The sequence below is a fragment of the Pseudomonas sp. MS15a(2019) genome, assembly GCF_013277805.1.
GTDB classification, from domain to species: domain Bacteria; phylum Pseudomonadota; class Gammaproteobacteria; order Pseudomonadales; family Pseudomonadaceae; genus Chryseomonas; species Chryseomonas benzopyrenica.
The window spans coordinates 1-56833 of record NZ_VBTN01000011.1 but is presented as its reverse complement, the minus strand read 5'-3'; the positions used below and the strand labels follow the sequence as shown (position 1 = coordinate 56833).

The 56833-nt window shown below is 65.7% G+C and carries 49 protein-coding genes (1 of these 49 cut by a window edge); 27 read left to right on the top strand and 22 right to left on the bottom strand.

The window, feature by feature from the left end:
- The 3 genes in view from pdxA to FEZ61_RS17375 are tightly spaced (at most 50 nt apart) and all read right to left on the bottom strand, a layout consistent with a single transcriptional unit that may run on beyond the window.
- On the bottom strand, nucleotides 1–526 hold the 5' portion of the coding sequence (gene pdxA, locus FEZ61_RS17385; protein WP_173149708.1) for a 4-hydroxythreonine-4-phosphate dehydrogenase PdxA. 470 nt of this gene lie to the left of the window's left edge; only the first 526 of its 996 coding nucleotides appear in the window; it begins with the start codon at nucleotides 524–526; its stop codon lies off the left edge, out of view.
- Nucleotides 527–576: 50 nt separating this feature from the next.
- A complete protein-coding gene (locus tag FEZ61_RS17380; RefSeq protein ID WP_017640356.1) occupies nucleotides 577–1872 on the bottom strand; it encodes a peptidylprolyl isomerase in 1296 nt (431 codons plus the stop codon).
- The gene (locus tag FEZ61_RS17375) at nucleotides 1853–4657 is read right to left on the bottom strand and encodes an LPS-assembly protein LptD (RefSeq protein WP_093254944.1); all 2805 of its coding nucleotides are present in this window, start codon (nucleotides 4655–4657) and stop codon (nucleotides 1853–1855) included. The genes FEZ61_RS17380 and FEZ61_RS17375 overlap by 20 nt, the downstream gene beginning before the upstream one ends.
- Nucleotides 4658–4776: 119 nt before the next feature.
- Here FEZ61_RS17375 and FEZ61_RS17370 point away from each other — a divergent pair, with 119 nt between their 5' ends.
- The 3 genes from FEZ61_RS17370 to FEZ61_RS17360 are packed head-to-tail and all read left to right on the top strand — an operon-like array spanning nucleotide 4777 to nucleotide 7222.
- Entirely contained in the window at nucleotides 4777–5799 is a 1023-nt protein-coding gene (locus tag FEZ61_RS17370; RefSeq protein ID WP_173149706.1) for a phosphotransferase, read from the top strand.
- Nucleotides 5796–6461 carry an N-acetylmuramate alpha-1-phosphate uridylyltransferase MurU gene (gene murU, locus FEZ61_RS17365; RefSeq protein ID WP_173149704.1) on the top strand — a complete coding sequence of 222 codons (666 nt, stop codon included), beginning with the start codon at nucleotides 5796–5798 and terminating at the stop codon, nucleotides 6459–6461. Before FEZ61_RS17370 ends, murU begins: the two co-directional genes overlap by 4 nt.
- On the top strand, nucleotides 6458–7222 hold the full coding sequence (locus tag FEZ61_RS17360; RefSeq protein ID WP_017640360.1) for a DnaJ domain-containing protein: 765 nt from the start codon (nucleotides 6458–6460) through the stop codon (nucleotides 7220–7222). Before murU ends, FEZ61_RS17360 begins: the two co-directional genes overlap by 4 nt.
- On the opposite strand, the gene FEZ61_RS17355 is transcribed toward FEZ61_RS17360, so the two are convergent.
- Nucleotides 7197–8207, bottom strand: coding sequence for a DUF3530 family protein (locus tag FEZ61_RS17355; protein ID WP_173149702.1), 1011 nt, complete (start codon nucleotides 8205–8207; stop codon nucleotides 7197–7199). The two genes, FEZ61_RS17360 and FEZ61_RS17355, sit on opposite strands and share 26 nt — an antisense overlap.
- Before the next feature lie 137 nt (nucleotides 8208–8344).
- On the opposite strand from FEZ61_RS17355, the gene rpe reads away from it, so the two are divergent.
- The 7 genes from rpe to FEZ61_RS17320 all read left to right on the top strand — a co-directional run bounded on the left by rpe (nucleotide 8345) and on the right by FEZ61_RS17320 (nucleotide 15950).
- The gene (gene rpe / locus FEZ61_RS17350; RefSeq protein ID WP_173149700.1) at nucleotides 8345–9022 is read left to right on the top strand and encodes a ribulose-phosphate 3-epimerase; all 678 of its coding nucleotides are present in this window, start codon (nucleotides 8345–8347) and stop codon (nucleotides 9020–9022) included.
- Entirely contained in the window at nucleotides 9019–9699 is a 681-nt protein-coding gene (locus FEZ61_RS17345) for a phosphoglycolate phosphatase (protein ID WP_173149698.1), read from the top strand. Before rpe ends, FEZ61_RS17345 begins: the two co-directional genes overlap by 4 nt.
- A gap of 241 nt (nucleotides 9700–9940) precedes the next feature.
- Nucleotides 9941–11419, top strand: a complete 1479-nt coding sequence (gene trpE / locus FEZ61_RS17340; RefSeq protein ID WP_173149696.1) for an anthranilate synthase component I — start codon at nucleotides 9941–9943, stop codon at nucleotides 11417–11419.
- Nucleotides 11420–11429: 10 nt separating this feature from the next.
- Nucleotides 11430–12023 (top strand): aminodeoxychorismate/anthranilate synthase component II, encoded by a 594-nt coding sequence (locus tag FEZ61_RS17335; RefSeq protein WP_017640365.1) that lies wholly within the window; start codon nucleotides 11430–11432, stop codon nucleotides 12021–12023.
- Entirely contained in the window at nucleotides 12024–13073 is a 1050-nt protein-coding gene (trpD, locus tag FEZ61_RS17330; protein WP_173149694.1) for an anthranilate phosphoribosyltransferase, read from the top strand.
- Entirely contained in the window at nucleotides 13070–13897 is an 828-nt protein-coding gene (trpC, locus tag FEZ61_RS17325) for an indole-3-glycerol phosphate synthase TrpC (protein ID WP_173149692.1), read from the top strand. Before trpD ends, trpC begins: the two co-directional genes overlap by 4 nt.
- A 271-nt stretch (nucleotides 13898–14168) precedes the next feature.
- Complete coding sequence (locus FEZ61_RS17320) at nucleotides 14169–15950, top strand: BCCT family transporter (RefSeq protein ID WP_173149690.1); 1782 nt, start codon at nucleotides 14169–14171, stop codon at nucleotides 15948–15950.
- A gap of 60 nt (nucleotides 15951–16010) precedes the next feature.
- Here FEZ61_RS17320 and crp read toward each other — a convergent pair whose 3' ends face one another.
- A complete protein-coding gene (crp, locus tag FEZ61_RS17315) occupies nucleotides 16011–16655 on the bottom strand; it encodes a cAMP-activated global transcriptional regulator CRP (RefSeq protein ID WP_017640369.1) in 645 nt (214 codons plus the stop codon).
- A gap of 209 nt (nucleotides 16656–16864) precedes the next feature.
- Between crp and FEZ61_RS17310 the strand changes: the two genes are divergently transcribed.
- Nucleotides 16865–17287, top strand: coding sequence for an OsmC family protein (locus tag FEZ61_RS17310; RefSeq protein WP_017640370.1), 423 nt, complete (start codon nucleotides 16865–16867; stop codon nucleotides 17285–17287).
- Between the two features lie 265 nt (nucleotides 17288–17552).
- Nucleotides 17553–18347: an adenosylmethionine decarboxylase gene (speD, locus tag FEZ61_RS17305; RefSeq protein ID WP_026083764.1), complete on the top strand. Its 795-nt coding sequence runs from the start codon at nucleotides 17553–17555 to the stop codon at nucleotides 18345–18347.
- Between the two features lie 55 nt (nucleotides 18348–18402).
- On the opposite strand, the gene FEZ61_RS17300 is transcribed toward speD, so the two are convergent.
- The 3 genes from FEZ61_RS17300 to FEZ61_RS17290 all read right to left on the bottom strand — a co-directional run bounded on the left by FEZ61_RS17300 (nucleotide 18403) and on the right by FEZ61_RS17290 (nucleotide 23650).
- Nucleotides 18403–19662 (bottom strand): sodium:proton antiporter, encoded by a 1260-nt coding sequence (locus tag FEZ61_RS17300; protein ID WP_173149688.1) that lies wholly within the window; start codon nucleotides 19660–19662, stop codon nucleotides 18403–18405.
- 201 nt (nucleotides 19663–19863) lie between these two features.
- Complete coding sequence (locus FEZ61_RS17295) at nucleotides 19864–20055, bottom strand: hypothetical protein (RefSeq protein WP_017640373.1); 192 nt, start codon at nucleotides 20053–20055, stop codon at nucleotides 19864–19866.
- Between the two features lie 88 nt (nucleotides 20056–20143).
- Nucleotides 20144–23650: an EAL domain-containing protein gene (locus FEZ61_RS17290; protein ID WP_173149686.1), complete on the bottom strand. Its 3507-nt coding sequence runs from the start codon at nucleotides 23648–23650 to the stop codon at nucleotides 20144–20146.
- A 366-nt stretch (nucleotides 23651–24016) separates the two neighbouring features.
- On the opposite strand from FEZ61_RS17290, the gene FEZ61_RS17285 reads away from it, so the two are divergent.
- Together FEZ61_RS17285 and FEZ61_RS17280 are read left to right on the top strand one after the other, a co-directional pair.
- On the top strand, nucleotides 24017–24376 hold the full coding sequence (locus FEZ61_RS17285) for a BON domain-containing protein (protein WP_017640375.1): 360 nt from the start codon (nucleotides 24017–24019) through the stop codon (nucleotides 24374–24376).
- Nucleotides 24377–24449: 73 nt separating this feature from the next.
- Nucleotides 24450–24902 carry a PA2169 family four-helix-bundle protein gene (locus FEZ61_RS17280; protein ID WP_007159716.1) on the top strand — a complete coding sequence of 151 codons (453 nt, stop codon included), beginning with the start codon at nucleotides 24450–24452 and terminating at the stop codon, nucleotides 24900–24902.
- Between the two features lie 53 nt (nucleotides 24903–24955).
- On the opposite strand, the gene acs is transcribed toward FEZ61_RS17280, so the two are convergent.
- From acs to FEZ61_RS17235, 9 genes are all read right to left on the bottom strand, one after another.
- A complete protein-coding gene (acs, locus tag FEZ61_RS17275) occupies nucleotides 24956–26899 on the bottom strand; it encodes an acetate--CoA ligase (protein ID WP_064306797.1) in 1944 nt (647 codons plus the stop codon).
- Between the two features lie 125 nt (nucleotides 26900–27024).
- Complete coding sequence (gene pgi, locus FEZ61_RS17270) at nucleotides 27025–28689, bottom strand: glucose-6-phosphate isomerase (protein ID WP_064306796.1); 1665 nt, start codon at nucleotides 28687–28689, stop codon at nucleotides 27025–27027.
- A gap of 181 nt (nucleotides 28690–28870) precedes the next feature.
- On the bottom strand, nucleotides 28871–29728 hold the full coding sequence (panC, locus tag FEZ61_RS17265; RefSeq protein ID WP_064306795.1) for a pantoate--beta-alanine ligase: 858 nt from the start codon (nucleotides 29726–29728) through the stop codon (nucleotides 28871–28873).
- Entirely contained in the window at nucleotides 29725–30525 is an 801-nt protein-coding gene (gene panB / locus FEZ61_RS17260) for a 3-methyl-2-oxobutanoate hydroxymethyltransferase (protein ID WP_064306794.1), read from the bottom strand. Before panB ends, panC begins: the two co-directional genes overlap by 4 nt.
- Nucleotides 30526–30653: 128 nt before the next feature.
- Complete coding sequence (folK, locus tag FEZ61_RS17255; protein WP_064306793.1) at nucleotides 30654–31157, bottom strand: 2-amino-4-hydroxy-6-hydroxymethyldihydropteridine diphosphokinase; 504 nt, start codon at nucleotides 31155–31157, stop codon at nucleotides 30654–30656.
- Nucleotides 31154–32545 (bottom strand): polynucleotide adenylyltransferase PcnB, encoded by a 1392-nt coding sequence (locus tag FEZ61_RS17250; RefSeq protein ID WP_017640381.1) that lies wholly within the window; start codon nucleotides 32543–32545, stop codon nucleotides 31154–31156. Before FEZ61_RS17250 ends, folK begins: the two co-directional genes overlap by 4 nt.
- Before the next feature lie 698 nt (nucleotides 32546–33243).
- Nucleotides 33244–34659: a sigma-54 dependent transcriptional regulator gene (locus tag FEZ61_RS17245; protein ID WP_017640382.1), complete on the bottom strand. Its 1416-nt coding sequence runs from the start codon at nucleotides 34657–34659 to the stop codon at nucleotides 33244–33246.
- Between the two features lie 115 nt (nucleotides 34660–34774).
- Nucleotides 34775–37723 (bottom strand): sensor histidine kinase, encoded by a 2949-nt coding sequence (locus FEZ61_RS17240; protein WP_017640383.1) that lies wholly within the window; start codon nucleotides 37721–37723, stop codon nucleotides 34775–34777.
- Nucleotides 37707–37883 (bottom strand): hypothetical protein, encoded by a 177-nt coding sequence (locus tag FEZ61_RS17235; RefSeq protein ID WP_007159707.1) that lies wholly within the window; start codon nucleotides 37881–37883, stop codon nucleotides 37707–37709. Before FEZ61_RS17235 ends, FEZ61_RS17240 begins: the two co-directional genes overlap by 17 nt.
- A 104-nt stretch (nucleotides 37884–37987) precedes the next feature.
- Between FEZ61_RS17235 and FEZ61_RS17230 the strand changes: the two genes are divergently transcribed.
- Nucleotides 37988–38404 (top strand): VOC family protein, encoded by a 417-nt coding sequence (locus FEZ61_RS17230; RefSeq protein WP_173149684.1) that lies wholly within the window; start codon nucleotides 37988–37990, stop codon nucleotides 38402–38404.
- On the opposite strand, the gene gluQRS is transcribed toward FEZ61_RS17230, so the two are convergent.
- Together gluQRS and dksA are read right to left on the bottom strand one after the other, a co-directional pair.
- The gene (gene gluQRS / locus FEZ61_RS17225; protein WP_173149682.1) at nucleotides 38401–39291 is read right to left on the bottom strand and encodes a tRNA glutamyl-Q(34) synthetase GluQRS; all 891 of its coding nucleotides are present in this window, start codon (nucleotides 39289–39291) and stop codon (nucleotides 38401–38403) included. The genes FEZ61_RS17230 and gluQRS overlap by 4 nt on opposite strands.
- 68 nt (nucleotides 39292–39359) lie before the next feature.
- Nucleotides 39360–39803, bottom strand: coding sequence for an RNA polymerase-binding protein DksA (gene dksA / locus FEZ61_RS17220; RefSeq protein WP_017640386.1), 444 nt, complete (start codon nucleotides 39801–39803; stop codon nucleotides 39360–39362).
- A gap of 291 nt (nucleotides 39804–40094) precedes the next feature.
- Between dksA and FEZ61_RS17215 the strand changes: the two genes are divergently transcribed.
- From FEZ61_RS17215 to deoA, 5 genes are all read left to right on the top strand, one after another.
- Complete coding sequence (locus FEZ61_RS17215; protein WP_017640387.1) at nucleotides 40095–41270, top strand: pyridoxal phosphate-dependent aminotransferase; 1176 nt, start codon at nucleotides 40095–40097, stop codon at nucleotides 41268–41270.
- Nucleotides 41267–41977, top strand: a complete 711-nt coding sequence (sfsA, locus tag FEZ61_RS17210) for a DNA/RNA nuclease SfsA (RefSeq protein ID WP_173149680.1) — start codon at nucleotides 41267–41269, stop codon at nucleotides 41975–41977. Before FEZ61_RS17215 ends, sfsA begins: the two co-directional genes overlap by 4 nt.
- Before the next feature lie 103 nt (nucleotides 41978–42080).
- Nucleotides 42081–43343, top strand: coding sequence for a NupC/NupG family nucleoside CNT transporter (locus FEZ61_RS17205; RefSeq protein ID WP_017640389.1), 1263 nt, complete (start codon nucleotides 42081–42083; stop codon nucleotides 43341–43343).
- Between the two features lie 69 nt (nucleotides 43344–43412).
- Entirely contained in the window at nucleotides 43413–43826 is a 414-nt protein-coding gene (locus tag FEZ61_RS17200) for a cytidine deaminase (RefSeq protein ID WP_173149678.1), read from the top strand.
- A gap of 11 nt (nucleotides 43827–43837) precedes the next feature.
- The gene (gene deoA / locus FEZ61_RS17195; RefSeq protein WP_173149676.1) at nucleotides 43838–45148 is read left to right on the top strand and encodes a thymidine phosphorylase; all 1311 of its coding nucleotides are present in this window, start codon (nucleotides 43838–43840) and stop codon (nucleotides 45146–45148) included.
- Between the two features lie 178 nt (nucleotides 45149–45326).
- Here deoA and FEZ61_RS17190 read toward each other — a convergent pair whose 3' ends face one another.
- Entirely contained in the window at nucleotides 45327–46139 is an 813-nt protein-coding gene (locus tag FEZ61_RS17190; RefSeq protein ID WP_173149674.1) for a cyclic nucleotide-binding domain-containing protein, read from the bottom strand.
- A gap of 130 nt (nucleotides 46140–46269) precedes the next feature.
- Nucleotides 46270–47817 carry an AAA family ATPase gene (locus tag FEZ61_RS17185; protein ID WP_173149672.1) on the bottom strand — a complete coding sequence of 516 codons (1548 nt, stop codon included), beginning with the start codon at nucleotides 47815–47817 and terminating at the stop codon, nucleotides 46270–46272.
- A gap of 153 nt (nucleotides 47818–47970) precedes the next feature.
- Between FEZ61_RS17185 and mrcB the strand changes: the two genes are divergently transcribed.
- From mrcB to FEZ61_RS17170, 3 genes are read left to right on the top strand one after another with little or no spacing between them, the layout of a single operon-like run.
- Nucleotides 47971–50313 carry a penicillin-binding protein 1B gene (mrcB, locus tag FEZ61_RS17180; RefSeq protein ID WP_173149670.1) on the top strand — a complete coding sequence of 781 codons (2343 nt, stop codon included), beginning with the start codon at nucleotides 47971–47973 and terminating at the stop codon, nucleotides 50311–50313.
- Between the two features lie 11 nt (nucleotides 50314–50324).
- Complete coding sequence (locus tag FEZ61_RS17175) at nucleotides 50325–51101, top strand: hypothetical protein (RefSeq protein ID WP_051226120.1); 777 nt, start codon at nucleotides 50325–50327, stop codon at nucleotides 51099–51101.
- Nucleotides 51101–51427 carry a YqcC family protein gene (locus FEZ61_RS17170; RefSeq protein ID WP_007159693.1) on the top strand — a complete coding sequence of 109 codons (327 nt, stop codon included), beginning with the start codon at nucleotides 51101–51103 and terminating at the stop codon, nucleotides 51425–51427. Before FEZ61_RS17175 ends, FEZ61_RS17170 begins: the two co-directional genes overlap by 1 nt.
- 1 nt (nucleotide 51428) lies before the next feature.
- Here FEZ61_RS17170 and FEZ61_RS17165 read toward each other — a convergent pair whose 3' ends face one another.
- A complete protein-coding gene (locus tag FEZ61_RS17165; protein WP_017638578.1) occupies nucleotides 51429–51893 on the bottom strand; it encodes a DUF4124 domain-containing protein in 465 nt (154 codons plus the stop codon).
- Between the two features lie 398 nt (nucleotides 51894–52291).
- On the opposite strand from FEZ61_RS17165, the gene FEZ61_RS17160 reads away from it, so the two are divergent.
- The 4 genes from FEZ61_RS17160 to pssA all read left to right on the top strand — a co-directional run bounded on the left by FEZ61_RS17160 (nucleotide 52292) and on the right by pssA (nucleotide 56573).
- Complete coding sequence (locus tag FEZ61_RS17160; RefSeq protein ID WP_173149668.1) at nucleotides 52292–54016, top strand: acetolactate synthase 3 large subunit; 1725 nt, start codon at nucleotides 52292–52294, stop codon at nucleotides 54014–54016.
- A gap of 2 nt (nucleotides 54017–54018) precedes the next feature.
- The gene (gene ilvN, locus FEZ61_RS17155) at nucleotides 54019–54510 is read left to right on the top strand and encodes an acetolactate synthase small subunit (RefSeq protein WP_007159690.1); all 492 of its coding nucleotides are present in this window, start codon (nucleotides 54019–54021) and stop codon (nucleotides 54508–54510) included.
- A 26-nt stretch (nucleotides 54511–54536) separates the two neighbouring features.
- Nucleotides 54537–55553 carry a ketol-acid reductoisomerase gene (gene ilvC / locus FEZ61_RS17150; protein ID WP_017638576.1) on the top strand — a complete coding sequence of 339 codons (1017 nt, stop codon included), beginning with the start codon at nucleotides 54537–54539 and terminating at the stop codon, nucleotides 55551–55553.
- A 165-nt stretch (nucleotides 55554–55718) separates the two neighbouring features.
- Nucleotides 55719–56573 (top strand): CDP-diacylglycerol--serine O-phosphatidyltransferase, encoded by an 855-nt coding sequence (gene pssA, locus FEZ61_RS17145; protein ID WP_017638575.1) that lies wholly within the window; start codon nucleotides 55719–55721, stop codon nucleotides 56571–56573.
- Nucleotides 56574–56833: the final 260 nt, after the last annotated feature.

Here is a 56833-nt window from a genome sequence, read left to right as displayed (position 1 = left end):
CGATGGCATCGGCCACCTCGCGCAGCGGCAGGTGGGTGGTGACCAGGGCCACCCTCAGGCCGGCGGTCGCCAGCAGCATCACCACCTGGGGGGTGTCGGTCAGCTCGGCGAGGAATTCGGTATGGCCGGAAAAGGCCACGCCGCCGTCATTGATCACGCCCTTGTGCACCGGCGCGGTGATCATCCCGGCGAAGGTGCCGTCGAGGCAGCCCTGGCCGGCGCGGGTCAGGGTTTCCAGGACGTAGGCGGCATTGGCGGTATCCAGCTGCCCGGTCACCACCGGCGCGCCCAGCGGGGTATCCCAGACATAGAGGGCACCGGCCGGCGCCGGGCGGTCGGGCCAGGCCGTGGGGTCTATCGCGATGAGGTCGATGGCGAGCCCCAGCTCCACCGCGCGGGCGGCCAGCAGGTCGCAGCTGGCGATGGCGATCAGGGCGTGGGGCTGGGCGACGCGCGCCAGCAGCAGGCAGAGGTCGGGACCGATACCGGCGGGTTCACCGGGGGTCAGGGCGAAGCGCAGGGCCATGGCGGGCTCCGGAAACAAGAAGGCCGCAGGGGATGCCTGCGGCCTTGGGGTTACTGCTTGATCTCGACGTAGGCTTCGTCGCGGATCTGGCGCAACCAGGTCTGCAGCTCCTGGTCGTACTTGCGATTGCGCAGGAGATTTAAGGCCTGCTGCTCGCGCGCCTGCTGGGTGTTGTCGGTGGCCCGACGGCCCAGGACTTCCAGGATGTGCCAGCCGAACGGCGTGTGGAACGGCTGCGACAGCTGGTTGACCGGCGAGCTGTTCATCACTTCGCGGAATTCCGGCACCAGGGATTCCGGATTGATCCAGCCCAGGTCGCCGCCATTGAGCGCCGAGCCCGGATCTTCCGAGAAGCTCTTGGCCAGGGTGGCGAAGCTCTCGCCATTCTGGATGCGCTCGCGCAGGCGCGCGGCCAGCCGCTGGGTCTCGGCGTCGCTGCGTACGGCATTGGGCTTGAGCAGGATGTGCCGGACATGCACCTCGTCGACGATGCTGGCCTCGCCACCACGCTTCTCTTCCACCTTGAGGATCACGAAGCCGCCGGGCACGCGCACAGGCTGGGTGATGCCGCCGACGCCGACGCTGCCGATCAGGCGGTCGAAGGGCGGGGGCAGCTGGGCAGCCTTGCGCCAGCCGATCTCGCCACCGTCGAGGGCGTTGTCACCGGCCGAGCGGGCGATGGCCAGCTGGTTGAAGTCGGCGCCCTGACGCAACTGGTTGTAGGTGTCCTGGGCCTGGCGTGCGGCGGCGTCGAGACCGGCGGTGCCGGCATTGTCCGCCACCGGGATCAGGATGTTGGCCAGGCGATACTCTTCGGACAGCTGCAGCTTGCCCAGGTCCGAGGCGAGGAAGTTCTGCACCTCCTGCTGGGTAACCTGCACGCGCTGACCGACCTGACGCTGGCGCACCCGGCTGATCATCATCTCGCGCCGGACCTGCTCGCGAGCGGCATCGTAGGAGAGGCCGTCACGGGCCAGGGCCTGGCGGAATTCGGCCACGCTCAGGCCATTGCGCTGGGCGATGGTGGCGACGGCCTGGTTGAGCTCCTCGTCGGATATCTTCACGCCCATGCGGCCGGCCAGCTGCATCTGGATGTCTTCCAGGATCAGCCGTTCGAGCACCTGCTGACGCAGTTCGCTTTCCGGCGGCGCCGAGGCGCCCCGGCGGGTGATGTTCTGCTTGACCTCGTTGAGGCGTTGATCGAGCTGGCTCTGCATGACCACGTCGTTGTCGACGATGGCCACGACCTTGTCCAGCGGAACCACGGCAGCCTGAGCCAGAGGGGAGAGAGCGAGCGCCGCGCCCAGGGCGAGCGGGCGCAGGGCGTTACATAGCTTGGTCTTCACGTTCACGATAGCCTTGAATGCCTCTGTCCAGGAAGCCTTCGGTCTTGCCGCCGAAGACGTTGCCGAGTCCTTTGAGCACGATCTGCAGGAAGATCCCGCGATCGGCTTCGGAGCTCTGGGCGGTGTAGAAGACGTCGTCTTCGCTCTTGAGCCAGTAGCGGCTGATCAGGCGCAGCTTCCAGCAGCAGTTGTCGTACTCGAAGCCACCGAAGGCCTCCAGGGTACGGCTCTTGTTGTAGTCGAACTGCCAGCGAGCGATGGCGGACCACTGGGGCACGATCGGCCAGATGAAGGAGATGTCGTGCTGGTCGACCTTGTAGTCGTCGCTGTTGTAGGTGAAGCGGCCGAAGTTCGGATCGAACACCCGGACGTTGTCACGATAGCGGTAGCCGACGTTGAGGATCTTGCCCGGCTCGGCTTCCGGCTGATAGTGGAACATGACGCTACCGGAATCGGTCTGGTGCAGGGTCGGATCCCAGTTGAATTCGCCGTTCACGCGCCAGTCGCGGTTAAAGCGATACATGCCGGCCAGGGCATAGGGCGAGCGCGAGGTGGTGGCCTGGGGATTGTCGATGTTCTGCCCCAGGCTGCGGGCGTAGGCCAGGTCGTCCTTGGTCAGGCCGGGCAGCTGCACCTCGCGGTCGCGGAAGTAGAACAGCTGACCGAAGCTCACGTTGGCGCGCTCGAAGCCATTGGGCTCGATGAAGCGGCTGGTGGCACCCAGGGCCAGCTGATTGGCATCGCCGATGCGGTCGCGACCGGTGAAGCGGTTGTCGCGCCACAGCGAGCTGTAGCTGAAGGTGTATTCGCCGGTATCGAACACCGGCAGATCGTCCTGGTCGCGATTGGGTACGTAGAGGTACTTGGCGCGGGGTTCGAAGGTCTGCTTGCCACCTTCGCCGAACAGATTCGAGGTGCGGTCAAAATAGAGGCCGCTGTCGAGGCTGAAGATCGGCACCGAGCGGGTCGGGCTGTCGTTGAAGCTGGTCACGCTGGAACCCGCCGAGGCGCGACGACTACCGCCGACCAGCGGCGAGTTCAGGTCGTTCTGGCCGGTGCTGTCCAGGTCCAGGTCGTAGCGGGTATAGGCATAGCGCAGTGACGGCGTCAGGAAGCCCCAGGACGCGGTCATCGGGCGGGCGATGCCCGGCTCGACGTGGTAGCGATTGCCTTCGGCGCGGGTCAGGCCGAAGAGGTTGACGTCGGGACGGTTGCGCACGTTGGTGCGATTGCCGTTGTCGTCCAGGTCGAAGTAGGTGTTGTCGTCGAAGCTGCGGGTGAAGCGCACCGCCTCGGTGTCGTAGGTGAAGTCCAGACCGCCCGGGTTGTAGGGCAGGGCACCGCTCAGGGTCAGCTGCGGCAGGCGGTTGTAGGGCGTCACGTCGGAGACGGTAGCCAGCTGGTAGGCCTGGGCGTTGAGGCCGGCGACGAAGGTGTCGCCACGGTAGGTCAGGCGACCCTGCTGGTTGACGTAGGTCGGCTTGTTGATGCCGAGGTCGGTGTCCAGGTCCTGGAAGTAATAGGGGTCGCTGATGCGGGTGTAGTCCACCTCGGCCATCAGGCGCGAATCCAGGCCGCTGCGGTTCTTCCAGCCGTACAGCCAGCGGCTGTCGGTGGCTTCCGGTTCGCCTTCGTGCTCTGGATCGGTGTCCTTGAGGTAGGAGCCGTAGACCTCGCCTTCGCTGCTGCGGGTCAGGTAGCGGAAGTCGCCCTCGGTCTGCAGGCCGTGCTTGGCCATGTAGCGCGGATAGAGGGTGGCGTCGTAGTTGGGCGCCAGGTTGAAGTAGTAGGGCGTGGTGATCGCGAAGCCGGTGTCGCTGGAGGTGCTGATCGAAGGCGCCAGGAAACCGGACTGGCGACGGTCGTCGATCGGGAAGTAGATGAAGGGCGTATAGAGGACCGGAATGTCCTTGACCCGCAGCGTGGCGTTGGTCGCGTAACCCAGGCCGGTGGCCGGGTTCAGGGTCACGGTATTGCCCTTGACCTGCCAGGCGTTGCTGCCCGGTTCGCAGGTGGTGTAGGTGCCATCCTTGAGGCGGATGATGGCGTCGTCGCCGCGTTTGGCATAGAGCGCGCTGCCGCGGGCACGGCTCTGGTGCATGACGAATTCGGCGTTGTCGACCTGGACCTGGCCGTTGTCCAGCTGCAGATCGGCCTTGTCGCCGACCATCAACAGGCCGTTGTCGCGGAATTTGACGTTGCCCTTGAGCTCGCCGCGATTTTCCAGCTGGTGCAGGTTGGCTTCCTGGGATTCCACCTGCATGCCGCCCTGGCGCAGCACCACGTCACCGGCCAGCGTGGCGACCTGCTGCTCCTGCTCGTAGCGCGAGGCCTTGGCGGAAACGTAGGTCGGGGCCTTGGCGGTCGGGGTGTCGTCGTACATGCCCGGGCGCTGCGGCTCGACATAGGCGCCGCTGCAGTAGGGGCCGGTCTCGGCCAGCTGGGCCGGGGTCAGTTGCTCGCGCGGGACCCAGTCCAGGTGGCTGTAGTCGGCGCTGCGGGACTTGAGGGCACGACCCTTGCTCTCGGTGACCAGCACGGCGGCGTCGCCCTGGCGCGCGGCCGGCTCGGCGGCGATGCCCTGGGTTTCGCCCTTGCTGGGCCGGGGCGGGATGGCGGCGGCGGGTGCCTGGGTGTTGCACGACCAGCCACCGCCGGCTCCGGCGCTACAGCTGAACTGCTCGGCGGGGGCGGCGATAAGGGCGGTGACGGGCTGCATGGCGAGCAGGCTGCCGGTTACCAAGAGGGGAAATTTTCTGCGAAACGCGGGGGTTTTCACGGCCATCCTTAAAGTCGTCCTGCACGCCGGCCATTAAGGGGCCGCGGCCTCTCGATGGGCTCAAAAAGATAGCGGATAATAAAACATGACCTGCGCATCGGCTAGGGCCGAGGGATCCGCTGCAAATGACTGAAGATGTTCGCTTAAACCAGATAGAAGACTGGCTGACCACCGTTCTACCGGAAATTTTCCGGGAGCAGGCCTGGGTCGAGGTGCCCACGGGCAGCCTGACCGCGGCCAGCAGCGATGCCAGCTTTCGCCGTTATTTCCGCTGGGCGGGCGAGGGCCGCAGCCTGATCGTGATGGATGCGCCGCCGCCGCAGGAGGACTGCCGTCCGTTCGTCCGGGTGGCCGCATTGCTGGCGGCTGCCGGGGTCCATGTGCCACGCATCCTGGCCCAGGATCTGGAGCGGGGCTTCCTGTTGCTGAGCGACCTCGGCACCCTGACTTACCTGGAGGTGATCAACGCGGCCAATGCCGATGAGTATTTCCAGGCGGCCATCGATGCCCTGCTGGCTTTCCAGGGCAAGCAGCCGACGAACGGCAGCCTACCGCTCTACGATGAGGCTCTGCTCGCCCGCGAACTGGGGCTGTTTCCGGAGTGGTATGTCGGGCGTGAACTGGACACGGCCTTCAGTGCCGGCCAGCTCGAACGCTGGCAGGCCGTCTGCCGGCTGCTGATCGACAGTGCCCTGGCGCAGCCCCAGGTGCTGGTCCACCGGGACTTCATGCCACGCAACCTGATGCTCAGCACGCCCAACCCGGGCGTGCTGGACTTCCAGGACGCGGTCATCGGGCCGGTCACCTATGACATCACCAGTCTGTTCAAGGATGCCTTCCTCAGCTGGCCGGAGCCGCTGGTACAGCGCTGGCTGCTGGGCTACTGGGAACAGGCGCGCGCCGCCGGCATACCGGTGCAGGCCGAGTTCGCCGACTTCCAGCGGGCCTCGGACCTGATGGGCGTGCAGCGTCATCTCAAGGTGCTGGGCATCTTCGCCCGCATCTGGCATCGCGATGGCAAGCCGCGCTACGTCGCCGATAGCCCGCGCTTTCTCGCCTACATCCGGACCGTGGTCGCACGGCGACCCGAGTTGGCGGACCTGGGCGCCTTGCTGGACGAGTTGCACGCCGAGCGAGCCCATCCATGAAGGCCATGATCCTGGCGGCGGGCAAGGGCGAGCGGATGCGACCGTTGACACTGACGCGCCCCAAGCCACTGATCGAAGTGAACGGTCGTCCGCTCATCGAGCACCATATCCAGGCGTTGGCCGCCGCTGGTATCACCGAATTGGTGATCAACCACGCCTGGCTGGGCGACCAGTTGGAAGCTGTCCTGGGCGACGGCAGTCGCTTGGGCGTCTCCATCCGCTTTTCCGCCGAAGGTGAGCCGCTGGAGACCGGGGGCGGTATCTTTCGGGCGCTGCCACTGCTGGGTAGTGAGCCCTTCATGCTGATCAATGGCGATATCCGCACCGATGTCGACTTCGCGGCCTTGGCGCTGCCCGCCGGTTGCCTGGCGCACCTGGTGCTGGTTGACAATCCCGTTCATCACCCGATCGGCGATTTTGGTCTGGTGGAGGGGCGGATCACCCTGGAGGCCTCGGAAAAGCTCACCTACAGCGGCATCGCCGTGCTGCACCCACAGCTCTTCTCCGACTGCACGGCAGGAGCCTTCAAGCTGGTCGATGTGCTGCGACCGGCCATTGTCGCCGGGCAGGTCTCGGGCCAGCGGTTGGCGGGACGCTGGGTGGACGTAGGCACCCTGGAACGCTTGGCCGAGGCGGAGCAACTGTTCGGGATGGCTTCTTGAAGCTCTGGTTCTGGCCGCTGACGCTGCTGGGTTTCCTGGCCGGTTGGGCGGTGGCCAGTATTCCCGGCGCCCTGCTGGTGGCGTTGCTCGCCCATGCCGGCGAGCGCCAGCTGGGGCTGACCTCCCTGGCGGGCTGGAAGGCACGCTGGCAGGGACGCCCTGGCCGCTTCGAGCACCAGGCGCAATTCCAGATGCTCGGGCGGCTGGCCAAGCGTGGTGGCCGGGTGCTGACCGCCCATATCCGCCAGGCCGAAGGCGAGATCGAGCGGCTGGGGCTGGGGGCGGACGACCGCAAGAAAGCCATCGCCGCCTTCGAGCAGGGCAAGGGTGGCACCCTGCCGTCAGCGGCAGACCTGCAACGACTCAGCGAGCGCAGTGAGCTGATTCTGCGCGCCTGCTGGCGCATGGTCTGGATCAGCGGCAGCGTACGCCCCGGTGATCGCGATGAAATCCTCGGCTGGGGGCAGGCGATGGGGCTGGCGGAAGCCCAGGTGCTGGCCCTGCAGCCGCCCGTGCAAGCGGCGCCGCGGCAGCCCAGCAACGAAGAGAAATACCGCAAGGCCCTGCAATTGCTCGGCGTCACCGACGATGCCGACGCGGCCACGGTCAAGCAGGCCTATCGCCGATTGCTCTCTCGTCACCATCCCGACAAGAAGGCCGGTGCCGGAGCGGGCCAGTCGGCGGTCTATGCCGCTGCCCAGCGTACCGCCGAGTTGCACGCTGCCTACCAGGTGATCAAGAAGCGGCGGGGCTTTCGCTAGCGGCTGGCGGTAGTCGATCCAGCCAGGCGCGCAGGCGGCGGACGGTCTGTTCCTGCTCCGCGGCCCGGTCGCCCGGGATGACCGGCAATTCGATCTGCCGATAGCCCTTGTTAGCCTTTTGCGCTGCGCGCGTCTTGCGCCGCTGGGCGGCCGGTCCGGGTGCGTGCACCAAATCGGCGATCTGCAGGTCGGTCTTGCCCATGGTGGCGTCCAGCCGCGGCGGCAGCCCCTCGGGCTCGCGACCATCGATGAGCACCAGTTGCTTGATCTCGGCTGGCTCCTTTTCGGCGAGATAGCGCGCCGCCCAGTAGGCGCCGGTGCCGTGGCCGACCAGCACGATGGGATTGGCGCCCTGTTGCAGCGCCAGGTCGATGCCAGCGGCGATGCGCGCCAGCACCCGGGTGGCCTGGGCATTGGCCGCGGCTTCGGGATCGACCGGCGCGACCGCCGCCTGGGCTGGTTCGCCTCTGCCGGCTTCGGCCTGGGTCGGAGCGGCGGGCGCCGTGCCGCTGCCACCGGTCACCGGCGGTGCCGCCTGCTCGCTGTTGGCCTGGGCATCGGTATCCGCCGGTGCGGTATCCCGCTCGATCGCCACCACGGGGTCATAGGGATCGGGCAGGCTGAGGCTTATGGTCTGCCAGCCGTAGGTGGGTAGCTCCTGGCGCACGGGGGCTATCACATTGGGCCAGTCGGCCGATTCGCCAGCGCCCGGCACCAGCACCACCGTGCCGGCGGCCTTGGCGCGGGTAGCGGGCAACAGCAGGGCGAGAAAGGACTCGTCGCCGGCCTGCAGGGTCTTCTGCTGCTCGGCGGGCAGCTGCCGCATGAGCGCCTGCTGCTGCTCCTGGCTGCGCGTCAGCGCTGGCGCCGGGGCTGTAGGAGCCACAGGCGGTTCCGGCGCCGGGCTGGGAGCCTCTTCGGCAAGCACCGGGGCGGCAAGGCCGAGCAGGAGGAGGCAAAGCGGCAGCAGGGCAGGTGACGACATCGACGGGAATCCTCAACAAGGGGATGGTTGACCCTGGCGAGCCTACCGCCGTTCGCCCCGTCGGGGCAGCGGGAACGCCCGAGCCGCACACGGATCTCCGTTACAATGCCGTCCTCAACCTTCGCCGAGGCTATCCCATGCAACCCTTCGCCATCGCCCCCTCGATCCTGTCCGCCGATTTCGCCCGCCTGGGCGAGGAAGTCGACAAGGTCCTCGCCGCCGGTGCCGACATGGTCCATTTCGACGTGATGGACAATCACTATGTACCCAACCTCACCATCGGCCCCATGGTCTGCAAGGCGTTGCGCAACTACGGGGTGACCGCGCCCATCGACGTGCACCTGATGGTCAAGCCGGTGGATCGCATCATCGGCGACTTCATCGAGGCCGGCGCCACCGACATCACCTTCCATCCCGAGGCCTCCGAGCACATCGATCGCTCGCTGCAGCTGGTCAAGGATGGCGGTTGCCGCGCCGGCCTGGTGTTCAACCCGGCCACCTCGCTGGATGCGCTGAAGTACGTCATGGACAAGATCGACATGGTGCTGCTGATGAGCGTCAACCCCGGCTTTGGCGGCCAGAAATTCATTCCCGGCACCCTGGACAAGTTGCGCGAGGCGCGCGCCCTGATCGATGCCTCCGGCCGGCCGATCCGGCTCGAGATCGATGGCGGGGTCAACGTCAAGAATATCGGCGAGATCGCTCGCGCGGGTGCCGACACCTTCGTCGCCGGCTCGGCCATCTTCGGCCAGGCGGACTACGCCGCGGTGATCCAGGCGATGCGCGCCGAGCTGGCCAAGGCCCGCTCGGTATGAGCGCCCTGGTGCGGCTCGGTGGCGGGCATCCGCCTGCCCTGGTGATGTTCGACCTCGACGGCACTCTGCTGGATTCGGCACCGGACCTGGCCGCCGCGGTGGACGCCATGCTCGAACGCCTGGGCCGCGCGCCGGCGGGGCTGGACAAGGTGCGGCTGTGGATTGGCAACGGCGCCCGGGTGCTGGTGCGTCGCGCCCTGGCCGATGACATGCAGCACGACGCCGTGGACGAAGCCGCTGCCGATAGCGCGCTGGCCCTCTTCATGGAGCTCTATGGCGGCAGCCACGCCCTGACCCGCGTCTATCCCGGCGTGCTGGACAGCCTGGCGCTGCTGCGTACCCTGGGCATGCGCCTGGCGGTGATCACCAACAAGCCGGAGCGCTTCGTCGCGCCGCTGCTGGCCGACATGGGCCTGGGCGACTTCGACTGGATCGTCGGCGGCGATACCCTGCCGCAGCAGAAGCCGGACCCGGCCGGCTTGCTGTGGGTCATGCAGCAGGCGGGGGTGGCGGCCGGCCAGGCCCTGTTCATCGGTGATTCGCGCAATGACATCCGCGCCGCCCGTGCCGCCGGGGTGCGTTGCGTGGCCCTGAGCTATGGCTACAACCATGGCGAGCCCATCGCCAGCGAGCAGCCGGATCTGGTGGTCGACGATCTGCGCGAGCTGTTCATCTAGCACGCCGAGGTGGCCGGCCGGTTGCTATGCCGCGCCGGCTAGGCTAACGTGGCCTTTCAACCCCGCCTCAAGAGCAAGAGATCGCATCGTGGTGGTCACCCGCACAGGCTCCTCGCGAGCATGGATGAAAGTCATCAAGGCCCTGGCCCGTTGGCGCTGGCGCGCCTGATTTCGTCCTGGCCGGTATCTGACCGGCGCGCTGTGCACCCGACCTTTCGTTTTCCTCGCCACGAGGCTGATCATGACCCGCGACGATTTCCTGCGCCTGGCCGCTCAAGGCTATAACCGCATTCCCCTGGCCTTCGAAACCCTGGCCGACTTCGACACCCCCCTATCCATCTACCTGAAGCTGGCCGACGGCCCCAATTCCTATCTGCTGGAATCGGTGCAGGGCGGCGAGAAGTGGGGGCGTTACTCCATCATTGGCCTGCCGTGCAGCCGTGTACTGCGCGTTCATGGTCATCGCGTGGTGGTCAGCGATGCCGGTCGTGAGGTCGAGGTGATCGAGCACTGCGACGATCCCCTGGCCTTCGTCGAAGCCTTCAAGGCGCGCTATCGCGTGCCGACCCTGGACGGCCTGCCCCGCTTCAATGGCGGGCTGGTGGGCTACTTCGGCTACGACAGCGTGCGCTACGTGGAACGCCGCCTGGCGGCCTGCCCCAATCCCGACCCGCTGGGGACGCCTGACATCCTGCTGATGGTGTCCGATGCCGTGGTGGTGTTCGACAACCTGGCCGGCAAGATCCATGCGATCGTGCTGGCCGATCCAGACGAGGCCGAGGCCTTCGACGCCGCCCAGGCACGTCTGGCCGACATCCTCGACCGCCTGCGCCAGCCCATCGTGCCGCGTCGTGGCCTGGATCTCGCCGCCCCGACCGGGCCAGAGCCGAGCTTTCGTTCCAGCTTCAGTCGCGAGGATTTCGAAGGCGCGGTGCAGCGCATCAAGGACTACATCCTGGCCGGCGACTGCATGCAGGTGGTGCCTTCGCAGCGCATGTCCATCGCCTTCCAGGCGGCGCCCATCGACCTCTATCGGGCGCTGCGCTGCTTCAACCCCACGCCCTACATGTATTTCTTCAACTTCGGTGACTTCCACGTGGTGGGCAGTTCGCCCGAGGTGCTGGTGCGGGTGGAGGACGGCGAGATCACCGTGAGGCCCATCGCCGGGACCCGTCCGCGCGGCGCCACTGAGGAAGCCGATCTGGCTTTGGAGCGTGATCTGCTGGCCGACGCCAAGGAGCTGGCCGAGCACCTGATGCTGATCGACCTGGGGCGCAACGACGTGGGCCGGGTCTCCACCACCGGCAGCGTGACCCTGACCGAAAAGATGGTCATCGAGCGCTATTCCAACGTGATGCACATCGTCAGCAACGTCACCGGCCGGCTCAAGCCCCAACTGAGCGCCATGGACGCCCTGCGCGCCATCCTGCCGGCCGGCACCCTGTCCGGGGCGCCGAAGATCCGCGCCATGGAGATCATCGACGAACTGGAGCCGGTCAAGCGCGGCATCTACGGCGGCGCCGTGGGCTACCTGGCCTGGAACGGCAACATGGACACCGCCATCGCCATCCGCACCGCGGTGATCAAGGACGGCGAGTTGCACGTGCAGGCCGGGGCGGGAATCGTCGCCGACTCGGTGCCGGCGCTGGAGTGGGAAGAGACCCTCAACAAGCGTCGCGCCATGTTCCGCGCCGTCACCCTTGCCGAACAGTCCGTCTGAGGAGCCTGCCATGTTGCTGATGCTGGATAACTACGATTCCTTCACCTACAACCTGGTGCAGTACCTGGGCGAGCTGGGCGCCGAGGTCAAGGTGGTGCGCAACGACGAGCTCCCGGTCGAGGCGCTCGAAGACCTGGCGCCGGAGCGCATCGTCGTCTCCCCCGGTCCCTGCACGCCCAACGAGGCGGGCATCTCCCTGGCCACCCTGGAGCGCTTCGCCGGCAAGCTGCCGGTGCTGGGCGTCTGCCTGGGTCACCAGAGCCTGGGCCAGGCCTTTGGCGGCGAGGTGGTGCGGGCGCGCGAGCCGATGCACGGCAAGACCAGCCCGGTCTACCACAACGGCGAAGGCGTCTTCGCCGGCCTGCCCAATCCCTTCACCGTGACCCGCTACCACTCGCTGGTGGTCAAGCGCGAGACCCTGCCCGACTGTCTGGAGATCACCGCCTGGACCCAGCATCCAGACGGCAGCCTGGACGAGATCATGGGGCTGCGGCACCGCGAATTCATGATCGAAGGGGTGCAATTCCATCCCGAGTCCATCCTCACCGAACATGGCCATGACCTCTTGGCCAACTTTCTCCAGCAGCAGGGAGGACGCCGCTAGATGGACATCAAGCAGGCCTTGAATCGCATCAGTGGCCAACTCGACCTCAATGTGGCCGAGATGCAGGCGGTGATGCGCCAGATCATGACCGGTGGCGCCGACGAGGCGCAGATCGGTGCCTTCCTCATGGGCATGCGCATCAAGAGCGAGACCATCGACGAGATCTGCGGCGCGGTCAGCGTGATGCGCGAACTGGCGACCCCGGTGGTGCTGCCGAGCCTCGACCATGTGGTCGACGTGGTGGGCACCGGCGGCGACGGCGCCAACATCTTCAACGTGTCCTCGGCCTCGGTGTTCGTGGTGGCGGCGGCGGGCGGCAAGGTCGCCAAGCACGGCAATCGCGCGGTGTCCGGCAAGAGCGGCAGCGCCGATCTGCTGGAGGCCGCCGGTATCTACCTGGAGCTGAATCCGGCGCAGATCGCCCGCTGCGTCGAACAGGTGGGCGTCGGCTTCATGTTCGCCCAGTCGCACCACAGCGCCATGCGCCATGCCGCCGGGCCGCGCCGTTCCCTGGGGCTGCGTACCCTGTTCAACATGCTCGGGCCGCTGACCAATCCGGCCGGTGTCCGTCACCAGGTGGTCGGGGTGTTCAGCGCCGCGCTCTGCCGACCGCTGGCCGAGGTGCTGCAGCGGCTGGGCAGCCACCACGTGCTGGTGGTGCACTCCCGCGACGGCCTGGACGAATTCAGCCTGGCCGCGGCGACCCAGGTGGCCGAACTCAAGGACGGCAGCATCAGCGAATACCAGGTGCTGCCGGAGGATCTGGGGATCAAGAGCCAGACCCTGGTCGGCCTGACCGTGGACGGTCCCGAGGCCTCCCTGGCGCTGATCCGCGACGCCCTCGGTCGACGCAAGACCGAAGCCGGGCAAAAGGCCGCCGACATGATCGTGCTCAACGCCGGCGCGGCGCTCTATGCCGCGGATCTCGCCCATAGTCTGCATGAAGGGGTACTCTTGGCCCACGACGCGCTCTACAGCGGCCTGGCCCGGGAAAAGCTGGACGAGCTCGCCCATTTCACATCCGTCTATCGCGAGGAGGGTCGCCCGTGAGTGTGCCAACCGTGTTGCAGAAGATCCTGGCCCGCAAGGCCGAGGAGATCGCCGAGCTCAAGGCCCGGACCAGCCTGGCCGAACTCGAGGCCCAGGCCCGTGCCGCCGACGCCCCGCGCGGCTTCGCCCGCGCCCTGCAGGCCCAGGTGGCACGCAAGGAAGCGGCGATCATCGCCGAGGTGAAGAAGGCCTCGCCGAGCAAGGGCGTGATCCGCGAACACTTCGTGCCGGCGGAGATCGCCCACAGCTATGCCCTGGGCGGGGCCACCTGCCTGAGCGTGCTCACCGACGTGGACTTCTTCCAGGGCGGCGACGCCTATCTGCAGCAAGCGCGCGCCGCCTGCCAGCTGCCGGTGATCCGCAAGGACTTCCTCATCGATCCCATCCAGGTGGTGGAAGCCCGGGCCATCGGCGCCGATTGCATCCTCCTGATCGTCGCCGCGCTGGACGACGCCCTGATGGGCGAACTGGCCGCTACGGCCAAGGACGTCGGCCTGGACGTGCTGGTCGAGGTCCATGATGGCGCCGAGCTTGAGCGCGCGCTCAAGGTGCTGGATACCCCGCTGGTAGGCGTCAACAATCGCAACCTGCATACCTTCGAGGTCAGCCTCGAGACGACCCTGGACCTGTTACCGCGCATCCCACAGGATCGCCTGGTGATCACCGAGAGCGGCATTCTCAATCGCGCCGACGTGGAGCTGATGGAGATCAACGAGGTGCGTGCCTTCCTGGTGGGCGAAGCCTTCATGCGTGCCGACGAGCCGGGCCAGGAGCTGCAGCGGCTGTTCTTTCCTGACCGGCGCTTCCCGCTCATGGATGCCTGACCGTTCAGGCGCCTGAACAAGGCCTCGGTGGCGACCACCGAGGCCTTTTTTTATCTGCAAGGTGACCCAGGTCGACTCACGCCCGCCCCAATCGGCGGGAACGACCTCCGTGTACCCGCTGCCGACGCGGGGCTTTGTTTCCTGACCCCTAAACCCGGTTAATGACCTCCGACCCGCTGAACCGTGGCGGGTCGAGGAGTCGATCGGCCATCGCGAGGTGCGCCGGGGCTCCGCCGCACCAGGCCATCCATAACCAGGGCAAGCAAGAACCATGGCAACGGAAGAAAAAAGCGAAACACTTGATATCAGCGTCACCGATCCCTCCCGGACCGAGGAGTCGCGGCGCGATCGCCGACTCGCCGGTACCACTGACTGGGTGGTTTTCGGTATCACCAGCATCGCCGCCTTGGCTTTCGTGATCTGGGGCTTCGTCAACCAGGCCGGTCTGGCCAGCAGCGCCTCGACCGCCCAGGGCTGGGTGATCACCCATTTCGGCTGGCTGTTCGTACTCACCTCCACCGGCTTCGTGGTCTTCGTCATCTGGCTGGCGGCCAGTCGCTATGGGCGGATCCCCCTGGGGCGCGACGACGAACAACCGGAATTCCGCACCCTTTCCTGGGTGGCGATGATGTTCAGCGCCGGCATGGGCATCGGCCTGATGTTCTTTGGCGTCGCCGAACCGCTGTCGCACTATCTCAACCCGCCACCCGGCGGCGCCGCGGGGCAGAGCAGTGCCGCCCTGCAGGTGGCCATGGCTACCACGCTGTTCCACTGGACGCTGCATCCCTGGGCCATCTATGCCGTGGTCGGGCTGGCCATCGCCTATGGCACCTATCGGCGCGGTCGCAGCCAGCTGATCTCGGTGGCCTTTCGCCCCCTGATCGGCGAACACGCCAATGGCCCCGTCGGTCGCGTCATCGACATGATGGCGATCTTCGCCACCCTGTTCGGCTCGGCGGCCTCCCTCGGTCTGGGCGCCCTGCAGATCGCCGGCGGACTCGAACACAACGGCTGGATCGAGCAACCCGGAAAAATGCTGTATATCGGCATCATCACCGTGCTGACGGTGGCCTTCGTCATCTCTGCCGTGTCCGGCGTGGAAAAGGGCATCCAGTGGCTGTCCAACACCAACATGGTGCTGGCGGTGGCCCTGGCCCTGTTCGTCTTCGTCGTCGGCCCGACCCTGCTGATGCTCAATCTGTTGCCCACCGCCATCGGTGACTACATCGACCTCCTGCCGGAGATGATGGCGCGCACCAGCGCCAGCGGCGGCGAGGCCATGGGCAACTGGCTGTCGAGCTGGACGGTGTTCTACTGGGCCTGGTGGATTTCCTGGACACCCTTCGTCGGCATGTTCATCGCCCGCATCAGTCGCGGCCGTACCATCCGCCAGTTCGTCACCGGGGTATTGCTGGTGCCGAGTCTGGTCAGCGTGGTCTGGTTCGTCATCTTCGGTGGCGCGGCGATCGACGCCATGCGCCTGGGCGCCTTCACCCTGGTCGATGGCGCGGTGAACAGCAACTTCGCCCTCTACGATCTGCTGGCCAGCTATCCCTGGGTCTCGGTGACCTCGGTACTGGTCATGGTGTTGGTGGCGATCTTCTTCGTGTCCGGCGCCGACGCCGCGTCCCTGGTGATGGGTACCCTGTCCGAGCGCGGTACCACCGAGCCCTCGCGACGCACGGTGATCTTCTGGGGCGCCCTTACCGGCGCGGTGGCGGCGATCATGCTGGCCATCGGCGACCCGGGCAATCCAGGCGCCGCCCTCAATGGCCTGCAGAATCTGACCATCGTGGTCTCGCTGCCCTTCGTGGTGGTCATGGCGCTGCTGTGCCTGGCGCTCTATCGTGATCTGCGCTGCGATCCGCTGATGCTGCGGCATCTGCGCGGCACCGAGTTGATCGAGAAGGCGGTGCTCTATGGCGCGGTCAAGCACGGCGAAGAATTCCACTTCGTCGTGGGTGAGCCCAAGGCCAAGGGGAACGGCGAGAAGACCGTCGAGGAGAAAGCCACGGTGCGGGTGGAGAAGGTACAGCGGAAGGTCGAGATCTGACGCGCTGGAAGGGCGGGGGCAGTGGCCCCCGCCTGCTGGCAGGGGCGCACCGGGCGGGGCTCAGCGGGTGCCGAACACCACCATGGTCTTGCCCTTGACGTGGACCAGTCCCTGTTCTTCCAGGGACTTGAGCACGCGGCCGACCATCTCGCGGGAGCAACCGACGATGCGGCCGATCTCCTGACGGGTGATCTTGATCTGCATGCCATCCGGGTGGGTCATGGCGTCCGGCTGCTTGCACAGGTCGAGCAGGGTGCGCGCCACGCGACCGGTGACGTCGAGGAAGGCCAGGTCGCCGACCTTGCGGGTGGTCTGGCGCAGGCGCTCGGCCATCTGGCGGCCGAGGGAGAACAGCATGTCCGGATCATGCTGGCTCAGTTCGCGGAACTGGCCGTAACTGATCTCGGCGACTTCGCACTCGGTACGGGCACGGACCCAGGCGCTGCGCTCGGGCTCGCTGCCTTCCTTGGAGAACAGACCCATCTCGCCGAAGAAGTCCCCGGCATTGAGATAGGCGATGATCATTTCGCGGCCCTCATCGTCTTCGATAAGGATGGTCACCGAACCCTTGAGGATGAAGAACAGGCTTTCGCTGTTGTCGCCAGCGTAGATGATGGTGGTTTTTGCCGTGTAGCGGCGACGCGAGCAGTGCGCTAGCAGCTTGTCGATGTGCTGTAACTTCGCGGGTGGGATGATAGCGGCCATGCTGATTCCTGAGGTTGAAAGCTAACCTGAGTCGGGGGCACCGATGTCCGAACCGGTGCATGCATAGGCTGCGCCGGTTCCAATTCAAAGACCGGATAAGAACATGCGCAGCTTAAATGCGAGCTGAATAGCCCTTCACTGGTCATCAGTTTACGCCATCCAGCATGTTAAGCTGATCACCATTTGCATATATAAGTAGGACGAAAGCGATGAAAGCGCGCATCCAGTGGGCAGGCGAGGCCATGTTCCTCGGTGAATCCGGCAGCGGTCACGTGGTGGTCATGGACGGCCCGCCGGAAAGTGGTGGGCGCAACCTCGGCGTACGGCCGATGGAAACCGTGCTGATCGGTCTGGGCGGCTGCGCCAGCTACGACGTGGTCAGCATCCTGCGCAAGGCGCGGCAGCCGGTGGAGAGCTGCGAGGCTTTCCTCGAAGCGGATCGTGCCGAGACCGAGCCCAAGGTGTTCACCCGCATCCACCTGAAGTTCGTGGTCAAGGGCCGCGGTCTCAAGGAAGCCCAGGTCAAGCGCGCCATCGAGCTGTCGGCGGAGAAGTACTGCTCGGCCTCCATCATGCTCGGTCGGGCCGGCGTCGAGATCACCCACAGCTACGAACTCGTCGAACTCGCCTGATGCTCTTGCAGGCGACGCTCGTGCAGGCGTCGCCCTCCGCGTCATCCCTTCCCGTCGACATCAATTCATCACCTGAGCCCGGCAGACTCTGGCCCCAGCCGCTGCCGATCTGCATAATGCGCCGCTCTTAAGGGGCAAGCCCCCGACAAGTACAGCCAATCGCCATCGCGAAGAGGTGTTCGCCGCCCTACGCAGCTTGCGCAATCCGCAACTGACGGGCACTCAGGACCGCGGTCAGAGACCGCACGACGGGAGCTTTACCACCGTGAAAAGCAAACTCAGGCTTCATGGTTTCAACAACCTGACCAAGACCTTGAGCTTCAACATCTACGACATCTGCTACGCCGAGACGTCGGAAGATCAACAGGCCTATGTCCAGTACATCGATGAAGAGTACGACGCCGAGCGTCTGACCCAGATTCTGACCGACGTGGTCGATATCATCGGGGCCAACATCCTCAACATCGCCCGCCAGGATTACGATCCCCAGGGTGCCAGCGTGACCATCCTGATCTCCGAGCAACCGGTCGAGCCGACCGAGAGCCAGATCGAGGAATCGCCCGGTCCGCTGCGCGAGACCATTCTCGGCCACTTGGACAAGAGCCACATCACGGTGCACACCTATCCGGAGATCCATCCGGACGACGGTATCGCCACCTTCCGCGTCGACATCGACGTCTCCACCTGTGGCGTGATCTCCCCGCTCAAGGCCCTGAATTACCTGATCCACCAGTTCGACTCGGATATCGTCACCGTGGACTACCGGGTGCGCGGCTTCACCCGTGACATCGAAGGGCGCAAGCACTTCATCGACCACGAGATCAACTCGATCCAGAACTACCTGTCCGAGGACACTCGCGCGGCCTACCAGATGACCGACGTGAACGTGTACCAGGACAACCTGTTCCACACCAAGATGCTGCTCAAGGAATTCGAACTGGACAACTACCTGTTCGGTGATGCTTCCCGCAGCCTCTCGACGGAACAGCGCCAGCAGATCACTCAGCGTCTCAAGCACGAGATGCGCGAGATCTTCTCCGGCCGCAACCTGCCGCGCTGATCGCTCGGCTGTTGCTCAAGGAACCCCGCCACGGCGGGGTTCTTCGTTTCCCGGTTCAGTGATGCTCGTCGCGCACGACCGGTGCGCCACCGGTGACGCTCTTGACCACCCGGCCGATGGTCAGGCCCTGTCCGAGGATGGAGACCAGCACCACGATATAGGTCAGGGCCAGGATCAGATCCCGCTCCGGACCGGCCGGCAGACTCAGCGCCAGGGCTACGGAGACGCCGCCACGCAGGGCACCCCAGGTGAGGATGCGCGCCGTGCCGCGGGTCATGTTGCGCCAGTGCGGGCTGAACAGCACCACCGGTGCCACGCTGATCCAGCGGGCGAAGAGGATCGCCAGGGTCACCAGCAGTGCCGCGCCCAGGTGGGCCCAGCTGAAGGGCAGCACCAGCAGCTCCATGCCGATCAGGGCGAACAGCAGGGCGTTGAGGATCTCATCGATCAACTCCCAGAACCCGTCCAGGTAGCGCCGGGTGAAGTCGTTCATCGCCTTGGTACGGCCCAGGTTGCCGATGATCAGACCCGCGACCACCATGGCGATGGGGCCCGAGACGTGCAGGTGGCTGGCCAGGGTCGAGCCGCCGATCACCAGCGCCAGGGACAGCATTACCTCGATCTGGTGCTGCTCGATGCTCAGCATCAGCCAGTAGCAGATGAAGCCGATCAGCAGGCCGAAGAGGATGCCGCCGCCGGCCTCTTCGAGAAACAGCCAGAGCGCGGCGTTGACCGTAGGCGTCTCGCCCAGCTGGATCACCCCTAGCAGCACCGAATAGACCACCACGGCCACGCCATCGTTGAACAGCGCCTCGCCGACGATGGTGGTCTCCAGGGACTTGGGCGCGCCGGCCGAGCGCAGGATGCCAAGCACGGCGATGGGATCGGTCGGGGAGATCAGGGCACCGAAGATCAGGCAGTAGAGCAGGTCGACGTGCCAGCCCAGCCAGCCGAAGATCAGGTGGCTAAGATAGCCGATCAACACCGTGGAGATGATCACCCCAAGGGTGGCCAGGCCGCCGATGGCCCATTTGTAGTCGCGCAGGTCTTTGAGATTGACGTGCAGGGCGCCGGCGAACAGCAGGAAGCCGAGCATCCAGTTCATCAGCAGGTCGTTGAAGTCGATCTGCCCGAGTAATTCGCCGATGCGGTGCTCGAGGCCGGGAAAGCCGAGCCAGGACAGGCTCTGCAGGCCGACCGAGAAGATCAGCGCGATGACCATGACGCCGATGGTGGGCGGCAGGCCGACGAAGCGGTAGTTGAGGTAGGTGAGCAGCGAGGTGAAGCAGATGAAGGCAGCAGCGAGTTCGAGCATGGGCGTTCCAGATCCATCAGACAGCGAGTCCCGGCGGAGGCAGGGGCTAGGGGTAGGATGGGGTGGAGGCCGCAAAAGTTACATTTTCGATAGCTGCCTAGCCAAGTGTCTGGCGCGACAAGATCAGCAGTCGCCCTGGCCCGCACCTCCAGTGCCGGTGCCAGGGCGACCTCTGAGACGAACGGTCAGGCGCGCTGACGGCTAGAGCGGCGCGGCCATTGCCGGGGTCGTTTCACGCAGCGGCAACGGATGGGGCGCAGCGATACGCGCCTCCAGCGTTGCCACGTAGCTGCGGGCGTCGGCTTCATTGAGAAAGGTGATGGCCTGTTTGTCGAGACAGACCTGCCAGGCACTGGTGGTGGACTTGCGCAGGGGGCGAACCACGATCTTCATACTGGTACCCTCGGGGACAGACGAAAAGTGGAAACCCGATTCTAGAGCGCTTTTGATTGCAGAATGGTGACATTCGTCGGTAAGCGCGCTAGGCGCGCGCCCGCTGCCGTTCGGCATACCAGCCTTCGAACTCTTCCGGCGGCAACGGTGGGCTGAACAGGAAGCCCTGGCATTGCTGGCAACCTAGCTTGCGCAGGATATCCCATTGCTCGGTGGTCTCTACGCCCTCGGCCAGGACGTCCAGATCCAGGCCCTGCCCCAGGGCCACGATGGCCGCGGCGATGGCCTGGCTGCTGTGGGTGCCGCTGTCGCTGCGCAATTCGTGCATGAAGCTCTGGTCGATCTTGAGCTTGTCGAGGGGGAAGCGGCGCAGATAGGCCAGGGAGGAATAGCCGGTGCCGAAGTCGTCCACGGCGATGCGTACGCCCAGCGTCTTGAGGGTAGCCAGGGACAGCAGCGCCTCCTCGACATTGTTCATCAGGGTGCCTTCGGTGATCTCCAGCTCCAGGTGCTCGGCCGGCAGGCGACTGCGCGCCAGGGCGCGGGAGATGGTGCTGGCCAGATCGCGCTTGGCGAACTGCCGGGGCGAGATGTTGATCGCCAGGGTGTCCAGTTCGAGTCCCTGGGCGAGCCAGCTGTGCATCTGCTGGCAGGCGGTCTCGATGATCCAGTCGCCCAGGGGCACGATGAGCCCGGTTTCCTCGGCCAGCGGAATGAATTCGGTGGGCGGGATGAGGCCTAGCTCCGGGTCCTGCCAACGCACCAGGGCTTCCACGCCAATGGTCTGGGCGGTGCTGACGCTCATCAGCGGTTGGTAGTGCAGGACGAAGTCACCGCGCTTGAGCGCGGTGCGCAGCCGCGATTCCAGATTCAACCGCCGCCGCGACTGCTCGGTGAGGGCCTGGGTATAGAAGCGGAAGGTGTCGCGGCCCTGGTCCTTGGCCTGGTGCATGGCCGTGTCGGCATTGCGGATGAGGTCATCGGCGGTCCCGCCATCGTCGGGAAAGAGGCTGATGCCGATGCTGGCATTGAGATAGATGTCGTGCTCGCCGAGGTGGAAGGGCTGCTCCAGCTTGCCGAGCATGGCCTGGGCGATCTGGGCGGCGAATTCGGGCCGGTCTATCCGCTCGATGATGACCAGATACTCATCGCCACCGATGCGCGCCAGGGTGATGTCCTCGCTGAGCAGGGCGCGCAGGCGGGCGGCGAATTCCACCAGCAGTTCGTCACCCAGGGCATGGCCATGGCTTTCGTTGACCGTGCGGAAATGATCGAAGTCGAGGATCAGCACGGCGACCAGGTATTCCTGGGGTTCGGCCAGGGCCAGGGCGTGTTCTAGATGGGTGCGCGCCAGCAGGCGGTTGGGCAGGTCGGTCAGGGGATCGTGGTGCGCCAGATGACTCAGGCGCGCCTCGCTCTCTCGCAGGCGGGTGGTATCGCTGACGGTAACCGTGTACTGCCGGGTCTCCCGGGGGTAGAGGGTGTCGATGGCGGTCCAGGCCGGAAAGGTACTGCCGTCGAGTCGTGGCCAGAGCAGCTCGCCTTCCCAGCGGCCCTCGCGGCGCACCGTGCGCCAGAGTTCGCGGTAGAAGCGCTGGTCCTGGCGCCCACCGCCGGGAAGTCCCAGGCGCTGGCCGAGCAGGGTGCCTTCCTGGGCGCCCAGCAGCCGGGCGAAGGCCGGGTTCACCGCCAGGATCCAGCGGCGCTCGTCGAGCAGCAACAGGCCGTCGCGACTGTTCTGGAACATCGCCGCGGCCTGGCGCAGGCTCTCTTCCTGCTGTTTGCGCAGGGTGATGTCCTGGGCGGTGCTGATGAAGTATTGCGGCACGCCCTGATCGTCGCGGATCAGGCGCGTGGTGACGTTGGTCCATACCGGCTGGCCATTGCGATGCAGATAGCGTTTTTCCAGGGTGTAGCGGTCCTGGCCGGTGTCCACCAGCTGCTTGCGCAGCGCGGCGCCCAGCGCGCGCTCGTCCGGATGGGTCACCGACGCGGTGTCCTTCTGCAGCAACTCCGGTTGCGAGTAGCCGAGCATCTGGCAGAAGTGGTGATTGACGCTCAACCAGCGACCTTCCAGGTCACTGAGCATGATGCCGGTGTAGGCCTGTTCGAAGATGCCGCGATAGCGCGCCTCGCTGGCACGTTGCGCCTGGACGACACGCTGCTGCCGGATGGCCAGCACCGCCAGACGGGTGAATTCGGTGATCAGCGCCTGGGTTTCCGCTTCGGGCAGCCGCGCCTCACCGTAGTAGATGCCCAGGGCGCCCACGGCACGTTGCTGCTCGTCCTGCAGCGGCAGGGCCCAGGCGCCGCGAATGCCCGCCGCCTGGGCCGCCGGCAACAGCGGCTGCCAGGCCGGGTCCAGTGCGACATCGATGGTGAACACCGGCGCATTGCCCGTGACGGCGCTGCAGCAGCCCTGGTCGTGACGGCTGCGAGGCATGCTTTCCAGCGCCGCCTGGAAGGCCGGTGGCAGGCTGGGCGCCGCGGCGATCCGCAGATGCTCGCCCTGGTCGTCCAGCAACAGGGCGACGCGCATTTCCGGATAGATCTGCTCCAGCCGCAGGGCGATGCCCTGCTGGATCTCCGCCAGCGGCAGGCCGGTGAGCAGGTCGTCGAGAACGTCGCTACGGGCCTGTTGCAGCAGTTGTGCCTGGTAGTCGTGATGGATATCGGTCAGGGTGCCCTGGATCTCGCCATCGAGGCCGGCGCGCAGCTCCATCTGCATCCAGCGATGACTCTCCACCGACAGCCGCAACCGCACCACGCCATTCCAATGCAGGCGCTGGCCCGCCGCGAAATCCGCCACCAGCTGGCGCAGGCGGGCGCCGTCCTGGGGATGGAAGGCCTGATCCAGGGGATGGTTGAGTTGCTGGGCGGCGGGCTGGCCGGTGAGGCCTTCCCAGGCGGGGTTGAGAAATTGCCAGCGACCGCGGTGATCGCTGGCGAAGATCACCAGCGGCAGGTGCTGGACCAGTTCGCGATAGCGCCGCTGGCTGTCGTGCAGGGCCTGTTCGGCTAGCTTGTGGCTGGTGATGTCGACCAGGGCACCACGGGTGATGCCGGCTTCGTCGAAATCGCTCTGCCAATTGAGCCAGCGCCAACTGCCTTCGCCATCGTCGAAATGCGCCGAGAAATTTAGCGGGCCCTGCATGTGCTGCAGGCGTTCCAGCATGCTGTGCACATGGTCGCGGTCATCGGCACGGGCGCAGGCGGCAATGGTGGCGAAATCCAGCGGATCGCTGCCCTTGGGCTGGCGCAGCATCACCAGGGTGCGTTCGGAACACAGCAGGCGGCCATCGTCCAGCAACTGCCAGTCACCGGTATTGGTCAGCCGCTGGACGAAATCCTGGGTGGCGCGCTGGCTCTGCAGCTCTTCAATGAAGCCTTCGCGATTGCGGGCTTCGCGCCGCAGCAAGCCATAGAGCACCAGCGATAGCAGGCTCATGAAGGCCAGGCCCTTCAGGGTGTGCCACAGATGGACACTGTCCTGATCGCTGAGCAGCAGATACAACAGCCCATCGGTGCCGATCACCCAGAGGGCGCTCAGCAACAGATAAATCAGGGCAATGCGCGCAGGGGAGAGAGGCCGCATCCCGGATCCTCGAGGCCCGATCGTAGGTGTCGGGTTCAATTCAGCATTGACCGGATAAAGGTGTGGCAGTTCTGGTTTGGCCACCTCGACGTCCGCCTTTCGATGTCCACCCTCGTCCCAGAGCGCACGGGAGGTTCCTGCCCCAGACATCGGTGCCAGAGTCGTCTGACCTCGTGCAATTTACCAGACCTTTTTACGCATTACTTGCATTTTGCCCGCCTGTTATTTTTGGAGGATTGACTTAAGTCATTGATTTTCAACGTCTTTAATCGGCTTTGGAATTCGGCGCAGCCGTTGCGCTCTACATAGGAGTCGCTGCTGCCAGGACCTGGGCGCAGTACAACCAAGGAAAACAGGAGTCATCTCATGAAAAAGACTTTCGGTACTTTTGCCCTCGCTGCCGTTACCGCTTCCGTACTGAGCCTGCCGCTGGCCGGCGGTGCCTTTGCTGCCACCAGCCAGAACATGACCCTGGCCGCCAACAACACCATGGACAAGACCGAAGAAGCCGCGTCCGACACCTGGATCACCAGCAAGGTCAAAGCTTCCTTCCTGGCCGACGAACACATCAAGGGCACCTCGATCAAGGTCGAGACCAACAAGGGCGTCGTGTCCCTGTCCGGCACCGTGGCGACCGAAGCCCAGCGCGACCTGGCGATCAAGGAAGCCAAGGCCATCAAGGGCGTCAAGGCCGTATCTGCTGATGCGCTGAAAGCCGCTCAGTAAGAACGCCTGGTAACACCCGGCACGATGGCAGCGCCGCTGCCATCACCCTTGCCCTTCACCCCGGAGAATTGCCATGACCAGCACGACCGAAACCCTCAACGATCTGATCGAGATCGCCCGTGACGGCAAGAATTTCTACGAGCATGCCCTCACCGAAGTGAAGAACCCCGAATTGAAGGCCCTGTTCACCGAGATCGCCCAGAGCAAGGCCGAGATCATCAGCGCCCTGAGCAGCCAGGTATCGGCCGCTGGTGAAAAGCCCGCCGAGCAAGGCACCTTTGCCGGCAGCTTCCGCAAGTACTACACCGACGTCAAAACCTCCTTTGCCAGCAAGGAAAAGGAAGAAGTCACCTACGTCAGCGAACTGGAAGAGCAGGAAGACCGCCTGCTGCACGCGCTGGAGCGCGCCGTCAACGAACACGCCACGCCGGATGCCCAGGCCAACCTGCGCAGCCAGCTGGAAAAGGCCCGTGCGACCCACGATCGCATGCGTGACCTGAAGCACCGCATGCAAGCCGCCCACTAAGGTTGCCTGCAGAAAAAAGCCCCGCCTAGGCGGGGCTTTTCTTTGGGCTACAGCTAGCCCTGCGGGGTGCGATTGAGCCGGGCATCGATCAGGCTGTCGACCACCGAAGGATCGGCCAGGGTCGAGGTATCCCCCAGGCTGTCCAGCTCGTCGCAGGCGATCTTGCGCAGGATGCGTCTCATGATCTTGCCGGAGCGGGTCTTGGGCAGGGCGGGTGCCCATTGCAGGAATTCCGGCTTGGCGAAGCCGCCGATCTCCTCGGCCACCTGTTGGCGCAGGCGGGCCTTGAGTTCGTCGCTTGGGGTCACCCCGCCCTTGGTAGTGACGAAGGCATAGACCGCCTGGCCCTTGACCTCGTGCGGGCAACCCACCACGGCGGCTTCGGCCACGTCCGCATGTTCGGTGAGCACGCTTTCCACTTCGGCGGTACCGATGCGGTGGCCGGAGACGTTGAGCACGTCATCCACCCGCCCGGTGATCCAGTAGTAGCCGTCTTCGTCCCGGCGGGCGCCGTCGCCGGTGAAGTAGTAACCTGGATAGGCACTGAAGTAGGTGTCGATCAGTCGCTGGTGGTCGCCATAGACGGTACGGATCTGGCTCGGCCAGCTGGCCTTGATGGCCAGCACGCCGCTGCCAGGGCCGTCGATTTCCTTGCCCTGCTCGTCCAGCAGCACCGGCTGGACGCCAAAGAAGGGCAGGGTGGCCGAGCCCGGCTTCAATGCCAGGGCGCCGGGGGGCGGGGCGATGAGGATGCTGCCGGTCTCGGTCTGCCACCAGGTGTCGACGATGGGGCAGCGACCCTCGCCCACTACCCGGTGATACCACTCCCAGGCCTCGGGATTGATCGGCTCGCCTACGCTGCCGAGCAATTGCAGGCTCTGCCGCGAGGTGCGCTGTACCGGCTCGTCGCCTTCACGCATCAGGGCGCGCAGGGCGGTGGGAGCGGTATAGAAGATATTGACCTGATGCTTGTCCACCACCTGCCACAGGCGACTGGCGTCGGGATAGCTCGGCACGCCTTCGAACATCAGGGTGGTGGCGCCATTGGCCAGGGGGCCATAGACGATGTAGCTGTGGCCGGTGACCCAGCCGACATCCGCGGTGCACCAGAAGACCTGTCCCTCGTGGTAGTCGAACAGGTACTTGAAGCTCAGGGTGGCGCCCAGCAGATAGCCGCCGGTGGTGTGCAGCACGCCCTTGGGCTTGCCGGTGGAACCCGAGGTGTAGAGGATGAACAGCGGATCCTCGGCATCCATGGGCTCTGCCGGGCAGTCGGCCGCGGCCGCGGCCACGGCCTGGGCATAAGGCAGATCACGGCCCTCCTGGCGCGCCACGGCGGCGCCGGTCCGCTCGACCAAGACCACGGTGTGGACGTCCGGGCATTTGGCCAGGGCCTTGTCGACATTGGCCTTGAGCGGCACACGCTTGCCGCCACGTACGCCCTCGTCGGCGGTGATCACCACCCGGCAGTCGGAATCGAGGATGCGGTCGCGCAACGCCTCGGGCGAAAACCCGCCGAACACCACCGAATGCACCGCGCCGATGCGGGCGCAGGCCAGCATCGCATAGGCGGCCTCGGGAATCATCGGCAGATAGAGGCAGACGCGGTCGCCCTTCTTGACCCCGCGCTCCTTGAGCACATTGGCCAGGCGACAGACGTGCTCGTGCAACTGGCGATAGCTGATGGCCTGGCTGTCGGCGGGATCGTCGCCTTCCCAGAGGATGGCGGTCTGCTCGGCCCGGCCACCGAGGTGGCGATCGATGCAGTTGTAGGCGACGTTGAGCTGGCCGCCGCTGAACCAGCGGGTCTGGCCCTGGCGCATGTCGCCGCTATGGACTTCGTCCCAGGTGCGCGACCAGTCGAGTAAAGCGCTGGCCTGTTCGCTCCAGAAGCGTTCCGGCTGTTCCACCGAGCGCTGGTAGAGCTCGCGATAACGGGCTTCGTCGAGGTGGGTGCGGGCACTCAGGCTCTCGGGCACGGGATAGCGGTGGCTCATGGCCGGCTCCTTCTTGGTGTTGTTGTGCTCCTAGTTTAGGCCGCGGATGGCCTGTTGGGGTTCAGCGAGGCGATAAAACGAAAAAGCGCCGCAGAGCGGCGCCTTTCGGAACGGACCGAGATCGATCAGCCGCGGTGACGACCGCGGAAGTAATCGATCAGGCCCTGAGTCGAACCATCGTCGGCCTTGCCTTCGCTGCGGCCGATGATGTGCTGATAGACATCTTTGCCCAGCTCCTTGCCCAGCTCGACGCCCCACTGGTCGAAGCAGTTGATGCCCCAGATGACGCTCTGCACGAACACCTTGTGCTCGTACAGGGCCACCAGCGCACCCAGGCGTCGGGGCGAGATGCGTTCCAGCACCAGGGTGTTGCTCGGACGGTTGCCCGGGATCACCTTGTGCGGCGCCAGCTTGGCGATCTCGGCCTCGCCCAGGCCTTTCTCACGCAGCTCGGCCTCGGCTTCCTCGCGGGTCTTGCCCAGCATCAGCGCCTGGCTCTGCGACAGGCAGTTGGCATAGAGCCATTGCTGGTGATCGGCCACCGGATTGTGGCTCACCACCGGCACGATGAAGTCACCGGGGATCAGCTGGGTGCCCTGGTGCAGGAGCTGGTGGTAGGCATGCTGACCGTTGCAGCCGACGCCGCCCCAGATCACCGGACCAGTTTCCATGCTCACCGGCGAGCCGTCCTGACGCACGCTCTTGCCGTTGGACTCCATGTCCAGCTGCTGCAGGTGCTTCACGAAGTTACGCAGGTGGTGGTCGTAGGGCAGGATGGCGTGACTGGTCGCGCCCCAGAAGTTGCCGTACCAGACCCCGAGCAGGCCCAGCAGCACCGGCATGTTCTCTTCGAAGGGGGCGCTGGTGAAATGCTGGTCCATGGCATAGGCACCGGCCAGCAGGTCCTTGAAGTTGGACATGCCGATGGCCAGGGCGATGGGCAGGCCGATGGCCGACCACAGCGAGTAGCGCCCGCCGACCCAATCCCACATGGGGAAGATGTTCTCTTCGGCGATGCCGAATTCCACCGCCATCTTGACGTTGCTGGAGACGGCGATGAAGTGCTTGTGCAGCTCCGGCTCCGGGCAGCCCTGGGCCAGGCACCAGGCGCGGGCGGCCTGGGCGTTCTTCAGGGTCTCCAGGGTGCCGAAGGACTTGGAGGAGACGATGAACAGGGTGGTGTCGGCGGCGAGCTTGGAAGTCACCTCGCGGAATTCGCTGCCGTCGATGTTGGCCAGGTAGTGGCAACGCACGCCGCGCTGGGTGAAGGGCACCAGCGCCTCGGACACCAGCTGCGGACCGAGGAAGGAACCACCGATGCCGATGTTGACCACATCGGTGATCGGCTTCTCGGTGTAGCCGCGCCAGAGGCCGTTGTGGATGCGGGTGACCAGCGCGGTCATCTGGTTCAGGACCCGGTGCACCTCGGGCATGATGTCCTGGCCATCGATCTGCACACTGTCGCCCACCGGGCGGCGCAGCGCGGTATGCAGGGCGGGACGGTGCTCGGACGAGTTGACGTAGGCACCGTCGAACAGGGTGCGGATGGCGCCTTCCAGACCCGCTTCGCGAGCCAGGTTCACCAGCAGCTCACGGGTCTGCTCGGTGATGAGGTTCTTGGAGTAGTCGAGGAACAGACCACTGCTGCTCAGGGAGAACTGCGAGAAGCGCTGCGGATCGGCGGCGAAGGCGTCGCGCATGCGGAAATTCTGCATGGCCTTGCGGTGGTCCTGCAGGGCCTTCCAGGAGGCGAGCTGGGTCACGTCGAGGGGGTGTTGATAGTACTCCATGGCTAGGCTTTTCCTTGGTGGCTCTTGTTTGCTGTTGTGCCCCACAAGCCGCTGGCTTGCAAGGGAAAGTCGGCGACCGCGCGACGCCTGACGTGGCGTCGCGCTTCGAGCATGAAAAAGCCCGGTATGTTCCGGGCTTCCAGGATTCAGGCGGGTTTGGGTGAGCTAACCTTCGGTTGCATCACACTCCGGGCCTGCGGCGAAAGCTCAGGTTGTCGATCAGGCGGGTCTGGCCCAGATAGGCCGCCACCAGCAGCACCAGCGCGGTGGTGGCCGGCCCGGCCGGTTGCAGGCTCAACTGCTCGCGTAGTTCCAGGTAGTCGACTCTAAGCCCCTGGGCTTGCAATTCGGCGACACCGGACGCCAGGGTCGGCTCGACCGCTGCGCCGGCGGCTAGCTGATCGGCGAGCCGCCTGAGCAGGCTGTACAGGCAGGGCGCGCTGGCACGCTGGCCGTCATCGAGATAGCCATTGCGCGAGGACAGCGCCAGGCCGTCGGTGGCCCGCACCGTGGGTTGGGCGACGATCTCGATGGGCATGTCCAGGTCCTGGACCAGCTTGCGGATCACTGCCAGCTGCTGATAGTCCTTTTCGCCAAACACCGCCACGTCCGGTTGCGCCATCTGGAACAACTTGGTGACCACCGTCGCCACGCCTTCGAAATGGCCGGGCCGACGGGCACCGCAAAGACCTTCGGACACCTCGGGGACGTTCACCCGGGTCAGGCCGTCCATACCCTTGGGATACATCTCGGCCACCGCCGGTGCGAACAGCAGATCGCAGTGGGCCTCGTTCAGCTGGCGGCTGTCTTCCGCCAGGGTGCGCGGATAGGTCGCCAGATCCTCGCTGGGGCCGAATTGCAGCGGATTGACGAAGATGCTCGTCACCACGAAGTCGGCGTGGCGGCGCGCGGTCTCCACTAGGGCGATATGACCGGCGTGCAGATTGCCCATGGTGGGCACCAGGCCGATGCGCAGGCCCTGGCGGCGCGCGGCGGCAACGGCGGCGCGTAGTTCGCGGACGCTATGGACCGTCTTCATGCGGAAAATCCGTGTTCGGGAGCGGGAAAGCTGCCGTCCTTGACGGCGGCGACGTAGGCCGCCAGGGCAGCCTGGATGCTGTCCTGACCGGCCATGAAATTGCGCACGAATTTCGGCGTGCGCCCGCGCAGGGCTAGGCCGAGCATGTCGTGCAGCACCAGCACCTGGCCATCGGTGGCGGCACCGGCGCCGATGCCGATCACCGGCACCCGGGCGGCGCGGGTGATTTCCTCGGCCAGCGCCGAGGGTACGCATTCCAGCAGCAGCATGGCCGCGCCGGCTTCCTCCAACTCGCGCGCCGCCTCGCGCAGCTGCTGCGCCCGGACTGGATCGCGGCCCTGCACCTTGAAGCCGCCGAAGACATTGACCGATTGGGGCGTCAGGCCCAGGTGGGCGCAGACCGGTACGCCATTGGCGGCCAGCCGACGAATCGGCTCGGCCAACCAGGCGTCGCCCTCGAGCTTGACCATCTGCGCGCCCGCCTGCATCAGGCGGCCAGCGCTGGTCAGGGTCTGCTCCAGGGTGGCATAGGTCATGAACGACAGGTCTGCGACGATGAAGGCACCGGCTTGGCCGCGTTTGACGCAGGCGGTGTGGTAGACCATGTCGTCGAGGGTCACCGGCAGGGTGCTGTCGTGACCCTGCAGCACCATGCCGAGGGAATCGCCGATGAGCAGCATCTCGACGCCGGCCTGACTGGCGGCCTGGGCGAAGGTGGCATCGTAGGCGGTCAGCATGGCGATCTTTTCGCCACGCTGCTTGAGCCCCTGAAGGGTCGTGAGGCTGATATCAGGCATGCAAGAGGTCCTCGTGGGACGGCGCTATGGTTATTGTCTGGCGCCGCGGGCGCGGGTTGGCCGCGCGCAAACGGCTGCTATAGTCCCGGCGCATCCGACACAAGTCAATGTTCGGTGTTACGGCAGTGTTACCGCGCAGGTGACGACGGTACCAGTCGTTCCAGACCCTCGAAAGGACAGGCGGACAACAGGTCCGGCAGCCGGCGGCCATCGGGCAGGTGCAGCTCGGGGGCCAGGTCGGCCAGGGGATAGAGCACGAAGGCGCGCGCCTGCAGGTGGTAGTGCGGTACCTGCAGGCGCGGCTCGTCGATCAGCCGCTCACCGAACAGCAGGATGTCGATGTCCAGGGTGCGCGGACCCCAGCGCTCGTCCTTGCGCACGCGCCCCTGCTGCTGCTCGATGGCCTGGGTGGCGTCGAGCAGCGCCAGGGGGGCGAGGGCGGTGTCCAGCGCGGCGACGGCATTGACGTAGCGGGGCTGGTCGGGCGGCCCCAGGGGATCGCTGGCATAGAAGGCGGAGACCGCCACCAGCTGGCTGTCAGGCAGCTGGGCCAGGGCCTCCAGGGCGGCGTCCAGCTGCCGCCGCGGCTCAGCCAGGTTGCTGCCCAGGCCGAGATAGACCCTTTCCATCATTCGTCGCCGGACGTGGGCGCATCCGAGGTGCGCCGCTTGCGATTGCTGCCGCCACGGCGCCGCCGCTTGGCCGGCGCACCGTCTTCCCGGCTGAGGTTCTTGATCATCTCGCGTCGCTGGCTGTCACCGACCTCCTGGTAGCGCGTCCACCACTCGCCCAGGCCGCCGGTTTCCTCGCCGGCGCTCTCGCGCAGCAGCAGGAAGTCGTAGCCGGCGCGGAAGCGCGGATTTTCCAGCAGTTGATCGGCGCGCTTGCCCTGACGGCGCGGCAGGCGCTCCTGCATGTCCCAGATCTCGCGCATGGGCATGGTGAAACGCTTGGGGACGGCGGTGCGCTGGCACTGCTGCTGGGTCAGGTCGTGGGCGGCTTCCTGCATGGCCGGAATGGGCGGCAGGCCGCGATCCTGGTGATAGCGGACGCGCTCGGGCAAGGCCGGCCAGAGCAGGGCGGCGAACAGGAAGGCCGGGGTGACCGGCTTGCCTTCGCGGATACGGGTGTCGGTGTTGGCCAGAGCCTGGCGGATCAGACTGCCGGCGTACTCCGGGTCGCGCTCCAGGGCCTCGCCACTGGCCGGGAACAAGGGGGCGAACAGGCCGTACTGGCAGAGCAACTCGAAGGTGCGCTCCGCCTTGCCGCCCAGGAGCAGCTTGATGATCTCGTCGTACAGCCGCGGCGCGGGTATGTCGCGCAGCAACGGCGCCAGGCGGCTGATGGGTTCGGCGGTGGCGGTCTCGATCTCGAAATCCAGCTTGGCGGCGAACCGCACGGCGCGCAGCATCCGCACCGGATCTTCCAGGTAGCGCTGCTCCGGGTCGCCGATCAGGCGGATCTGCCGCAGGCGGATGTCCTGGGTGCCATTGGCGTAGTCGAGAATGCGTTCGCCGCTGGCATCGTAGTAGAGCGCGTTGATGGTGAAGTCGCGCCGCTGGGCATCCTGTTCCTGGTTGCCATAGATGTTGTCGCGCAGGATCCGGCCGCTTTCATGGCGCGATCCCTGGGCTTCGTCTTCGGCATCCCCGGTGGGGTGATTGGCGCGGAAGGTCGCCACCTCGATGATCTCACGACCGAAATGCACATGGACCAGCTTGAAGCGCCGGCCGATGACCCGCGCATTGCGGAATTCGGCCCGCACCTGCTCGGGCGTGGCACTGGTGGCGACATCGAAGTCCTTGGGCTCGAAACCCAGCAACAGGTCCCGGACGCAACCGCCCACCAGGTAGGCCTGATAACCCGCCTTTTCCAGCCGGTCGACCACGCTCAAGGCGTAACGACTGATCCGCTCTCGTTCCAGAGCATGCTGACTGCGGGGCAATTCGATGGGCAAGGCAGGCGCGGGCGGAGTACGCCGCAGGGGCGAGCGCAGAGTCTGGATCAGCTTCTTCAGCATGCGAGTTTCTGTTCGGAGAGACGGCTATACGCAATCTGGCCCATAGCAGGAACCGTTGCGCAATAGATAAGGAGGGGATCTTGAACGAGGGAGGGGAGGCTGTCAAAGGCACTGGGGGAGCCGAAGCTCCCCCCCAAAGTGGTACGTGCTTTGTTTTTATTGTCTATCCAGACCTCTTGTTTTTCTTGTGTGGTCTGTCCCGTGCGGATACCGGCCGCCGGAAAGGCTCTGAAGTCTAGAGCCAAGAGCAAACGGATTACTTTGGAAGCTGATGCCGTCAGGATCATTCCTGCTCTGCCTGGTACGGGTGCTGCCTCGGGGCAGTTTTGTTGTTCTCTGGCCTGACATCGCGCGGACCATCCCGCTAGACGACTCTTCTCCAAAATGATCAGTTAGCTACGCCTCCGCCTGCTTGTTCTTGTTGTGCTGGAGTCGCTACGTCTTGTTTTTATTATGGAGGGGGTACGTTGTTATTGTTCTTGTACGAGAACATAAAGCAGATGCCGTGCCAGTTTTGAAAAATGCATTTAAATCAGTGACTTGCGAAAAATGTAGCCTGTTTGCTTGGAGGCTACAGGCAAATTTTCGTTACCTCTGAACCCGCCGCCTGTTACGGCGGTAACACATTGCAAAGGATGAGGAGGCGGAGGGAGAGGGTGTTACCGCGGGACGTATCGGCTGTCACGTCCCGGCGCGGATCAGCTGGCGTCGCTGCTGGCACTGGCCTTGCGGCGCGGGATGCCCAGGCGCTGACGACGTTCCCACAGGCACTTGCGGCTGACGCCCAGCTTGCGGGCCAGCTCGGTCTCGGTCATGTGGTCCTGGTGTTCGAGCACGAAGTGCTGGAAGTAGTCCTCCAGCGACAGGTCCTCGGTGGGCTCGTGGGCGCCATTGCCGTTACCCAGGCCCGTGCTGGGCAGCGGATCCAGGTAGCTGTCGGCCAGCTCCAGCTCGCCGAGCTCGACGTCGATGCCCAGCTGATCGGCATTGATCTCCTGGCCTTCGCTGAGGATCACCGAGCGCTCGATGGCGTTCTCCAGCTCACGCACGTTGCCCGGCCAGCTGTAATGGCGGATGGCCGCCTCGGCTTCGGCGCCGAACTTGAGCCCCGGGCGACTCATGCGCGCCGATTGCCGCGCGAGGAACACCCGGGCGATCTCCATGACGTCGCCGCCGCGCTCGCGCAGGGCGGGCAGGCGCAGGGAGATGACGTTGAGGCGATAGAAGAGGTCTTCGCGGAACTGGCCGATCTTGGCCAGGCCCTTGAGATCCCGGTGGGTCGCGGCGATCAGGCGCACATCGACCTTTTGCGACTGCACCGAACCGACCCGGCGGATCTCGCCTTCCTGCAGCACGCGCAAGAGACGTGCCTGGGCTTCCAGCGGCAATTCACCGATCTCGTCGAGAAACAGGGTGCCGCCGTCGGCAGCCTCCACCAGGCCGGTGCGGCTGGCGCTGGCGCCGGTGAAGGCGCCCTTCTCGTGGCCGAAGAGTTCGGATTCGATCAGGGTTTCGGGAATGGCCGCGCAGTTGACCGAGATCAGCGGCGCCTTGGCCCGGCGCGACAGGTTGTGCAGCGCGCGCGCCACCAGTTCCTTGCCGGTGCCCGATTCGCCCTGGATGAGCACGGTGGAGTCGGTGGGGGCGACCTTGCGGATCTTGCCGAAGAGGTCCTGCATCGGCGCGCAGTTGCCGATGATGCCGATCTCGCCGGTGGCTGGCGGCAGTGTGACGCTTTCCTCGGCGGCTACCGGCGGGCGCTGCTCGCGCTCCACCAGGATGCGCGCCACGGCCTGCAGCATCTCGTCGTGATCGAAGGGCTTGGCGATGTAGTCCACCGCGCCCTGCTTCATGGAATCGACCGCCGATCTCAGGCTGGCGTAGCTGGTCATGATCAGCACCGGCTTGCCCTTGGCGAGATCGATCATCTCGGTGCCGGGGGCGCCGGGCAGGCGCAGATCGCTGATGACGAGATCGAAGCTGGGGACGTCGTAGAGATCCTGGGCTTCCTGGACGGAGCCGGCTTCGCTGACGCGGAACTGGTTGCGCTCGAGCAGGCGGCGCAGCGCCGAACGGATGATCTTCTCGTCTTCGACAATCAGGATATGGGCCATCAAGTGCGCTCTCTTACGGGAAGGCAAGACGACCCACGCCAGGCAGCGTGTCTTGTCGCGGTCGTCTGGACTTCCGAATGCTTTAGCAGATCCATCCAGCAGGCGGATGGGTCCGTCACGGCGCCTCCGGCAACCCGAGATAGCGCGGCAGCAGTACCCGAATGCGGGTGCCCTGGCCGGTCACGGGGTCGGTAGGACTATCGATCATTATCTGACCATAATGCTCTTCTACGATGGAATAGACCAGCGCCAAGCCAAGCCCCGTCCCCTTGCCCGGATCCTTGGTGGTGAAGAAGGGTTCGAACAGGCGACTGACGATGGCCTTGGGGATGCCGCTGCCCTCGTCCTCGACGCTCAGGGTCACCGTCTGGCCATGGGCCTCGCTGCGCACCCGGATCGGCGCGCCGGCCGGAGAGGCATCCCGGGCGTTGGATAGCAGGTTGATCATGACCTGCACCAGGCGCTGGGGATCGCCTTGCACATAGTGCTCGGGGTCGCAGAGGTTGAAGAAGTCGACGTCCACGCTCTGGCGGTTGAGCGAGAGCAGGGCGATGGCTTCCTGGGCCGCCTCGGCTACACACACCGGTTCATGGGCCTGCTGGCGGCCACCGGCATGGGCGAAGCTCATCAGCGACTGGACGATGCGGGTGATGCGGCGGGTCTGCTCGATGATCTGGCTGCTGATCTCGTCGATCTCTTCGTCCGCTTCGCGTTCCTCGCGCAGATTCTGCGCCAGGCAGGCGATGCCGGTGACCGGGTTGCCGATCTCGTGGGCCACGCCGGCGGCCAGGCGGCCGATGGAGGCCAGGCGCTCGGAGTGGATCAGGCGGTCTTCCAGCAACTGGGTCTCGCTGATGTCTTCCACCACCAGCACGGTGCCGTTGCTGCCCACCGCCAGGGGTTCGTCGATGGTCGCCTTGTGCAGGTTGAGCCAGCGCTGCTCGTGTTCCTGGGGCAGTCGCTGTTTGTAGAGGTGCTGCTGCGCCGGCTCGGCGAGAAAGCGTTCGAACAGGTTCTGCCAGGGATCGGGCAGGGCGCTCAGGCGCGAGCCCACCACCCGGGCGCCGTCGATGCCGGTGAGGTCTTCCATGGCGCGGTTCCACATGAGAATTTCGCGGTCCCGGGCCAGGGAGCAGACGCCCATGGGCAGTTCCTGCAGGGTCTGGCGGTGATAGCGGCGCAGGGCGTCCAGCTCGGCGGCGAGACCGGTCAGGCGCGACTGGTAGTCTTCCAGGCGGTTCTCGATGAAGTGGATGTCTTCGGTGGCATAGGCCTCGCTTTCCGCCTTGAACGGCAGAAAGGTCTCGACGATGTCCTGGGCGACCCGCGGGCCCATCAGGCCGGACAGGTTGGCCTCGATGCGATCGCGCAGGCGGCGCAGGGCATAGGGGCGGCGCTCGTCGTAGGGCAGCAGCAGATCGGCCAGGGCGCGCTCGACTTCCTTCTGCGCGGTCTTGGCACCGAGCGGCTTGGCCAGCTGGGCGGCGAAGTCCTGGGGCGAGCCGGCCGCCAGTTCGCGGCGTTGCGGGCGGCGGACGTTGTCCACCGCGCAGGCCTCGGCGGCGCTCTTCTCTTCTTCGCTGGCTTCGGTGAACAGCGAGACCAGGGCGAACACCAGCACGTTGACGGTCAGCGAGGCCACGGCGGCGAGGTGCCAGTTGCTGGCGCTGATGCGATAGCTGAAGACGCCGATGTGCAGCGGATTGATGTCGGCCACCAGCGGCATGAGCATGCTCAGGAACCACAGGCCCAGGCCGCACAGCAGGCCGGCGATGAAGCCCTTGCGATTGGCCGTCTGCCAGTAGAGTACCGAGAGCGCGCCGGGCAGGAACTGCACGGTGGCGACAAAGGAGACGATGCCCAGGCTGGAGAGGTCGCCATGGCCCTGCAGCAGACGATAAAAGCCATAGCTGCCAAGGATGATGGCGGCGATCAGCATGCGCCGGGTCATGCGCAGCCAGCGATAGATGTTGCCGTCGGTGGGTGGCTGGTAGAGCGGCAGCACGATGTGGTTGAGCAGCATGCCCGACAGCGCCATGGTCACCACGATGATCAGGCCGCTGGCCGCCGACAGCCCGCCGACGAAGGCCACCAGCGCCAGCAGCGGATTGTCCAGCGCCAGACCCACGCCGAGGGTGAAGTACTCCGGCGGCGTCGGCGAACCCAGCGCCAGGCCACCCCAGAGAATCGGCGGCACCGCCAGGCTGATCAGCAGCAGGAACAGCGGCAGCCCCCAGCTGGCGCTGACCAGCGCCTGGGGACTGAGATTTTCGGTGAAGGCCATGTGGTACATGTGCGGGGTGACGATGGCCGCGGCGAAGAACACCAGCAGCAGGATCCGCCAGGGGCCTTCCTGCAGCGGGGTGTGCAGGGTGGAGAGGGCGCTCTGGTTCTGCTGCAGCCAGGTCTCCAGGCCGTTGGGCCCACCGAACACGGTATAGAGGGTGACGCCACCGACGATGCCCAGGGCCAGCAGCTTGACCAGGGATTCGAAGGCGATGGCCACCACCAGGCCTTCGTGGCGCTCCTTGGAGTTGATCTGGCGTGCGCCGAAGAGCATGGCGAACAGGGTGATCAGCAGGCAGAAGCCCAGCGCCGGGGCGTCCTGGGCGCGGGCCTGCACCAGGATGCCGGTACTGGTGGCCACCGCCTGGATCTGCAGCGCCAGGAGCGGCAGCACGGCGATCAGCATACCCAGGCTGGTCAGGGCGCCGGCCCAGGTGCTGCGGAAGCGGAAGGCGAAGAGATCGGCCAGGGACGCCAACTGATAGGCGCGGGTCAGCCGCAGGATGGGATAGAGCAATACCGGCGCCAGCAGAAAGGCGCCGCACAGCCCCAGGTAGTAGGCGAGAAAGCCGTAGCCGTAGTCGTAGGCCAGGCCCACGGTGCCGTAGAAGGCCCAGGCGCTGGCATAGACGCCCAGCGACAGGGTGTAGATCAGCGGATGCCGCACCAGCCGGCGCGGCACCCAGCCCTTCTCGGTCATCCAGGCGACACCGAAGAAGATCAGCAGGTAGCCGGCGCTGATCAGGACCAGTTGGGACAGACTAAAGCTCGTCGGCATCGCGCTGGCTCTGCAGGATGAAGGTCACCACGATGAGGATGAGCCACAGCAGGTAGGGGCGATACCAGGCGCCGCTGGGAGCGATCCACCAATCCATGATGGCGGGGGAGAACAGATAGATGCCTACCACGAGGAGCAGGACCAGCCGGTAGATGTACATGCGCGGTTCCCGAACGGCGATGGCGCCATGGTAAAGCAAAAGCGCTATACCCCGGAGCGCCACGGTTCTACCGTTAAGGCCTCTTTATCCACTGGAGATCGACGATGACCAAGCCCCGCCTCGCCGCCGTGCTGGAAACCGCGCTCTATGCCGCCGATCTGCCCAGCGCCCGGCGCTTCTACGAGGAGGTGCTGGGACTGGCCCCGATGTTCGCCGATGAACGCCTGGCCGCCTATGCGGTGGGCGCCAGCGTGCTGTTGCTGTTCCAACGGGGCACTACCGAGCAGCCGGTCCGGCTGCCGGGCGGCTGTATTCCGTCCCATGGCGCCCAGGGCTGCCAGCACCTGGCCCTGGCGATCGCGGCGGACGAGCTGGAGCCCTGGATCGCGCACCTGGCGGCGTCCGGGGTACCCATCGAAGCGCGCACCCAGTGGCCACGTGGCGCGATCAGCCTGTACTTCCGCGATCCGGACGGGCATCTGCTGGAGCTGGCCACGCCTGGACTTTGGCCCAACTACTAGGCGGGCAGCTGGGCTTCGGCCAGGTGCGGAACCCGCGGAATCAGCGCGGCATCCCAGTGGGCGACGCCCCAGGCCAGCACCTTGGCCGGGGCTTCCTCGGCCAGCTCCGGATGCGTCGGCTGGCCCAGGGTGCGCAGGGCGCGTACCAGCAGGGCGCCGGCCTGCTCGGGCGGCAGCGGCGGCGAGCGGTAACTTTTGCCCAGCTTGTGGCCATCAGGCTGGATCAGCAGCGGGACGTGCAGATAACGCGGGGCCGGATGGCCGAGCAGTTCCTGCAGATAGAGCTGGCGCGGCGTGGAGTCCAGCAGGTCGGCGCCGCGTACCACGTCGGTCATGCCCTGCAGGGCATCGTCCATCACCACGGCCAGCTGGTAGGCGATCAGGCCGTCGCGGCGCTGGATGACGAAGTCGCCCACCTCGCGACCCAGGTGCTGGCGGAATTCGCCCTGGACGCGATCGACGAAGCGGTAGTCCAGCTCCGGGACACGGATGCGGAGGGCGGCGTCCGTCGCCGGCAGGCCGCGATTGCGGCAATGCCCGGGGTAGAGGCCGCCACTGCCTTCGAGCTGCTTGCGCGAACAATCGCAGGCATAGGCCAGGCCGCTGGCCAGCCACTGCGCGATGACCGCCCGGTAGGCGTCCAGACGTTCGCTCTGGCGCAGCACCGGACCGTCCCATTCGAAGCCGTAGGCTTCCAGGGTGGTGAGAATCGCCGCCTGGGCACCCGGGACCTCGCGCGGCGGGTCCAGGTCTTCCATGCGTACCAGCCAGCGTCCGCTCGCGGCGCGGGCATCCAGGTAGGAGGCGAGGGCGGCGACCAGCGAACCGAAGTGCAGATAGCCGCTGGGCGTGGGGGCGAAACGACCGACATAGGGGCGCCTGGACATAGCTCATCCTGTGAATGCCGGAAAGAACAAAGGGCGCCGTAGCGCCCTCGTCGGTGAGGCAGCGGGACTCAGGTCCCGGTCTGCTTCTCGCGGATCTCGGCCAGCGTCTTGCAGTCGATGCACAGACTGGCGGTCGGGCGGGCTTCCAGGCGACGGATGCCGATTTCCACGCCGCAGGAGTCGCACCAGCCGTATTCGTTGTCTTCGATCAGCTGCAGCGTCTCGTCGATCTTCTTGATCAGCTTGCGCTCGCGGTCGCGGGCACGCAGTTCCAGGCTGAATTCCTCTTCCTGGGTGGCGCGATCGGCCGGGTCGGCGAAGTTGGCCGCTTCTTCCTTCATGTGGTGCACGGTGCGATCGACTTCTTCGCGCAGTTCCTGCTTCCACTTGTTCAGAATGCCGGTGAAGTGGGCGCGCATGCGCTCACTCATGTATTCCTCGCCCTTGCTGGGCTGGTAGGGTTCGTAGCCACGGGCCAGATGATTGTTCTGCTGATTTGCTTCGCTGGGCATGATTGACCCTCTCACTTTCGCTGATCCTGTCCACAGGCTGGATGCGTTTCCAGGCCTCTCCATGTTGGAACGCCTGGGGGCTGTGGCTGCCGATGGCGTCCCGCGCAATGCCGACGCCAGGCTGAATATGTTCTCGACTGGCCAGTCGCCCTGCGGATGCAAGCCGGCGAACTTACCAGAAGCTTCCAGGGGGCGCTACTACCGGCCTCCCGCTCCTTGCCGACGCGGCGGATGCCGGTCTGCGAAGCCTTGGTTAGAATCCCGCCTTCGCCACAAGTTCGGACCCCTTCCATGTCCAATTCCTACAGCGCGCGCAGCCAGGCCATCGAGCCCTTCCATGTGATGGCCTTGCTGGAGCGCGCCAACCAGCTCCAGGCCGCCGGACACGATGTCATCCACCTGGAGATCGGCGAGCCCGATTTCACCACGGCCGCCCCGGTGGTCGCCGCGGGCCAGGCGGCCCTGGCGGCCGGTCAGACCCGCTACACCGCGGCCCGCGGCCTGCCGGAATTGCGCCAGGCCATCGCCGCCTTCTATGGCGAGCGTTATGGCGTCGACCTGGATCCGGAGCGGGTGCTGATCACCCCGGGCGGCTCGGGCGCGCTGCTGCTGGCCAGCGCCCTGCTGGTCGATCCCGGACGTCACTGGCTGCTGGCCGATCCCGGCTATCCTTGCAATCGTCACTTCCTGCGCCTGGTGGAAGGCGCGGCCCAGCTGATTCCGGTCGGCGCCGACACCCGCTATCAGCTCACCCCCGAGCTGGTCGAGCGGCACTGGCAAGCCGACAGCGTCGGCGCCCTGGTGGCCTCGCCGGCCAATCCGACCGGCACCCTGCTCGATCGCGACGAACTCGCCGGGCTGTCGGCCGCGCTCAAGGCGCGTGGCGGCCATCTGGTGGTGGATGAGATCTACCACGGCCTGACCTACGGTCTGGACGCGCCCAGCGTGCTGGAAGTGGACGACGCGGCCTTCGTGCTCAACAGCTTCTCCAAGTACTTCGGCATGACCGGCTGGCGCCTCGGCTGGCTGGTGGCGCCGCGCGCCGCGGTGCCGGAGCTGGAAAAGCTGGCGCAGAATCTCTACATCAGCGCCTCCACCGTGGCCCAGCAGGCCGCCCTGGCCTGTTTCACCCCTGAAGCCATGGCCATCTTTGAAGCGCGTCGCGCCGAATTCGCCCGCCGCCGCGACTACCTGCTGCCGGCGCTGCGTGCCCTGGGCTTCAGGATCGCCGTCGAGCCCCAGGGCGCCTTCTATCTCTATGCCGACATCTCCGCCTTCGGCGGCGATGCCTATGCTTTCTGCCAGTTCCTGCTGGAGACCGAGCACGTGGCCATCACCCCGGGCCTGGACTTCGGTCGCCATCGCGCCGACACCCATGTGCGCTTCGCCTACACCCAATCGCTGCCGCGCTTGGAAGAGGCCGTTGCCCGCATCGCCCAGGGCCTGCAGCGCTGGAGTACCCGGTGAGATTCGAGCCGCCCCTGGAAGAGGGTCGCCTGCTGCGCCGCTACAAGCGCTTTCTCGCCGACATCGAGACCGCCAGCGGCGAGGTATTGACCCTGCATTGCCCCAATACCGGTTCCATGCTCCATTGCCAGCCGCCGGGCGCCCGCGTCTGGTTCAGTCGCGCCAGCGGCCCCAAGCGTAAGCTGCCCGGCACCTGGGAACTGGTCGAGACGGATCATGGGCGACTGGCCTGCATCAATACTGCCCGGGCCAATCGCCTGGTAGAGGAGGCCTTGCTGGCCGGCGGCATTCCCGAACTGGCCGGCTTCACCGCCCTGCGTCGGGAGGTAGCCTACGGCCTGGAAAACAGCCGCGCCGATTTCCGCCTGGAGTATCCCGCGGGGCCGCTGTACCTGGAGGTGAAGAGCGTCACCCTGGGCTTCGCCGATACCGCTATCGCCGCCTTTCCCGATGCGGTAACCACCCGCGGTGCCCGTCATCTGCGTGAACTGGCGGCGCTGGCCGCGGCTGGCGAGCGGGCGGTGCTGCTCTATTGCGTGCTGCTCGACGGCATCGAGGCGGTACGCCCGGCGGCTGAAATCGATGCCGCCTATGCCCTGGCCCTGGGCGAGGCACGCCGGCAGGGCGTGCAGGTGCTGGCTTATGGGGCACGGCTCTCGCCCGTGGGTCTGCAACTGGACCGACCCCTGCGCCTGGCTGACCATTAGGTCAGCCAAAAGCTGATCGGTCGGACAGCTTCTGGCAGGCGCCTTGCTTGCGCTTGTCGCCCATCGATCGCCGCTACCAGGCGATCCTGTTAGGAGTCTCTTGATGATCTCTGTGTTGGGCATGCTGTTGCTGGTGGCCATCGCCATCCTCTTCTCCCGCCAGCGGCGCGCCATTCGCGTGCGTACCGTGCTCGCGGCCTTTCTGTTGCAGGCGGGGCTCGGCCTGTTCGTCCTCTACATTCCCTGGGGCCAGCAGGTGCTCGGCAGCGTCTCCGGGGCCGTCTCGTCGCTGCAGCTCTATGCCGACAAGGGCATCGAATTCCTCTTCGGCGGCCTCGCCGGACCCAGGATGTTCGAGTACTTCGGTAACGGCGGCTTCGTCTTCGCCGTGCGGGTGCTGCCCTTGATCGTCTTCTTCGGCAGCCTGATCGCGGTGCTCTACTACCTGGGCATCATGGGCTGGATCATCCGCCTGGTGGGTGGAGCGCTGCATGCCCTGCTCGGCACCAGCCGGGTGGAGTCCACCACCGTTACCGCCACCCTGTTCCTCGGCCAGTCGGAAATGCCGCTGGTGGTGCGGCCCTTCATCGCCGAGCTCACCCGCTCGGAGCTGTTCGCCATCATGGTCGGCGGTTTCGCCGCGGTGGCCGGCTCGGTGCTGCTGGGCTACGCCGGCATGGGCGTGGAGCTCAAGTACCTGATTGCCGCCAGCTTCATGGCCGCGCCGGGTGGATTGCTGATGGCCAAGCTGATGGAGCCGGAGACCGAGCAGCCACGCGACCAGGCCATGAAGACCCTGGGGGAGGGCGAGGAGCGCCCGGCCAACGTCATAGATGCAGCCGCCGAAGGCGCTCAGGTCGGTTTGCGCGTGGCCCTGGCGGTCGGTGCCATGCTGCTGGCCTTCATCGCTCTGATCGCCTTGCTCAACGGCATCCTAGGCTGGTGCGGTGCCTGGTTCGGCCTGCCGCAGCTGAGCATGCAGCTGGTGCTGGGCTATCTACTGGCGCCGGTCGCCTTCCTGATCGGCGTGCCCTGGAGCGAGGCGGTGCAGGCCGGCGGCTTCATCGGCCAGAAGCTGGTGCTCAACGAATTCGTCGCCTATGCCGACCTCTCGACCTACCTGGATCCGCTCAAGGCGGCGGCAGCGGGGGTGCAACCCCTGTCGGCGCACACCCAGGTCATCGTCACCTTCGCCCTCTGTGGCTTCGCCAACCTGTCCTCCATCGCCATCCAGCTCGGCGGCCTGGGCGGCATCGCCCCCCAACGGCGTCACGAACTGGCTCAGTTGGGCCTGCGCGCCATGCTCGGTGGCACCCTGGCCAACCTGATGAGCGCGGCTCTGGCCGGCTTCTTCGTTAGTCTCTAAGCCCCGCTGGCCCGGTCGCACGACCGGGCTAGACTCAGCTCGCTCCTTTCGTTTTCCGAGGTACTCCCGATGTCCGCTGTCCCTGCTGCAACCCTCGAACACCTGCTGGCCGAAGCCGTCACCGCCTCCCAGCGCGCCTATTGCCCGCATTCCGACTTCCCCGTGGGCGCCGCCCTGCTGACCGCCGAAGGTGCGGTCGTCCATGGCTGCAACGTGGAAAACATCTCCTATGGCCTGACCAACTGCGCCGAGCGCAGCGCCCTGTTCGCTGCCGTCAGCCAGGGCCTGCCGCCGCGCAGCTTCACGGCCATGGCCATCCATGCGCCGGGCGTGCCCCTGATCAGTCCCTGCGGCGCCTGCCGCCAGGTGTTGCTGGAACTGATGGCGCCCGACGCGACCATCGTCTGCAGCGGCAGTGAGCCCGGCCGTACCCGGACCTGGACCCTGGCCGAGCTGCTGCCCGGCGCCTTCGACGACTTCTAAGGAGTCCGCCCATGTGGCTCGCCCAGGAAGTGATCCGCCAGAAGCGCGATGGCCTGGAGCTGTCCGCTACGGATATCCGGCGTCTGGTCGGCGGCATCGCCGATGACAGCCTCAGCGAAGGCCAGATCGCCGCCTTCGCCATGGCTACCCTGTTGCGCGGCATGACCGCTGCCGAGCGCACCGCCCTGACCCTGGCCATGCGCGACAGCGGCCAGGTGCTGCACTGGGACCTGCCGGGGCCGGTGGTGGACAAGCATTCCACCGGCGGCGTGGGCGATCTCACCAGCCTGGTGCTAGCGCCGCTGCTCGCCGCCTGTGGCTGCCATGTGCCGATGATCTCCGGGCGCGGCCTGGGCCATACCGGCGGCACCCTGGACAAGCTGGAGAGCATCCCCGGCTATCGTATCCGTCCTGGCCTGGCGCGCTTTCGCCAGGTGGTGGCCGAGGTGGGTTGCGCCATCGTCGGTCCGGACGCCGATCTGGCCCCGGCCGATCGCCGCCTCTATGCCATCCGCGATGTCACCGCCACGGTGGAATCGGTGGACCTGATCACCGCCTCCATCCTGGCCAAGAAACTGGCTGCCGGCCTGGACGTGCTGGTGATGGACGTCAAGACCGGCGGCGGCGCCTTCATGGCCGGGAGGGAAGCGGCCCTGCGTCTGGCCGATAGCCTGGTCGAGGTCGCCGAGGCCGCGGGGGTGCGTACCCGCTCCCTGATCACTGACATGAGTCAGCCCCTGGCGCGCAGCGCCGGCAATGCCTTGGAAGTGGAGGAGGCCATCGCCCTGCTGGCCGGCGAGGTGCGCAGCGAACGACTCTGGCAGGTGATTCAGGCCCTGGCCGAGGAGACGCTGCAACTGGCCGGACTGGCCAGGGATGCCGCCACCGCCGAGCGCCTGGTGCTGGAGGCCTGGCAGAGCGGCGCCGCCCTGGCGCGTTTCGCCGCGATGAACCTGGCCCTGGGCGGCCCGTCCGACTTGACCGAGCGGCCCTGGCAGCATCTGCCCCGGGCTCAAGAGGTACGCGCCGTCCATCCGGCACGCCCGGGCTGGGTGCAGCAGGTCGATACCCGCGCCCTTGGCTTGCTGGTCGTCGAGCTGGGTGGCGGGCGGCAACGTCCGGAAGATGAAGTGAATCCCGCGGTGGGCCTGGCCGGCCTGGCGCTGCCAGGTGAGCGGGTGGACGAGAATCGGCCCCTGGGCCTGATTCATGCCCGTGACGCTGACAGTGCAGCGCGAGCTGCCCGGCAGTTGCAGGCGGCCTATGTCCTGGGGGAAGAGCAACGGGCTGATCCGGTGCCGGCCTTGCTGGATCGGCGCTAGCGCCAGATTTCAGGCAAAAAAAGACCCGGCAGAGCCGGGTCCAAAACCGTGATTAGCCTGATGAGGAGATAACCCGAAAGACCACTGCTGGACTTTCTGTTATCGACCGATCTCGCGACCGGCTGAGTTGAATAATAACAATTCTCATTTCATCGTCAAGCGTATTCGAGAATATTTCTTAATTACTGGCGATTGGCCGCTCCGAGACGCTGCGCAGGCGGGTCACTTCCTTGTTCAGCGTGTCGATATGGCGCGCCATGTTCTCGATCAGGCTGTGGGCGATGCGTGGGGTGGTCTCCATCAGCGAGACGAACTGATCCTGGGGAATCACCAGCACGGTGCAGACCGTCTTGGCGATCACGCTGGCGGTGCGCGGCGTATGGGTGAAGACCGCCAGGGCTCCGACGATCTCGTCCTGGCAGACCTCGCCGACCTTGCAGCCGTCCACCCAGGCCTCGGCATGTCCTTCGGTGATGACGAAGACATGCTCGGCGGAATCGCCCTGGCGGATGATGACCTCGCCGGCGGCATAGCGCCGGAAGCCGGTGGCCGGCTGGGTGACCGGCGGCTTGAGGCGGATCAGCGCCTGCGCCAGCAGCGATTGCTGGCCCAGCAGGTACCTCAGCAGGGCATCGCGCTGAGCCGGGGTGGCGGTCGCCGCCGCGAGAAAGGTCTCGCGGTCATAGGGCAGCACCAGGACGTCGGCCTCGCTCTCGTAATTGAGGATCGGCAGATCCAGGGTGCGCCCGAGGCCGATCAGGTCGCCTTCGCCAAGCTGGAATAGCGCCCGCTGATCCAGGACCACCCGCAACGGGCCACGCTGGATCAGATAGACCTCGTCGTTGCGCATCCAGTCCTGCAACAGGGCGGCGGGAGTCAGCTGCAGCGGCTGCCGACTCGGCGCCACACCACTGACCAATTGCGCCGGAATGGCCTGCAGCGCCTGACGCAATTGATCGACATAGGGAGGCTGATCGCCGATGAGGTACATGGTGCCAATTCCTTCTTGTTACGCAGAGGTTGTGACGTGGGTCGCACGATAAGCCGCTCGTCGGCGACCGTAAATCCACAACTCCACGGGCTGTGACGGAACGCTTGTTCTGCCCCCCAGGAGGTCGTGGTCAGGCCTGGGCGCGACCCAGTCGGCGCAGCAGGCGAGCCGGCAAGGCCTCCAGTTGCCCGGCGCGTCCCAGCTCCACCACCAGCGCGCGATCCTGCTCGGCTGGTTCGAGCGGATCCTGGGCTTGGCGCTGGGCCGCCACCACCGCGAGGGTGGCTTCGGAAGGATCGGTTCCCTCGGCCTGGCGCTCCTGCAGCCAGCGGGCGATGAGTTCATCGTCCGCCTGGCAGTCGATGATCAGCAGGGGCGCGGCCTGGGCCTCGGCGAGTGCCTGGGCCGCGGTACGCTGGCCCTGCTTGAGGTAGGTGGCGTCGAGCACCAGCGGATAGCCGGCCGCCAGTACCTGGGCGCCGATCTCGTGCAGCCGCGCATAGGTGGCTTCGCCGGCCGCCGCGCTGTAGCGGGTGGCCTCGTCGCTGTCGGCATAGAGACGCTGGCGCTCGACATCGGATCTCAGGCGAATGGCGCCAAGCGCCTCGACCAGGGCCAGGGCCACGGTGCTCTTGCCAATGCCCGAGACGCCGTGCATCACCGCCGCGAAGGGCTGGGGCACCTGGGTGTAGCCCTCGGCCAGCGCGGTGTAGCTGCGATAGCTGGCGAGGATCTCGGCCCGCAGTGCCGGCTCCTCGGCCTGGCCCAGGCGGAAGAGGGCGATCTTGGCGCGCACCATGGCGCGGTAGGCCTTATAGAAGTCGAGCAGGGCGAGGCCGCTGTAGTCGCCGGTCGCCTCGAAGTAGGCGTTGACGAATCTGTTGCTCAGCGCCACAAGTCCGCGGTCTTCCAGGTCCATGGCCAGGAAGCCGGCATCGCCCATGGTGTCGGTCAGGCGGAAGGGCTCGTTGAACTCGATGCAGTCGAACAGCACCACCTCGCCATCGAGCAAGGTGGCGTTGGCCAGGTGGATGTCGCCGTGGCATTCGCGGATGAAGCCGTCCCGGCAGCGGGCCTCGAACAGCGGCAGCAGGCGCGCGTAGCTGGCTTCGGCCCAGGCTTCGAGCTGGTCGAGCTGCTTGAGATCGGCCGCCTCGTTGAGCATGGCGCGGATCTGCTCGAAATTCTGCCGTACCGGCGCCATGGCGGCGTCCGGGGTGCACAGCGGATGCGTGGTCGCCACCTGGGGCGCCGACAGGTGGAAGCGGGCGATCTGAGCGGCCAGGGCGTCGATGTGCGCCTGGGTCAGTTCGCCGCGCTGCTGCACCTCGCTGAGCAACTGGCTTTGCGGGAATTCGCGCATGCGCAGGGCGTATTCGATGACCGGACCGCTGCCGCCCAGTTCGGGGGCGCCTTCGCTGCCGGTGATGGCCACCACGTCCTGATAGAGGTCGCGGGTCAGACGCTGATTGAGTCGCAGCTCCTCGCGGCAGAAGTGGCCGCGGGCCTCTAGGTCAGTGAAGTCGAGGAAGCCGAAATTCACCGGCTTCTTGATCTTGTAGGCGACCTCGCCGGTCAGCACGACCCAGGAAATATGGGTTTCGATGACCCGGAACGCCGAGGTGGGATGGGGATAGAGCGCCGGGTTCTGCAGGGCGGAAATCAGGAGCTGGCTCACGGGCGGTCCTTGTAGGGAATGGATGGCGGCATTATCGCTGCCAGGGCTGCCTGCGCAAGCCGCGACACCGGGAAGGGGCGTCCTTGAACCCCAGCTGACGAAGCGCTGGCGCGCCGCTGTCGGCCACCGGGCAAGTGCGTATAATGCGCCGCCATGAAGCGACCCCGATCCTCTCGTTCCCGCAAGCGCAAGACCTTTGACTGGCGCCGCCTGTCCGGCTGGGCAGTCAAGCTTGGTCTGGTCGCGCTGGTAGCCCTGGCTGGCGTATGCATCTATCTGGATGCCGTGGTCCAGGAAAAATTCTCCGGCAAGCGCTGGACCATTCCGGCCAAGGTCTATGCCCGGCCGCTGGAGTTGTTCAACGGCGTCAAGCTCAGCCGTGACGACTTCCTCACCGAACTCGATGCCCTCGGCTATCGCCGCGAAAAGACCGTGGATGGCCCTGGCAGCGTTTCCGTGGGTGCCTCCACGGTCGAGCTGAACACCCGCGGCTTCCAGTTCTACGAAGGCGTCGAGCCGGCCCGGGCGATCCGCGTGCGTTTCGCCGGTGGCACCGTCTCCGGCATCAGCGCCCTGGATGGCAGCAATCTCGCCGTGGCCCGCCTCGAACCGCTGATGATCGGTGGCATCTATCCGGCGCATAACGAGGATCGCATCCTCATCAAGCTCGACCAGGCGCCACCGCATCTGGTCGATGGCCTGGTGGCCGTCGAGGACCGCGAGTTCTGGCATCACCATGGCGTCTCGCCCAAGTCCATCGCCCGGGCGGTCTGGGTCAATGCCACCAGCGGCCAGGTGCGCCAGGGCGGCAGTACCCTGACCCAGCAGCTGGTCAAGAACTTCTACCTCACCAACGAGCGCAGCATCACCCGCAAGGGCACCGAAGCCCTGATGGCGCTGCTCCTGGAACTGCACTACAGCAAACAGGAGATCCTCGAGGCCTATCTCAACGAGGTGTTCCTCGGTCAGGACGGCTCGCGGGCCATCCACGGCTTCGGCCTGGCGGCCCAGTACTTCTTCGGCCAGCCCTTCAGCGAACTGAAACTGCATCAGGTCGCCCTGCTGGTCGGCCTGGTGAAGGGCCCGTCCTACTACAACCCGCGCCGCTACCCCGAGCGCGCCATGACCCGCCGCAACCTGGTACTCGACCTCATGGCCGAGCAGGGCGTGGTCAGCGCCACCGAGGCCGAGGCCGCCAAGGCGCGCCCGCTGGGCATCACCAAGGCCGGCAGCTTGACCAACAGCTCCTTCCCGGCCTTCGTCGACCTGGTCAAGCGTCAGCTCAAGCAGGACTACCGCGACGAAGACCTCACCGAAGAAGGGCTGCGCATCTTCACCAGCTTCGACCCCATCCTGCAGACCAAGGCCGAGGCGGCCATGGGCGAGACCATGAAGCGCATCGACGGCCGCAAGGGTGCGGAAAACGTCGAGTCGGCCATGGTGGTGACCAATCCGGAAACCGGTGAAGTCCAGGCGCTGCTGGGCGGGCGCGATCCGCGCTTCGCTGGCTACAACCGCGCCCTCGATGCGGTGCGCCAGGTGGGTTCGCTGATCAAGCCGGCGGTCTATCTCACCGCCCTGGAGCGCCCCAGCAAGTACACCCTGACCACCCTGATCCAGGACGAGCCCTTCTCGGTCAAGGGCGCCGACGGCCAGGTCTGGCGGCCACAGAACTACGAGCACAAGGCACACGGCACCATCTTTCTCTACCAGGGGCTGGCGCATTCCTACAACCTTTCCACGGCACGCCTGGGCCTGGACCTCGGGCTGCCCGAGGTGCTCAAGACCGTCGAGCGGCTGGGCGTGAGTCGCGCCCTGCCGCCCTATCCGGCGACCCTGCTCGGGGCCGGCGCTCTGACGCCCATGGAAGTGGCGACGATGTACCAGACGTTGGCTAATGGTGGCTTCAATACGCCGTTGCGCAGTATCCGCAGCGTGCTCGATGCCAATGGCGAGCCGCTCAAACGCTATCCCTTCCAGATCGAGCAGCGCTTCGATACTGGCGCCATCTACCTGGTGCAGTACGCCATGCAGCGCGTCATGCGCGAGGGCACCGGGCGTTCGGTCTACAACCAGATCCCCACCAGCGTGAATCTGGCGGGCAAGACCGGTACCACCAACGATTCCCGCGACAGCTGGTTCTCCGGCTTCAGCCAGGATCTGCTGGCGGTGGTCTGGCTGGGTCGCGACGACAATGGCAAGACGCCGCTGACCGGTGCCACCGGTGCGCTGCAGGTCTGGAGCAACTTCATGCGCCGCGCCGATCCGGTCTCCCTGGACATGCCGGTGCCGGACAACATCACCCAGGCCTGGGTCGATGCCACCACTGGCCGCGGCACGGATCCTTCGTGTCCCAATGCCGTGCAGATGCCTTATATTCGCGGCAGTGAGCCGCCACCGGGTGCCTCCTGTGGCGCACCGGCCGCGCCCGCCACGGGCGGGAACGGCAACGGGGGCAATCCGGTCATGGATTGGGTCAAAGGCTGGTTGAATTGAGAGGTCGCAAGGTGACGAAAGCAGTCTGGCCGGTGGTGATCGCCGGTGTTCTCCTCGCGGGTTGCGCCGCGCCGCAACGTGGTGCCATCCCCGTGGTCGATTCCGGCGGTCCGGTGTCCAACGGCGAACTCTATCGCCAAGGCAACAACCGACCTCTGCCGGCGCAACGCCAGGCCCCGGTGGCGGCAGCGCCCAGCGCGCCGGCCGATACCGGGGTGACCGTCATGGTACCGGGCGGCAGTTCCGCGCCCCTGGAAACCTATGCCGCGCCAGCGGCCTCGGCGCCGCTGATCACCTCGTCCAGCCCCAGCGCTCCGCCTGCCCAGGCGCCGGTGCAGCCGAGCTATTCGCAGCCGGTCTATCCGCCCGCTACGCAAAACGGTTCCACAGCGGCCAACAGGGCGCCGACCGGAATTCCGTCCGCGAGTAACTCCAGTGGCGGCGGTCTTGCCGCCGACGAACAGCTCGATGGCCCGGTGCTGGCGCTGTTGACCACCGCCCAGCAACAGCAGAGCGGCGGCGATCTCAACGGCGCTTCTTCGAGTCTCGAACGAGCCCAGCGTATCGCTCCGCGTGAGCCCCAGGTCCTCTATCGCCTGGCCCAGGTACGCCTGGCCCAGAACGATCCCGCCCAGGGCGAGCAACTGGCCCGGCGCGCCCTGACCTATGCCAACGGGCGGCCGGCCCTGCAGGCCAGTCTCTGGCAGCTGATCGCTCAGGCCCGCGAGGCCCAGGGCGATGCCTCCGGGGCCGCTCTGGCCCGGCAGAAGGCCCAGGTGGGTACCTGATGGACGAGCGCCTGCCCGCCCTGGCCGATCAGCTGCTGCAGATCGAACGTGAATTGCGCCTGCTCGGCTGGTGGTCGGCGCAGGCGCCCAGCGCGGAGGCCCTGGCCAGCCAGGAGCCCTTCTGCGTGGATACCCTGAGTTTCGCCCAGTGGCTGCAGTGGATCTTCGTGCCGCGGATGAAGCTGATCATCGAAAGCGATGCGGTCCTGCCGGCGCGCTCGGGCATCCGGCCGATGGCCGAGATGGTCTATCAGGGCAATCTCGATCCGGTCCTGCCCCTGCTCGCGTCCCTGGCCGAATTCGACCGCATCATCGAAAGCGCCTGAGCTACTTGCCGCAGTTCTGCTCGATGGACAGCTGGGTGTCGGCCAGGCGCTGCTGACGTTCCTCTTCGCTCAGCCGCCGCGTCTCGCCCCGACCGGACTGCACCAGGATGCGCGGGTTGTTGCGCAGTTGCGCCAGATTCTGCCGCGCCTGATCGCACTGCTCCTTGAGCTTGTTCTGTTCTTCGCGCACCTGGGCCTTCACCCGGCGATCCAGTTCCTGTTGCTGGGCATCATTGGACACCGACGGTTGCTGAGTGCCGTTGGGCATCTTGTAGGTGGGCGCGCTGCCCCCGCCATTGATCTGCGGCGCCGTCTTCACGTCCACCTCCTTGGCCTTCTGGCCCTCGGGCGGCTGGGCACTGAAATGGGTGATGCCCTTGTCGTCGGTCCACTTGTAGACCTGCGCGGCCTGGGCGGACAGGCTGCAGGCGAAAGCCAGGGCGGAAAGCCAGAAGATCGAGCGCATGAGAATCCTGGAAGGGCAGAGGACAGGACTTCACTATAAGAGGAGACGTCGACCTTTTCATCACGGCTGATCGCCGACGACCGATTGCGCCCGGTTGCACCTTTCGGCTTGACTTGCACCGGACGAATGCGAACAATCCAAAGTTCGCTGTAGCGAGTCGGCCCAAAGCTGACTGCTCGGCAGACCATGAGGTGCCTACCCGCGCCGCCACAGTCAAATACCCTGCACCGCGTTACCTCGCGTCGGGTGGAAGCTCCAGCATTCATCGGAATCTTCCAACAAGGCTTTCTAGGCAGCTGAATCGTCGGTGACCACCGTCGCCCATGCTCTGCCTTGCAGTCAACCGAACCTTGAGCGTCCACCGATGGGCGCTCGCCATGCGTGGAATGAGGTGATACGTGGAGCTATTAACTGGCGCTGAGATGGTCGTCCGCTTCTTGCGCGACGAGGGCGTGAAACACATCTACGGGTACCCGGGCGGTGCCCTGCTGCACATCTACGACGCCCTGTTCAAGGAACCGGCGCTCAACCACATCCTGGTTCGCCACGAGCAGGCCGCCACCCACATGGCCGACGGCTATGCCCGTGCCACCGGCAAGGCCGGTGTGGTCCTGGTGACCTCCGGTCCCGGTGCGACCAATGCCATCACCGGCATCGCCACCGCCTACATGGACTCCATTCCCATGGTCGTCCTGTCCGGTCAGGTGCCGAGCAACATGGTGGGCACCGACGCCTTCCAGGAAACCGACATGGTCGGTATCTCCCGGCCGATCGTGAAGCACAGCTTCATCATCAAGCACCCCTCCGAGATCCCCGAAGTCCTCAAGAAGGCCTTCTACCTCGCCGAGTCCGGCCGTCCCGGTCCGGTGGTGGTCGACATTCCCAAGGACATGGGCGATCCGACCAAGAAATACGAGTACGTCTATCCGAAGAAGATCAAGCTGCGCTCCTACAATCCGGCGCAACGTGGTCACTCCGGGCAGATCCGCAAGGCCGTCGAGATGCTGGTGGCGGCCAAGCGTCCCATCCTCTACGCCGGTGGCGGCGTCATCCTCGGCGGTGCCTCCGCGGCCCTCACCGAGCTGGCACGCCTGCTCAACCTGCCGGTCACCAACACCCTGATGGGTCTCGGCGGCTATCCGGGCAGCGACCGCCAGTTCCTCGGCATGCTCGGCATGCACGGCAGCTACCCGGCCAACCTGGCCATGCACCACAGCGACGTCATCCTCGCCGTGGGCGCGCGCTTCGATGACCGCGTCATCAACGGCGCCACGCGCTTCTGCCCAAACGCCAAGATCATCCATGTCGACATCGACCCGGCTTCGATCTCCAAGACCATCAAGGCCGACGTGCCCATCGTCGGCCCGGTCGACAGCGTCCTCGCCGAGATGGTCGCCGTGGTCCGCGAGCTGAGCGAGAAGCCCCATGCCGAAAGCCAGGCCGCCTGGTGGAAGCAGATCGAGGAATGGCGCGGCGGCCGCGAGATGTTCCCCTACAACAAGGGCGACGGCAGCATCATCAAGCCGCAGACCGTCATCGAGACCCTGTACGACGTCACCGCGGGCGATGCCTACATCACCTCCGATGTCGGCCAGCACCAGATGTTCGCCGCCCAGTACTACCGCTATGACAAGCCCAATCGCTGGATCAACTCCGGCGGCCTCGGCACCATGGGCTTCGGCTTCCCGGCGGCCATGGGCGTCAAGCTCAACTTCCCGGACGCCGATGTCGCTTGCGTCACCGGCGAAGGCAGCGTGCAGATGAACATCCAGGAGCTCTCCACCTGCATGCAGTACGACCTGCCGGTGAAGATCGTCTGCCTCAACAATGGCGCCTTGGGCATGGTCCGCCAGTGGCAGGACATGCAGTACAGCAGCCGCTACTCCCACTCCTACATGGAATCCCTGCCGGACTTCGTCAAGCTGGCCGAGGCCTATGGCCACGTCGGCATGCGCATCGAGCGTCTGGAAGACCTCAAGCCGATGATGGCCGAGGCCTTCGCCATGAATAATCGCCTGGTCTTCCTCGACATCGCCGTGGACAACACCGAACACGTCTATCCGATGCAGATCAAGGATGGCGCGATGCGCGACATGTGGCTGAGCAAGACGGAGCGGACCTGAACATGAGACACATCATCTCCCTGCTGCTGGAAAACGAGCCCGGCGCCCTGTCCCGCGTGGTCGGCCTGTTCTCCCAGCGCAACTACAACATCGAAAGCCTCACGGTCGCCGCGACCGAGGATCCGACCCTGTCGCGCCTGACCCTGACTACCATCGGCCAGGAAGAGACGGTCGAGCAGATCACCAAGAACCTCAACAAGCTCATCGAGGTAGTGAAACTGGTCAACCTGTCAGAGAGTGCTCACATCGAGCGCGAACTCCTGCTGATCAAGGTCAAGGCCACCGGCGCACAGCGCGCCGAGGTCAAGCGCACCACCGATATCTTTCGCGGCCAGATCGTCGATGTCGGCAGTAGCGTGTATACCATTCAGCTGGCGGGCACCAGCGAGAAGATCGACAGCTTCATCCAGGCGATCGGTGCCGCGTCCATCCTCGAGGTGGTGCGTAGCGGCGTGACCGGAATTTCCCGTGGCGACAAAGCCCTGAGCATCTGATACCCCCTTTTCCAGGAGAACCTGCAATGCGCGTTTACTACGACAAAGACTGTGACCTTTCCATCATCCAGGGCAAGAAGGTCGCCATCATCGGCTACGGCTCCCAGGGCCACGCCCACGCCTGCAACCTGAAGGACTCCGGCGTCGACGTCGTCGTCGGTCTGCGCAGTGGCTCGGCCACCGTGGCCAAGGCCGAGGCCCATGGTCTGACCGTCAAGCCGGTCAAGGACGCCGTCGCCGCCGCTGACGTGGTCATGATCCTGACCCCCGACGAATTCCAGTCCAAGCTGTACAAGGACGAGATCGAGCCGAACCTGAAGCAGGGCGCCACCCTGGCCTTCGCCCACGGTTTCGCCATCCACTACAACCAGGTCGTGCCCCGCGCTGACCTGGACGTCATCATGATCGCCCCCAAGGCCCCGGGTCACACCGTGCGTTCCGAGTTCGTCAAGGGCGGCGGCATCCCTGATCTGGTCGCCGTCCACCAGGACGCTTCCGGCAATGCCAAGAACGTTGCTCTGTCCTACGCCTGCGGCGTCGGCGGCGGCCGTACCGGCATCATCGAAACCACCTTCAAGGACGAGACCGAAACCGACCTGTTCGGCGAGCAAGCCGTGCTGTGCGGTGGTGCGGTCGAGCTGGTCAAGGCCGGTTTCGAAACCCTGGTCGAAGCCGGCTACGCACCGGAAATGGCCTACTTCGAGTGCCTGCACGAGCTGAAGCTGATCGTTGACCTCATGTATGAAGGCGGCATCGCCAACATGAACTACTCGATCTCCAACAACGCCGAGTACGGCGAGTACGTGACCGGCCCCGAGGTGATCAACGCCGAGTCGCGCGCCGCCATGAAGAATGCGCTCAAGCGCATCCAGAACGGCGAGTACGCCAAGATGTTCGTTGCCGAGGGCGCGTCCAACTACGCCTCCATGACCGCCTACCGTCGCAACAACGCGGCTCACCCGATCGAGCAGGTCGGCGAGAAGCTGCGTGCCATGATGCCCTGGATCGCGTCGAACAAGATCGTTGACAAGACCAAGAACTGATCGGGCAGGGCGCTTGCCCTGAAACGAACGGTAAAAGACGCGGCCTCGGCCGCGTTTTTCATTGCACTGCCCACGACCCCGGCAATGCCTTAGCATGGGAGGTTAGGCTGAACCCTATCCTCAAGAGGTCAGTCCAATCCGTCAGGTAATGCCCAAGGAAAATCCATGAGCGAGCGTCCCGAAGAAACCCCGTCCAACACCAACACCGACGGCCTCATCCCCGTGGATGAACACATCGAGGAGACGCAGGACGCCCAGGGTCGCAAGATCAGACGCCGTGGCGTGTACCTGCTGCCCAATCTCTTCACCACCGCGGCGCTCTTTGCCGGCCTTTATTCCATCATCAAGGGTGTCGCGGCGCAGACCGCCTTCATCCAGGGGCAGTACGAGATTGCCTCCGCCGGCTTCTCGGCCGCCGCCGCCGCCATCTTCATTGCCATGGTCCTCGATGGCCTGGATGGCCGCGTCGCCCGCATGACCAATACCCAGAGTGCCTTCGGCGAACAGTACGACTCGCTCTCCGACATGGTCGCCTTTGGTGTCGCGCCGGCCATCCTGGCCTTCCAGTGGGCCCTGAGCGGCCTGGGCAATGTCGGCTGGGCCGTCGCCTTCATCTATGTAGCGGGCGCCGCCTTGCGCCTGGCTCGCTTCAACACCCAGATCGGTTCGGTGGACAAGCGCTACTTCATCGGCCTGGCCAGTCCTTCCGCGGCTGCCCTGGTGGCCGGTACCGTCTGGTGCTTCAGCGACTTCGGCATCCAAGGCTCCAAACTGTCCCTGCTGGTGGCCCTGATGGTCGCTGCTGCCGGCATGCTCATGGTCAGCAACTTCAAGTACTGGAGCTTCAAGACCCTGGGCCTGAAGGGGCGGGTGCCCTTCGTGGTCATCCTGATCGCCGTACTGGTCTTCGCCGTGGTCTTCACCGACCCGCCGCGCGTCCTGCTGCTGGGTTTCCTGGCCTATGCGGTTTCTGGACCCTTCACCACCCTCTGGCGCAACCGCCGTATCGGTCGGGCCTAAGGGGCTATAAGAGAAGGGGCTGCGCGAGCAGCCCCTTCTTTTTTGGCTTTTTGAAAATAAGCTGTTGACCTGCTCCGAAACTCCCCTATAATGCGCCCCACTTCCGGCGCAGACGATGAAGCGGCTTGAAAATCAAGCACTTAGGTCTGAACCGGGCGAGGGGTCCACGGATTCTTCGCCATTTGGCTCTCACCTCAGGGTGATGACGAAATGAAGCGGAGGGGGTTGACAGCGTCTTAGGATGCTGTAGGATTCGCCTC

Coding starts and splice junctions, on each gene's coding strand:
- FEZ61_RS17375 (WP_093254944.1), bottom strand. CDS start 4,657: ATGGCCGTGAAAACCCCCGCGTTTCGCAGAAAATTTCCCCTCTTGGTA.
- FEZ61_RS17370 (WP_173149706.1), top strand. CDS start 4,777: ATGACTGAAGATGTTCGCTTAAACCAGATAGAAGACTGGCTGACCACC.
- murU (WP_173149704.1), top strand. CDS start 5,796: ATGAAGGCCATGATCCTGGCGGCGGGCAAGGGCGAGCGGATGCGACCG.
- FEZ61_RS17355 (WP_173149702.1), bottom strand. CDS start 8,207: ATGTCGTCACCTGCCCTGCTGCCGCTTTGCCTCCTCCTGCTCGGCCTT.
- rpe (WP_173149700.1), top strand. CDS start 8,345: ATGCAACCCTTCGCCATCGCCCCCTCGATCCTGTCCGCCGATTTCGCC.
- FEZ61_RS17345 (WP_173149698.1), top strand. CDS start 9,019: ATGAGCGCCCTGGTGCGGCTCGGTGGCGGGCATCCGCCTGCCCTGGTG.
- trpE (WP_173149696.1), top strand. CDS start 9,941: ATGACCCGCGACGATTTCCTGCGCCTGGCCGCTCAAGGCTATAACCGC.
- FEZ61_RS17335 (WP_017640365.1), top strand. CDS start 11,430: ATGTTGCTGATGCTGGATAACTACGATTCCTTCACCTACAACCTGGTG.
- trpD (WP_173149694.1), top strand. CDS start 12,024: ATGGACATCAAGCAGGCCTTGAATCGCATCAGTGGCCAACTCGACCTC.
- FEZ61_RS17320 (WP_173149690.1), top strand. CDS start 14,169: ATGGCAACGGAAGAAAAAAGCGAAACACTTGATATCAGCGTCACCGAT.
- crp (WP_017640369.1), bottom strand. CDS start 16,655: ATGGCCGCTATCATCCCACCCGCGAAGTTACAGCACATCGACAAGCTG.
- FEZ61_RS17310 (WP_017640370.1), top strand. CDS start 16,865: ATGAAAGCGCGCATCCAGTGGGCAGGCGAGGCCATGTTCCTCGGTGAA.
- FEZ61_RS17300 (WP_173149688.1), bottom strand. CDS start 19,662: ATGCTCGAACTCGCTGCTGCCTTCATCTGCTTCACCTCGCTGCTCACC.
- FEZ61_RS17295 (WP_017640373.1), bottom strand. CDS start 20,055: ATGAAGATCGTGGTTCGCCCCCTGCGCAAGTCCACCACCAGTGCCTGG.
- FEZ61_RS17290 (WP_173149686.1), bottom strand. CDS start 23,650: ATGCGGCCTCTCTCCCCTGCGCGCATTGCCCTGATTTATCTGTTGCTG.
- FEZ61_RS17285 (WP_017640375.1), top strand. CDS start 24,017: ATGAAAAAGACTTTCGGTACTTTTGCCCTCGCTGCCGTTACCGCTTCC.
- FEZ61_RS17280 (WP_007159716.1), top strand. CDS start 24,450: ATGACCAGCACGACCGAAACCCTCAACGATCTGATCGAGATCGCCCGT.
- acs (WP_064306797.1), bottom strand. CDS start 26,899: ATGAGCCACCGCTATCCCGTGCCCGAGAGCCTGAGTGCCCGCACCCAC.
- pgi (WP_064306796.1), bottom strand. CDS start 28,689: ATGGAGTACTATCAACACCCCCTCGACGTGACCCAGCTCGCCTCCTGG.
- panC (WP_064306795.1), bottom strand. CDS start 29,728: ATGAAGACGGTCCATAGCGTCCGCGAACTACGCGCCGCCGTTGCCGCC.
- panB (WP_064306794.1), bottom strand. CDS start 30,525: ATGCCTGATATCAGCCTCACGACCCTTCAGGGGCTCAAGCAGCGTGGC.
- folK (WP_064306793.1), bottom strand. CDS start 31,157: ATGATGGAAAGGGTCTATCTCGGCCTGGGCAGCAACCTGGCTGAGCCG.
- FEZ61_RS17250 (WP_017640381.1), bottom strand. CDS start 32,545: ATGCTGAAGAAGCTGATCCAGACTCTGCGCTCGCCCCTGCGGCGTACT.
- FEZ61_RS17245 (WP_017640382.1), bottom strand. CDS start 34,659: ATGGCCCATATCCTGATTGTCGAAGACGAGAAGATCATCCGTTCGGCG.
- FEZ61_RS17240 (WP_017640383.1), bottom strand. CDS start 37,723: ATGCCGACGAGCTTTAGTCTGTCCCAACTGGTCCTGATCAGCGCCGGC.
- FEZ61_RS17235 (WP_007159707.1), bottom strand. CDS start 37,883: ATGTACATCTACCGGCTGGTCCTGCTCCTCGTGGTAGGCATCTATCTG.
- FEZ61_RS17230 (WP_173149684.1), top strand. CDS start 37,988: ATGACCAAGCCCCGCCTCGCCGCCGTGCTGGAAACCGCGCTCTATGCC.
- gluQRS (WP_173149682.1), bottom strand. CDS start 39,291: ATGTCCAGGCGCCCCTATGTCGGTCGTTTCGCCCCCACGCCCAGCGGC.
- dksA (WP_017640386.1), bottom strand. CDS start 39,803: ATGCCCAGCGAAGCAAATCAGCAGAACAATCATCTGGCCCGTGGCTAC.
- FEZ61_RS17215 (WP_017640387.1), top strand. CDS start 40,095: ATGTCCAATTCCTACAGCGCGCGCAGCCAGGCCATCGAGCCCTTCCAT.
- FEZ61_RS17205 (WP_017640389.1), top strand. CDS start 42,081: ATGATCTCTGTGTTGGGCATGCTGTTGCTGGTGGCCATCGCCATCCTC.
- FEZ61_RS17200 (WP_173149678.1), top strand. CDS start 43,413: ATGTCCGCTGTCCCTGCTGCAACCCTCGAACACCTGCTGGCCGAAGCC.
- deoA (WP_173149676.1), top strand. CDS start 43,838: ATGTGGCTCGCCCAGGAAGTGATCCGCCAGAAGCGCGATGGCCTGGAG.
- FEZ61_RS17190 (WP_173149674.1), bottom strand. CDS start 46,139: ATGTACCTCATCGGCGATCAGCCTCCCTATGTCGATCAATTGCGTCAG.
- mrcB (WP_173149670.1), top strand. CDS start 47,971: ATGAAGCGACCCCGATCCTCTCGTTCCCGCAAGCGCAAGACCTTTGAC.
- FEZ61_RS17170 (WP_007159693.1), top strand. CDS start 51,101: ATGGACGAGCGCCTGCCCGCCCTGGCCGATCAGCTGCTGCAGATCGAA.
- FEZ61_RS17165 (WP_017638578.1), bottom strand. CDS start 51,893: ATGCGCTCGATCTTCTGGCTTTCCGCCCTGGCTTTCGCCTGCAGCCTG.
- ilvN (WP_007159690.1), top strand. CDS start 54,019: ATGAGACACATCATCTCCCTGCTGCTGGAAAACGAGCCCGGCGCCCTG.
- ilvC (WP_017638576.1), top strand. CDS start 54,537: ATGCGCGTTTACTACGACAAAGACTGTGACCTTTCCATCATCCAGGGC.
- pssA (WP_017638575.1), top strand. CDS start 55,719: ATGAGCGAGCGTCCCGAAGAAACCCCGTCCAACACCAACACCGACGGC.